The organism is Paucisalibacillus globulus (assembly GCF_900184735.1).
GTDB classification, from domain to species: Bacteria; Bacillota; Bacilli; order Bacillales; family Amphibacillaceae; genus Ornithinibacillus; species Ornithinibacillus globulus_B.
This window is the reverse complement of sequence record NZ_LT855387.1, coordinates 57,672-115,342: the sequence shown is the minus strand read 5'-3', so window position 1 is coordinate 115,342 and position 57,671 is coordinate 57,672. Positions and strand designations below refer to the sequence as shown.

Below are 57,671 nucleotides of genomic sequence, written 5' to 3'. Positions count from 1 at the left end.
GGATTTCTACTAGCAACTTTTTCGATTGCACCTCAAAATATTGTCGCAATCCCAATCTATATTTTGGCAGGTAGTCTTTCTATGATATTTACCCTAGGACTTTTAAATAAACTTTTTATAAGGAAAGCCACATTTTCTCAACCTGTTCTACAACCATTTGTGAAATATGTTTCTTTTTTCGCGGTATTGTTCCTACTATCTATTATTCCTGCGATAATTGAAGCTTATATTTCAAATGAGGCAATGGTATCGTTTATTAAATCGCTTTATAATAATGAGAAGTCTATTTAGAGATTTATTTCGGTTCAAAGTTTAGCTTTATGCTTTGACACTCCTTATTCATGTGCATATAATAAAGATGGGATATGAGGAGGGAGATCGCCATGGAACATCGTATTGATCGTATTAAGAAACAACTTCATGCACAGAGCTATAAGCTAACTCCACAAAGAGAAGCGACTGTACGAGTATTACTCGAACGTGAGGCTGACCATTTAAGTGCAGAGGATATATTTTTATTAGTTAAAGACAAAGCTCCTGAAATAGGCCTCGCAACCGTATATCGTACATTAGAATTATTATCTGAATTGAAAATAGTTGATAAAATAAACTTTGGCGATGGCGTCTCCAGATACGATCTGCGAAAAGAAGGAGCCGAACATTTTCACCACCATCTCGTATGTATTGAATGTGGATCGGTTGAGGAGATTATGGATGACTTGTTAGGTGATGTTGAAAAAATAGTGGAAAGAGATTGGGGATTTCAAGTACAAGATCATCGATTAACTTTTCATGGATTATGTAAGACATGTCAAAAAGCTACAGTTGAATCTAATAGGTGATAGGAATGCCTTTTCAGTCTAGAGAAGGCATTATTTATTTTTCAATGTAATCTTTTTAGTGTAAAATAAGGGTAAGCTCATGATGGAAATTAAATAGGACTAGTTTTATAGTTATTATGTATAAAGTGTATCTTTTTTGGCATATCTTTTAATATTAGTACATGATTAAAGGAGAATGCCATATGAAAAGGATGGTATGGGATACTGTAAAAGTTTTTGTTATTTTTGTTGCGTGTACATGTTTGTTTTACTTTGGACTTCAAGTAATGCATGCAGAGTACGAACAGTTCCATCGTTATGATACACCAGACGGTCCATCTGTAAAAGTTTTCAATAATGAGCAAAGTTTTATCGAGCGTCTAAATATCTTTTTTCGATTAGGGGAGTAGAGAATGTTAAATCATGCTTATAATGATTTTTTTCATTATCTGCAAGTTGAACGGGGATTATCAGATAACACACTGATTTCATACAAAAGAGATTTAAACCGATATACTGAAAAGATGACAAAAGAAAAGCATTCAACATGGAACGAGATTCATAGAGTGGATATAATTAATTTCTTATATCAATTACGGGATGAGGGGAAATCTGCAGCAACAATCGCTCGCACAATTTCTTCTATTCGGCAGTTTCATCACTTTTTATTACGTGAAGAGATTGTTAATCATGATGCTACTTTACATATTGAAACACCAAAGAAAGAGAGAAAGCTTCCTGATACCTTATCTGTTGAGGAAGTGGACAAGCTGTTGAATATTAATGGTACTACTCCGTTAGATATTCGAAATAAGGCGATGCTTGAACTCATGTATGCCACTGGACTTCGTGTGAGTGAGCTAGTTTCTTTAAAGACAGATGATTTACATCTAACAATGGGATTTGTACGTTGTTTTGGTAAAGGTTCAAAGGAGAGAATAGTTCCCCTTGGTGATGTCGCAGAAAAGGCTGTTGAAAATTATCTACAGTATTCAAGGCAGAACTTATTAAAAAAAAATAGAGATGAAAGAGTTTTATTTTTAAATCAGCACGGAAGACCTATGACTAGACAAGGGTTTTGGAAGATTCTAAAGAAACTTACAACTAATGCCCATATTACAAAAGATATAACACCCCATACGTTAAGACACTCTTTTGCAACACATTTATTAGAAAATGGTGCAGATCTACGCGCGGTTCAAGAGATGTTGGGGCATTCTGATATTTCTACGACTCAAATATATACACATGTTACAAAAACAAGATTGAAAGACATGTATAAATCCTTTCATCCTCGAGCATGAAAGATTTTTCTTTTTTTATTCAAGATGTCTGGCTCTAAGCGGGCCTTTATTTTTTTAGAGTTGTCTGACATCCTACAACGTATGTGTTTTAACATATTATAATAAAAATAAGACAACATAAGAAATAGGAGGTAAATAGATGAAAAAATTTAATCGTGTATTCTTAATTGTCATGGATTCAGTTGGTATTGGGGAAGCACCTGATGCTAAGGAATTTGATGATATTGGAGCTGATACGTTAGGCCATATTGCGGAGCATATGAATGGGTTATATATGCCGAATATGGGTGAATTAGGTTTAAGTAATATTAGAGAAATTAAAGGGATCGAAAAAGCGGTGAATCCTAAAGCTCATTATACTAAGATGCAAGAAGCATCCAATGGTAAAGATACCATGACAGGTCATTGGGAAATCATGGGTTTACATATTGAGCAACCATTCCGAACTTTTCCAGAAGGGTTTCCTAAAGTATTAATAGAAGAATTGGAAAGTAGAACTGGAAGAAAGATTATCGGCAATAAACCTGCATCAGGAACAGCCATATTAGATGAACTTGGACAAGAGCATTTAGATACTGGAGCATTAATTGTTTATACTTCAGCGGACTCTGTATTACAAATAGCCGCTCATGAGGACATTATTCCTATTGAAGAGCAGTATCGTATTTGTGAAATAGCCAGAGAGCTTACGTTAGATGAAAAGTATATGGTAGGTAGGGTAATTGCCCGTCCATTTGTTGGAGAACCAGGTGCATTTGAACGTACATCTAATCGTCATGATTATGCATTAAAGCCTTTTGGGAAAACAGTTATGAATACCTTAAAAGATGAAAATTATGATGTAATTGCTATTGGTAAAATATCGGATATCTACGATGGTGAAGGGGTAACCAAAGCCATACGTACGAAGGACAATGATGATGGAATGACTAAAATTGTTGAAACATTAGATATGGACTTTACCGGTATAAGCTTTTTAAACTTAGTTGATTTTGATGCAAAATATGGTCATAGACGTGACCCAAAAGGGTATGGTGAAGCCTTAGAGGCTTATGACGTGAGACTTCCTGAGATTATTAATAAGATGAAGAATGACGATTTATTAATTATTACTGCCGATCATGGTAATGACCCAGTTCATCATGGTACTGATCATACACGTGAATATGTTCCATTACTTGTTTATCATAAAGGAATTGAAACAGGTAAAGAATTACCAGTTAGAGAAACCTTTGCTGATTTAGGTGCAACGATTGCAGAAAACTTTCAAGTACAACTTCCTGAACATGGAAAAAGCTTTTTAAACGAGATTTAATTGGGAGAGATTATTGATGGAAATATCAACTATTAGAGAAGCAAGTCAATTTATTAAGAATAAATTAACAACTAAGCCTGAGTTAGGTTTAGTTCTTGGATCTGGGCTGGGGGTTTTAGCTGAGGAAATAGAAAATCCGGTAGTGATCCCATATAATCAGATTCCATCCTTCCCAGAATCAACAGTATCTGGTCATAAAGGCCAATTAGTTATAGGTCTGTTGGAAGGGAAGCAGGTTCTTGCCATGCAAGGTCGTTTTCATTTTTATGAAGGGTATACTATGCAACAAGTAACATTTCCTATTCGTGTAATGAAGGAACTTGGAATCGAATCTATCATCGTAACTAATGCTGCGGGTGGAATAAATGAAAACTTTAAACCTGGGGACTTGATGCTTATAACAGACCATATTAATAATATGGGAACAAGTCCACTAATCGGGCCAAATGATGAACAGTTAGGCGCACGATTTCCTGATATGTCTTCTGCTTATGATAAAGAGTATCTTCAACTTGCTCGTGAAGCCGCAGAAGCGCTTGGTTTAAGTGTACAATCTGGAGTTTATGTTGGAAACACTGGTCCTGCATACGAAACACCTGCTGAAATTCGTATGTTAAGAACTTGGGGTGGCGATGCAGTTGGGATGTCTACAGTTCCAGAAGTAATGATTGCTAACCATGCTAAGATGAGAGTTCTTGGCATTTCCTGTATTTCCAATATGGCTGCTGGCATATTAGATCAACCATTAACACATGACGAGGTAATAGAGACGACGGATAAAGTAAAACAAGACTTTTTGAGGTTTGTTAAAAAAATAATTCATACCTTACCAGTAAAGTAATAGGAGGTGTAATAACAAATGCGTATGTATGACATCATTGAGAAGAAACGTGATGGAAAAGAGCTCTCAAAAGAAGAAATCGATTTTTTTGTAAATGGTTACACAAATGGTGATATTCCAGATTACCAAGTAAGTGCTCTTATGATGGCTATTTATTTTCAGGATATGACGGAGAAAGAAAGAGCACTACTTACAGAAGCTATGGTCGAATCTGGAGACCAAATAGATCTATCTAGAATTTCTGGTATAAAAGTAGATAAACATTCCACTGGTGGTGTTGGAGACACTACTACTTTAGTATTAGCTCCGCTAGTTGCATCAGTTGGTGCACCGGTTGCTAAAATGAGCGGCCGTGGACTCGGACATACTGGTGGTACAATCGATAAGTTAGAGTCCGTCCCTGGTTTTCATACTGAGATTACAAATGAAGAATTTATGGACCTAGTTAATAAAAATAAGGTTTCCGTGATTGGTCAAACGGGAAACTTAACACCTGCAGATAAAAAATTATATAGTCTGAGAGATGTTACAGCGACTGTTAATTCTATCCCATTGATCGCAAGTTCGATCATGAGTAAAAAAATCGCTTCTGGTGCTGATGCAATTGTATTAGACGTAAAAACTGGTGCTGGTGCATTCATGAAAGACATAGAAGATGCTAAAAAACTAGCTCATGCAATGGTTTCCATCGGAAAACAAGTTGGTAGAAATACCATGGCGGTTATTTCTGATATGAGCCAACCACTAGGGTATGCTATTGGGAATGCTTTAGAGGTAAAAGAAGCAATTGATACATTGCGAGGAAAAGGACCAGAAGATTTAACTGAGTTATGTCTTGTGCTAGGAAGCCAAATGGTGGTATTAGCAGAAAAGGCTACTAGCTTAGAAGAAGCAAGAAGAATGCTAGAAGAAAATCTGTCAAATGGCAAAGCTATTGAACACTTTAAGATTTTCCTTGAATCTCAAGGTGGCGATCCGACTGTGGTTGATAACCCCGATCATCTACCTGAAGCAAAGCTTAAAATTGAAGTTCAAGCAAAGAAGTCAGGAACAATCAAGACCATTATTGCTGATCAGCTTGGAACAGCTGCTATGTTATTAGGCGCAGGAAGGGCAACAAAAGAATCAGTTATTGATTTAGCTGCAGGACTTCTGCTTAACAAAAAGGTAGGAGACAGAGTTTCAAAAGGAGAGCCTCTGCTAACTATACATAGTAATGTAGAGGATGTTAGTTCAGTAATAGAATTAATAGAAAATAGTATTGTGATATCTGATGAGGATATCGAGGCACCTAAACTAATTTATGGCACCATAACAGAATAAATCATAAAAAACTAGGCACTTACTGAGTGCCTAGTTTTTTATTATATTTTACAGGACTGTTATAAGTTTGTTTCATTTTGGAAAACCTAAAAGTATATTGATTGCTGGAGGTTACCAAAATGAAAAAATATATTCTAATGATTACAACACTAGTAATAACTCTTTCTTTATTTTCCATTCAAGTTATGGCAGAAGAGGGTAGTGCAACACAGAACAAATCGTTGGATTTAGCACCTGAAGCAAAATCTGGCATTTTAATCGAGCGTGATACAGGCAACGTGATGTATGAAAAGGAAGCTAACAAAAAGTTGCCACCTGCAAGTATGACGAAGATTATGACCCTACTCTTAATCATGGAAGAATTAGAGAAAGGATCATTAAAAAAAGATGATGTTATACGTATAAGTGAAAATGCTGCTTCGATGGGTGGTTCACAAATATTCTTAGAAGCTGGAGAAGAAATGAAAGTAAATGACCTATTAAAGGGTATTGCTATAGCTTCTGCAAATGATGCCAGTGTCGCATTAGCTGAAAGGATTGCTGGTAGTGAAGAAGAATTTGTTAATCGGATGAATGAAAAAGTGAAAGAATTAGGATTAAAAGATACTCAATTTCAAAATACAACTGGATTACCAGCCGAGAACCACTATAGTACTGCACATGATATGGCAATGATGGCAAAGGAACTATTAAGTCATGAATCTATTACAGAATATACATCAATCTACGAAGACTATTTAAGAAAAGGGTCTGAGGATGAATTTTGGCTTGTCAACACGAATAAATTGGTTCGTTTCTATCCAGGCGTTGACGGTTTAAAAACAGGATTTACGAATGAGGCAAAATATTGTTTAACAGCAACCGCTAAAAAGAATGACATGAGAGTAATAGCTGTTGTAATGGGTGTTGACACTCCTAAAGAACGAAATGCTGCTGTATCTAATATGTTAGATTATGCTTTTAATACGTATGAAACGAAGAAACTATTTGATAAAGGAGAAGCTATTACAACACTGGATTTACTTAAGGCAGAACAGAAAAATGTAAATATTATCGCTTCTGAATCAATTAGCACCCTTCATAAAAAAGGGGAATCTGTTGAAAACTTAACAACATCAGTGAAACTTGATAGTGTAACATTACCTTTAAAAAAAGGAGAACAAGTAGGTAAGCTAGTCGTTAAGAATGGTGATAAATTGATTTCAGAAACACCACTCGTAGTTGAATCAGATATTGACAAAGCGTCATTATACACATTATTCAAACGATCCATACAAAAGTTGTCGAAAAATAACTAAATACCTCTAAATTCATCGGATTACTTCTTCTTTTGTCTGGAAGCAGGAATTTGCACCTTTCATATTGAAATTATACATACAAAGGTATGTAAGGAGGACTATTGAATGGGGCTTGATTTTTCTTTTGAAGTGAAAGAAGAAGTGCTAATTGTTCGCTTATCTGGTGAATTGGATCATCATGAAGCAGAGGGGTTACGAGATGAGTGGAAGGAAATGCTGTACCATAACTCTGTTAAACATGTCATATTAAACCTTGAAAAGGTTAGTTTTATGGATAGTTCTGGTCTAGGAGTAATCTTAGGTAGATATAAAGAAGTTCTACAATTAGGAGGTCAAATGGTTGTATGTTCCATACCTCCATCAATCAAACGTTTGTTTGAAATGTCCGGTATGTTTAAAATAATTCGCCTTGAGGAGAATGAAGAATTTGCTTTAGAGACTTTGGGGGTGGCTTCATGAAGAATGAAATGCATGTAGAGTTTGCTAGTGTAAGTCAGAATGAATCTTTTGCTCGTGTAACAGTTGCAGCTTTTGTTGCGCAATTAGACCCTACAATGGAAGAATTAACCGAGATTAAGACTGTTGTATCAGAAGCAGTAACAAATGCTATTATTCATGGCTACAATAACGAACCAGATCATAAAGTAGCTATTAGTTGTAAGCTAGATGATGAAGGTGAAATTGAGTTAACGATTCGTGATTATGGAATAGGTATCAATGATGTAGAAGAGGCTAGGCAACCGTTGTATACGTCAAAGCCTGAATTAGAACGATCGGGGATGGGTTTTACTATTATCGAGAATTTCATGGATGCTGTAGAAGTTATTTCCAAACAGGGAGAAGGAACAACCGTTTACATGAGAAAACAGCTAACCAATAGTAAAACGGTTTATAATTAGGGATGTATGCCTATGGATGTTAATGTAAAAAACAATAAAAAAAATGAAGCATTAACGGATGACCAGGTAAAAGAATATATCCTAAAAAGTCAACAAGGTGATAAAGATGCCAGAGACTTTTTGGTGGAAAAAAATATTCGGTTAGTTTGGTCAGTTGTTCAGCGATTCATGAATAGAGGATACGATCCAGATGACCTCTTCCAAATTGGGAGTATAGGGTTAATTAAATCTATTGATAAGTTCGACCTCACCTATGATGTGCGTTTTTCAACATATGCTGTCCCGATGATTATTGGTGAAATACAACGGTTTTTACGTGATGATGGAAGTGTCAAGGTTAGCCGATCACTTAAAGAAATTGGAAATAAGATTCGAAAGAAAAAAGATGAACTTACTAAGCAATTTGGTAGATCACCATCTATTAATGAGATTGCTGAAGCGTTGGACATATCACCAGAAGATGTTGTTCATGCACAGGAAGCATCTAAAACACCACATTCTATTCATGAGACGGTATTTGAAAATGATGGCGATCCTATTACACTATTAGATCAAATTGCTGACCAAGATTCTAATTGGTTTGATAAATTATCATTAGAGGAGGCAATTAGAGGGTTAAATGAACGAGAAAGGTTAATCCTGTTTTTGCGATACTATAAAGATAAGACACAATCTGAAGTAGCGGAGAGACTAGGGATATCCCAAGTACAAGTGTCTAGATTAGAGAAGAAGATACTTTTTGAAATGAAAAATAAAATGAATCCTTAAGATAGGTTGTTATGCGGGCTTCCCCATAACAACCTTTTTTTATCTCCATAAGCTTTGTAAATCTAGTCTGAGTTTTCCTCATAATATTTCCATTTAGACTAATAATAACAAGTACTGAAATTGTTTTCTGAGGTGAAGCAAATGGAAGGTATTGTGTATTTGCGTTTGAAGAGAAAATTAGAAATACAAAATCTGATGGAGCTTAAGTTAAAAGATATTGCGCTTATTTCTTCTCATTCTAATGAAATTGTACATGAATTAGAGAATATTAAGCTTTATCGGGTAACCGAGAAAGATAAAGAGTTAATTGTTTTAGACAGCTTCTTAATAATAAAGCACTTAGCACAAAATTATCCTAACATTGAGATTCAATTACTTGGTCCGGAACAAACCATTGTAAAAATAAATAAAAATAAAAAATCACCTAGTATATTGATAATGGCTTTCGTATGGATACTCTTATTTATTGGTACAGCAATGACCATCATAAACTTTCATTACGATGTCAGTATGCAGGAGGTCCAACAAAAGTTGCATTTCCTTTTGACTGGTGAGGAAAATGAATTTCCATTATGGATTCAAATTCCTTATTCTTTTGGGTTAGGGATAGGTATGATTTTATTTTTTAACCATTGGTTTAATAAGCGATTTAATGAAGAGCCAAGTCCTTTAGAAGTTGAAATCTATAACTATCAAAAGTCCCTTGATGATTATGTTAGCTTTCATGAGAATAAATTAAATGATCCTAAACATCCTCATTAGTTTACTGGAAATCATCATTGGCTTTTCAGGGGGACTTGCAGTTGGTAGTGGGTTTGTCGCTTTTCTCACTGTATTAGGAATAATACCAAGACTTATTCAATTAAGTAGGACCTCACATATGTTAAAAGTGTACACGGCGTGTGTCGTACTTGGTTCTATAATAGGTACTTATTTTTCCTTCACAAATGTTACTTGGTCACATCCTGCTATATTATTAGCAATTTGGGGTATTTTTCATGGGGTTTTTAATGGTATGCTCGCAGCTGCTTTGACTGAAGTATTAAATGTATTCCCACTTATATCGAAAAGAATTGGCTTGGAAACGAAAATAATTACACTAATAATGGCTGTTGTTTTTGGAAAAATAGTAGGTTCCTTATTTCAGTGGCTCATCTTAGTAAAATAAGAAAATGGAGGGCTAAGTTTGACTCAACATCCAGTCTCATCAAGAATAAAAGAAAATGTTGCCTACCTAAAGGAACGAATTGGTGTAGATGTCTCTTTTGATGTAGGTTATAGAGAAATTACGTTGTTAAAAACAGATATAAAACTGTATTATGTAACCGGATTAGTAGATAGTTTAATCATTCAAGATATTATTGAAGAACTAGTTAATCTAAATGAAAAAGAAAGAGAAAAGAATAAAGCTGCTGAAATAATTCGAAATAGAATCCTTCACCAACAAGTAACAACATTAAAAACAATGGATGAAGCTGTTGACCAGATGCTGTCTGGACTAATAGTTATTTTCATTGATGGAGAAAAATTTGGATATGCAGTTGATGTTAGAAGTTACCCAGGAAGAAGCCCCCAAGAACCAGATACTGAGAGAGTAATTCGTGGTTCGAGGGATGGTTTCACCGAAAACATCATAGAAAACACAAGCTTAACTAGAAGAAGAATACGTGACGCACGCCTTAGAAATGAGATGCTCAAAGTAGGAGAGAGGTCAAAATCTGATGTTTGTGTCAGCTATATTAAAGATATAGCGGATGAAGGGCTAGTAGAGTTACTCAAAGATAAGATTAGAAAAATTAATATTGACGGGAATACGATGGCAGAAAAACCGATTGAAGAGTTTCTAGTAGAGAGAAAATGGAATCCGTTTCCATTGGTCAGGTTTACGGAGAGACCAGATGTAGCCGCAAACCATCTATTAGAGGGGCATGTGTTGATAATTGTTGATACATCTCCTAGTGTTATGGTTGTTCCTACTACTTTTTTCCATCATACGCAGCATGCAGAAGAATATCGACAGGCACCATTAATTGGTACACTCATTAGATGGATTCGATTTTTGGCTATTTTATTATCCGTATTTTTATTACCTACATGGTTGTTATTTGTAATGGATCCCACTCTTTTACCTAAAGAGCTTTCTTTTATTGGACCTAATGAAGAGGGGAATATACCTATAGCGGTACAGTTATTACTTGGGGTAGTGGGGATGGAGTTCCTGAGAATGGCAGCAATTCATACGCCGACAGCACTTTCAACTGCTATGGGATTAATTGCAGCAGTATTGATTGGTCAAATTGCGATTGATGTAGGTTTACTTAGTCCGGAAGTTATTTTATATACTGCCGTTAGTGCAATTGGAACATATGTAACACCTAGTTATGAACTTAGTGTAGCGAATAAAGTTGCTAGTGTAGTATTACTTCTTTCCACGGCATTCTTTGGTTTGCTTGGTTATCTAATAAGTATTCTGTTAATAATATTATTCCTGGTTAATCTAAAGTCATTTAGAACACCCTATTTCTGGCCGTTTATCCCATTCAATGCAAAAGCAATGTTAAGGACTATTATCCGAATCCCAACTCCATATGTGAATACAAGACCAACAATTGTTCACCCGAGAAACGTGTATAGTCAATCAAAGATTCGGAAGTCTTAATAACAAAAGAATAAAACAAAATGACGAACAATGTAGTTTAATAGTACTGCATTGTTCGTTTGTTATTAACAAGTAAGTGTAAACTATTATTCCTTTTGTTTTTAAGATGTTTATGATAAGTTTTTTATATGTATTTTTAATTTACTGAATGAATAGGTGAGAAAAATGTCATTGGAGCAATATCCATTTCAAATAAATAGTGATGGGCACCTAGAAATAGGTGGAATGGACACAGTAGAACTTTCAAAGAAATATGGTACACCTCTTTATGTATACGATGTTTCCATAATTCGTGAACGTTGTAGAGCATTTGTTAATACTTTTAAGGACTTAGGTGTACGTGCACAAGTTGCTTATGCTAGTAAAGCTTTCTCTTCTATTGCGATACTACAAGTAATAAAACAAGAAGGGTTATCAGTTGATGTTGTCTCAGAGGGTGAATTGTATACGGCCCTGAAAGCGGGAGTTAATCCAGACAAAATTCATCTGCATGGTAACAATAAAAGTATAGAAGAGTTATCAATGGCGATTGAACATAATATCGGTTGTATTGTAGTTGACAACTTCCATGAGATTAAGCTATTAACAGACTTATTAAAACAATATAACAAGAAGATGGATGTTATCATTCGAGTTACTCCAGGTATTAAATCGGATACCCACCAATATATTATGACAGGTAATGAAGACTCGAAGTTCGGATTTGATTTACATAATGGACAAGCAGAGGAAGCATTTAACCAATTACGAGAAAATAATCATATAACTTTTAAAGGATTACATTGTCATATTGGTTCCCAGATATTTGACACGGATCGTTTTGTTACTGCGACAAACATCTTGTTTGCGACATTGGCAGATTGGAAGAATAATTATGGGTATATTCCAGAGGTGTTAAATCTAGGAGGAGGATTTGGGATACGTTATACCAATGATGACCAACCTATACCACTAAATCATTATGTTGAGCGTTTGGTAGAAACAGTGCGAGAGAAAAGTGAGAGTCTGAATATCCCAATGCCTGAAATATGGATTGAACCAGGGCGCTCAATTGTTGGAGATGCTGGAATTACGTTATATACAGTTGGATCACAGAAGCATATCCCTGGTGTTAGAGATTACATTTCAATTGATGGTGGAATGACTGATAATATTCGACCTGCACTTTATCAAGCGAAGTACCACGGGGTACTGGCCAATAGAGTAAATGAACCAAGTGAAACCATTGTATCTGTCGCGGGAAAATGTTGTGAGTCAGGAGACATGCTAATTTGGGATCTCCCAATTCCTCAAGTGAGAAGTGGGGATATACTGGCAATATTATCAACTGGTGCGTATGGATACTCTATGGCAAGTAACTACAATCGTATCCAAAAGGCTGCAGTTGTCTTTGTAGAAGACGGAAAAGACAAATTAGTAATCAAAAGGGAAACTTACCAAGATATACTAAGCCACGATTTATCTTATGAGTGATACGAATCTGATAGCATGATTAATTCTTTATGCGTTCAAGAGGTATAAACTTTTAAAAAAACATTAGAAATGTTATCATAAACGAGATATATACAAGAATTAACAAGAAACTAGGAGATGAACAAATTGACTAAAAAAGGCTATATATTGATGGAAAACGGAAATAAAATTGAATTTGAACTATACCCAAATGAAGCTCCGGGTACGGTTGAAAACTTTGAAAAACTGGCAAATGAAAACTTTTATGATGGTTTAACATTTCATCGTGTAATCCCAGGATTTGTTAGCCAAGGGGGATGTCCAGTAGGTAATGGAACTGGTGGAGCAGGATACACAATTAAATGTGAAACTGCTAATAATCCACATAAACATGTTGAAGGTTCACTATCTATGGCACACGCGGGAAGAGACACTGGAAGTTGTCAATTCTTCATTGTACATGAACCGCAACCACACTTAAATGGAGTTCATACTGTGTTTGGACAAGTAACTTCAGGAATTGAACATGCAAAAGCTATGAGTAATGGTGATGTTATGAAGGAAGTAAGAGTCCTTTCATAATAAGAAAATGTATCTTAGGAAGGATTAGATGAATACTGTTTTATTGATTTATTTAGTATTTATTGTTGCACCGATAAGTAATCTAATTCATGAGTTAGGTCACATGCTTGGTGCAAAGCTAGCAAGAGCAGATGAGATTACCGTATATATTGGTCGGGGTAAAAGAATTTTTAGGTTGTTATTTCATCAAACTGAAATTCGGTTTGGAATTGCATTTTTTACCTCCGGATTAACACAAAGTAATAGAAAAGAAAACTATCATTCTCATGAGATGATTTACATTGCACTCCTTGGTCCGTTACTAAATGCTTTAATAGTATTCATCTTTTACTTTCTCTATATTATACTGCCAAATGCATTCATCCTAATATTCATTTTATACAATGCTTGGTTATGTATAATGAACTGTATCCCATTCAAAATTGGGAAACAAAAATCGGATGGTTATATCATTATTGAACAAATGCTCCGATAAATGTATACAAGTAGGTAAAAATTGTCAATAATAGTAAAGGATGAGAATTTTGAATCAACGAAAGAAAAATATCCTACTATTTATTACTTTATTATTAATAGGAATTATCTGGGGTTTTCTTTATTGGATTATTTTTGTATTTTAAAACATAATTTGACAAATATAGATTAATAGGTCAATAATATATTACAAACTCCAACCTGAAAAGTATACTACTAGATAAAAAGTTATTCTTATAATGAGGGGTATCTATGTTAAATCGCTATAAAAAAAATTCGGAAAAGATTGCAATGGGTTTATTATCTTTTATGCCGGAAGAAAAAGATGTTAAAAAATTGCAGGCTACGATAAAAGAATATGAGTCTAATTCAGATTGGCATCTTTATCTATGGAAAGAAGCTGATGATATTATCGGTGCAATCGGATTACGAGTTGACGGTGATAAAGCTATTATTCAACATATTTCCGTAAATCCTTCACATAGAAATATTGGCGTGGGCAAAAAAATGATTCAAGAAATTAAAAAATTATATGGTTCGAAGTATGAGATCATCGCATTAGAACCAATACAACGTTTTTATGAACATTGTGTTCACGAAAATAATCTTGATGCATAGGGAAGTCTTTAACTAATATGTTAAGATTTCTAGAAAAAAACCAGCCCTACTTATGATAGGGCTGATTTTTGTTACTAGATTTTAAGTTTGTTGGGAGTGAAATTAATCGTAGTTAAATTTTATATTAGAACCAAGCAGCACCAACAATGATTAATAGAATAAACAATACTACGATTAAAGCAAATCCTCCGCCAGAGTTATATCCTGAACCCATGAAAAATTCCTCCTTTAATTTAACTATCGTAAATGTTTAGGTAACATCTACCTTACGTTAATAACTTATGTAGGTACCCTCCCCTGTGTATAGGCGTTTTAAACGGGTTACGGTAATTTTTTAAAATATTGAATTTTAAAAGAAAGGGTCGACATATATGGATCAAGCATATCAGGTGAAAATAGATACGTTTGAAGGACCGCTTGATTTATTATTACATCTAATCAATCATTATGAGATTGATATTTATGACATTCCTGTGGCCCAAATTACGGAACAATATATGCACTATATACATGCAATGCAACATCTGGAACTGAATATCGCTAGTGAGTATCTCGTTATGGCCGCAACACTACTTGCAATCAAAAGTCAAATGCTCTTACCGAAACAAGAGATTGAGGTCGATGACGATGAATATATGGAAGATCCCAGAGAGGAATTAATGCAGCGACTTATTGAATATCGAAAATTTAAAGAAGCTGCTGAAACTTTTAAAGAAAAAGAACTAGAGGCTCATCAAACATATACAAGACCACCTGTAATATTCGAAAACTTAAATATTGAAAAAACCGTTATACAAGGTGATATATCTATTTATGATATGTTAGGTGCCCTAGGTAGAATGATAGAAAGAAAGAAATGGAAAGAACCTCTCGATACAAGAATACAAAGAGCTGAAATACCAATTGAAGAGCGGATGAATGAGGTTCTTAATGTTGTTAAACAAGCAAGTCGAAACGGTGTATCATTTGATGAATTATTTACTAAACGCACTAAATCGTATATTGTGATTACATTTATGGCGCTTTTAGAATTGATGAAAATTCACCAAGTAACATGTAAACAGACCAAGCATTTTGAAACATTATATGTATATTATTCAGGGGATGAAAATTAGGATGAAAAATGTTAAAGCCATATTAGAAGGGCTGTTATTCGCATGTGGTGATGAAGGAATAACCATAAAGGAACTAGCTAAAATCATGGAAATTTCTGAGAAGGCTGTTGAACATCTTATCGAAGAATTGAGATATGATTATGAGCATGCAAGTCGAGGAATTATGATTATGGAATCTCAAAACGTGTTTCATTTAACAACAAAGCCTGAGCATAGTGAATATTATAAAAGACTTGTAGAGGCACCACAGACTTCTAGAATGTCCCAAGCTGCTCTCGAAACACTAGCAATCATTGCATATAGACAACCAATCACTCGTTCAGAGATAGATGAAATCCGTGGTGTCAAAAGTGATCGTCCAGTCCAAACTTTAATTGCTCGATCACTAATTGAAGAAGTAGGACGAAGAGAAGGTGTTGGTCGTCCGGTGTTATTTGGAACTAGTAAAGACTTCTTAACTTATTTTGGTTTAACTTCTATAGAAGAGTTACCACCGCTTCCTGATAATTTTGATGCAAATGATTTAGAAGATGAGGCAGATTTGTTCTTTGATCGTTTTAATCAACTTGAAGAAACAAGTAACTAATGTGTAATGCAATTATATATAATTCTTTATTTTTAAACTCCTATCCTAGTAATACGGTAGGAGTTTTTTGCTGTTTTGATAGAAACTGTGCGGTAACTAATAGTTATCGATAGCGCAACATACCCGCTACGGAAATACACTCCGCTTTCCGCGGGCGGCTGGTGAGCCTCCTCGTGCTATCGCACTGCGGGGTCTCACCGATGCCTATCCTCCCGCAGGAGTCTCCGTGTATTTCCTTCGCTAGCAAGAAGGAAATGAATAAATTTAATGGCATCTAATTATTACAATACGTAATATAACCCCTAACATTAATTAGTAAACTAACCTAGCGCAGGCAGAATACGGAGACTCCTACGGGAATAGCACGTGTCCGAAGACCCCGCAGAGGCGAACTTTCCTCGAGGAGGCTGAGGCCGTGCCCGTGGAAAGCGGAGTATTCTGCCGGAGCGATGTCGTACCGCTATACCCAATAACTAATTGTGTTGTAATTAAACTAGTTACCGCACAGTTTCTATCTACTATTTGTTAGATTAAAACTAACCGGGAATATTACTATCTATTATAATGGTGTTTGATTTCCAGGACTGTATGAAAATAATTCTGTTCGAATGTCCTTTCCTGTCTCATGATCTCTAATAGTATTTTAGTTGTAATTATTTAAAAGGTTGTTCAATTTATTCATATCGGCTTAGCTCCAGCATAAAATGTACAGACATGGGTTTTCATGGGTTAAGGGCAGGTTACCATTTTCCGCAAAACCTTAGACGGTAATAGCTGTTGCTAAAAGCCCAATAGTTCAACTAACAATTTGTAGGGAAGTACAACCTACAGATTGAAGTTTCACTTTATGGGAGGACAAACTATGCGTTTTATTGCAATAACTTTAATCACCTTAATAATCTTTACTTTTTCATTTCCAATTATTGGACATGCTGATCCGAGTGTTTCTGCAAATAACGCTGTTCTGATTGAGCAGTCTACGGGTAGAATTTTATATGAGAAAAACGCACATGAAAAATCAAATATAGCAAGTATTACAAAAATCATGACAGCGATTATTGCCATAGAATCTGGGAAAATGGAAGAATTGGCTACTGCTAGTAAAAAGGCAGTCTATACAGAAGGTTCATCTATTTATTTAAAACAGGGTGAAAAAATGAAACTGGAAGATCTGGTATATGGTCTGATGCTGAGGTCAGGTAATGATGCCGCTGTTACAATTGCAGAGCATGTTGCAGGAAGTGAGGAGGGCTTTGTCTACTTGATGAATGAGAAGGCTGAGTGGTTAGGGATGACTAATACCCACTTTGATAATCCACATGGGCTAGATTCAGAAACCCACTATTCATCCGCGTATGATATGGCATTGCTTATGCGCTATGCTATGCAAAATGAAAAGTTCCAACAGATTACGGGTGCTAAATTTTTTAAATCAGAAAGTAGAGAATATAGTTGGAAAAATAAAAATAAATTATTAACCGCTTATTATAAATATTGTACTGGTGGCAAGACAGGCTTTACAAAACAGACAGGTCGGACTCTTGTATCCACTGCAACAAAAGATGGAATGAATCTGATTGCAGTTACCCTAGACGCTCCTAGTGACTGGAGAGACCATATGCAAATGTATGATTGGGGATTTACGCAATATGACATGGAGCCATTAGGTGGTGAGGGTTTTATTGATATCGAATTAGGTTCGAAAGAAAAGATAAGAGGCTATATTCAGGAAGAAACACTGTATCCATTAAAACCAGAAGAGAAGAAAACGATTCGAAGTGAAACCTCTGCTTTTAAAGAGAATCTTCCTTGGTCTAGTGAACATATAGTCGGTAAAAAAACGTATTACTTAGGTGATGAACCAATTACAGAAATTGCTATTTATCAGGAAGGACAACCAGAAGAACCATCATTCTTTGAAAATTTCATTTCGGTATTTAAGCAAATATTTAGGATGGGGTAGCATGGTTAATTTAATCTGGGCTTTTATGGCAATCATTGGAATAGTATATGCAATGTTTAATGGCACGATGGAAGAAGTAAACAAGGCTGTATTTGAAAGTGCGAATGAAGCGGTTACTTTATCAATTGGACTTATAAGTGTATTAGTATTTTGGCTAGGAATTATGAGAATTGCGGAGGAAGCAGGACTATTAAGAGGGTTAGCAAAGATCTTTCGACCAGTTGTTGTTAGACTTTTCCCTGATATTCCAAAAGATCACCCTGCAATTGGTTATATACTTTCTAACATAACAGCTAATATGTTCGGTTTAGGTAATGCTGCCACACCAATGGGGATTAAAGCAATGGAACAAATGAAAAAACTAAGTGGTTCTGATGAAGCATCAAGGTCAATGATTACGTTTCTTGCAATTAATACTTCTAGTTTGACACTTATCCCGACTACAGTCATTGCTATTCGTATGCAATATGATTCCATGTCTCCAACTGAGATTGTAGGCACGACTATTATCGCAACATTAATTGGGACAATGAGCGCGATTCTTATAGATAGACTTTTCTATTATCAAAGTACACGGAGGAAGTAATATGGTCTTCATTACACAAGTAAGTTTGTGGATTATCCCATTATTCATAATGGTTGTCTTGTTAGTAGGAACCTGGAAAAGGGTTCCTTCTTATGAATTATTTGTAGAGGGAGGCAAAGAGGGGGTTAAAATGGCCTTTTCTTTACTTCCCTTTTTAGTAGGAATGATTGTTGCAATTTCAATATTCCGCAGTTCAGGAGCACTTGATGCCATAATTGGACTCATTTCTCCGGTGTTATTATTTTTCGGAGTACCACCCGAAATAGTCCCTTTAGCTCTTATTAAACCCATTTCGGGATCTGCTGCATTAGGTGTCACAACCGAGCTTATTGCAACACATGGTCCTGATTCCTTTATAGGTAGGCTAGCCTCAACCATGCAAGGGAGTACAGATACAACGCTTTATATTTTAACTGTGTATTTTGGTGCTATTGGAATACGTAAAATGGGTTACGCGCTTAAGGTTGGACTTTTAGCTGATTTAGTTGCTATAATAGCAGCAATCGTAATTGTTACTTTAGTTTTTAGTTAGGTAATTTAGTACACTAACTACTATAATAATGCTTTTATGTAGCGTTACCAAAAGGTTAACGCTATTATTATGTTAAAATAAGGTTGAAAATGGTGATATTATGTCGAATACACATGAACGCTTACAAAAAGTAATTGCTGCCAGTGGTGTAACTTCAAGAAGAAAAGCAGAGAAGCTAATTGAAGAAGGTAAAGTGAAAGTTAATAATAAAGTCGTAACAGAATTAGGAACTAAAGTTGGTCCTGATGATAAGATTGAGGTAGATGGCATCCAACTGGAAAAAGAACCTCCTGTATATTATCTCTTTTATAAACCTAGAGGCGTTATCTCTAGTGTGCAAGATGATAAAGGAAGAAAAGTTGTTACGGATTTTTTCCCTGAAATTGCTGAACGTATTTATCCAATTGGAAGATTAGATTATGATACTTCTGGAATTTTGCTTTTAACTAATGATGGGGAATTTGCAAATATGGTTATGCATCCGAGACATGGCGTGGAAAAGGTTTATGTAACGAAAATAAAAGGTATACCATCCAAAATGGAGTTGTCTAAGCTTAAAAAGGGTGTAAAGGATAAAAATGAAATTCTAAAAGTGGTCAAACATAATGTTCTATCCACTGATAGAAAGAAAAATACAGCTATATTAGAATTAACATTACAAGAAGGTAAAAATAGACATGTGCGACGGATGATGGAACAACTAGGTTATCCAGTCTTAAAGTTAAAACGTGAGAGATACGGAATGCTAACTCTGGATGGTTTACGAGTAGGGGAGTATCGTAAGTTAACGCCAAAAGAAGTAAAACAAATGATAAACCTCGCTTCACAAATTGTTGAAGATTAGACAAAATTTCATTGACCAAATAATGGTATAATTGGTCGGGGAGTGGTGAGTGTGAGTATTGAGCATGCAAAAGAAAAGAAAAAAAATAAAAGAAAAAACAGATTAATTTTTAGATCTGTTATTTTAGCATTGTTGCTACTTGCTGTAGTGTATGCACTTGTAACCAACATTACTGCAGATAAAACAATTTATAGAGCGGGAGATAAGGCACCTGATTTTCAATTAACTCAAGTAAATAAACATAACGAAATAGAGAAAGTAAGATTAAGTGATTACCAAGGAAAAGGTGTTATGCTAAATTTCTGGGGAACTTGGTGTGAACCTTGTAAAGATGAAATGCCCTATATGCAAGCTCTTTACCCAGAATATCAAGAAAAAGGTGTGGAGATTATTGCTGTAAGTCTTGATGCTACGGAATTTGTTGTAGATAAATTTATTGAACAGTATGAATTGACTTTTCCAATACCACACGATACAAAAGATCAGGTTCGTGACTTATATAAAATTGGTCCAATTCCTAGTACATTTTTTATCAGTCCCGAGGGAGAAATTGTTGAAATTGTAGAGGGTGCTCTTTCACTCGAAAGATTAGAGGAGTATTTAAAACAAATTCAGCCAACTGAATCATAAATCAGAGAGGGATATTCATGAAACATATAAAATGTGAATGTGGCCATGTGAATCCAGAGGGAACAGTCCTATGTGAAGCATGTGGGAAACCTATAGAGCAGAATCAACATATTGATGGTAACGATAAAAAGAAATTATTAAATATGCGTTATGAGGGTAGCGCAAGAAGATCAACTACATTTAACAAAACTATTGTCGATAAGGTGTGGAACTTTTTCTCTTCTGTTAAAGTTGCCGTTTGGCTTATTGTCATTGCTTTAATTGCATCAGGAATTGGAACAATCTTACCACTTGAACAATACATACCTGCTGATGCTATTTCGCGTGATCCGGCCATATTTTATCCGGAAACCTATGGTCTCTTTGGGAAGATATTCTATCAATTAGGTTTTCATAACCTATACAGTTCTTGGTGGTACTTAATCTTGATTGCCCTAATCGGAGTATCATTAGTTATCTGTAGTATTGACCGATTCGTACCGTTATACAGAGCATTAAAGCTACAAAAAGCAAAGCGCCATGAATCTTTTATAAATAGACAACGTTTGTATAGTGAAACCCCCAATGTGACCGCCGAAGAAGTTCTAACAGTTAAAGAACGTCTTGCAAAAAAACGTTATCGCCTCAAAGAGGAAGATAATCATATTGTTGCTGAAAAAGGTAGATTCTCTAGATGGGGACCATATGTTAACCATATTGGTCTTATTATCATTCTTGTCGCAGCTTTAATTCGGACGATACCATTCTTTTATATGTCTGATTATGTGTGGGTTCGGGAAGGTGAAATGCGAGTAGTTCCTGGAACAAATGGCGAATATTATATTGAAAATCATGAGTTTATACTTGATACATATGCTGAGGATGATGAGCGATTTAAAGATGCAATTGCTAAACAAGGTATGATTATACCGAGTAATTTCCAGACTAACGCTACCATCTATAAAGCAGGGGATGCAGAGGTTCTAGGAGCTGAGGAAGATCATGAAAAGATAGGTGATTTTCAAATCAGCATGAACAAACCTGCGAAGTTTGGGGGATATACCCTCTATCAACAAGGATATCAATTAAATGAATTCTCTAAAATGACATTCAAGGTTTATGAGATGAATGACCCTGAAGCCGAAGCATTAGGAGAATTTACTATTGATTTGTTTGATTTAAAATCAGAGTATGAACTTGAAAATGGAATTATTGTAGAAGTATCAGAATACTATCCTGATTATAGTTTGGCTGAAAACGGAGTGACCTCAAAAACAAATGAATCTAATAACCCTGCTTTTATCTTTAATTTACAATCACCGGGAAATGAAAATACAGAGACAAGTTTTGTTGGTGATGTGATTGGTTCAGCAGAAAAATTAGGAATCGACACTTCTGTAGTTGAACTTAAGCCAATGGCTAATGTTATTGGCACATTCGCTGCAACTGTACCAGGTTCTGAAGAAAATCAGTTCAAAATATTAATTGATTCTATTCAATTTGACCGTAAGAGTGGTCTAAGTGTGAAAAGAGATTATACCTTACCATTTTTTGTAATCGGGGCAATAATATTTATGATTGGTGTCATACAAGGAATGTATTGGCAACATCGTAGAGTTTGGATTCACCCTAAAAAGAACGGCATTTTATTAGCTGGTCATACAAATAAAAATTGGTTTGGGCTTAAGAAAGATATAGAGAAAGCAATCGAAGGAACTTCCATAAAGATGGTCGAGGATCAGAAGGAAGATGAATAGTCGTTCAAGGAGGACAACTCATGCAGAGTTTAATAGAGACGAGTAGTACGATGCTCTTTACAGCATTCATACTTTACTTAGTCGCAACGTTTTTTTTCGGTTTTACAATTAAAGATAAGACAAGCAAAAACAAAAAATCTGGCATTACTGGTAAATTAGCAATTACACTTACGATAATTGGACTAATTGCTCAAATTGTTTACTTTATTACCAGGTGGATGGCTTCAGGCCATGCACCTGTTAGTAATATGTTCGAGTTTGTAACATTCTTAGGAATGTGTTTAGTATTAGCTTTTATTATTCTCTGGTTTATTTATAAATTAAATATGCTTGGACTCTTCGCATTACCAATTGCAATGATTTTTATTGCATATGCGAGTGTATTCCCAACAGAGATTGCACCACTTGTACCATCTTTGAAAAGCCATTGGTTGTACATTCATGTAACAACTGTTGCTTTAGGGTCTGGTATTTTATTTATTAGTTTCGTTGCTGGTTTAATATACTTAATTCGTGAGGTAGATCAGAAGGAGAAGACCAAACGTACAACATCACTTGAGGGTGTTTTGTATATTATATTCCTAATTATAGGTTTTGTAGTTATTTCATCCGTATTTGGTGCTTTGAATTATAATGCAACCTTTGAATATGATTTAAATGGTAAGACAACACAGACTGAATATCATTTACCAGCAATTGCTGCACCTTTTGAGGGGGCCTTATTAACTGATAATGTGATGGAACCATGGTTTGATACTCCTGAATGGATGCATGGTGCTGACGCTGGAAGGAAGTTTAATAGTGTTATTTGGTCGTTTATAATTGGTACACTTTTATATGCACTAGCTAGATTAGTGCTAAGAAAGCGCATAAGTGCTGCAATGCAACCATTGCTTAAAAACGTTAAACCAGACTTAGTGGACGAGATTAATTATCGTTCAGTTGCAATTGGTTTTCCGGTATTTACTTTAGGTGGTTTAATCTTCGCTTCAATTTGGGCTCAAGAAGCATGGGGACGCTTTTGGGGTTGGGATCCAAAAGAAGTATGGGCGCTAATTACATGGTTCTTCTATGCAGCATACTTACACTTACGACTATCACGAGGCTGGCACGGTGAAAAATCTGCTTGGCTTGCCGTAATAGGTTTTGGTATTATCCTATTCAACCTTATCGTAGTAAACCTGGTATTAGCAGGATTACACTCTTACGCTTAGATTGAAGTAAGTAGGTCATTGTAGGTAAAAAAGTCAATAAAATATCTTTAATTAAAACATGACATTTTTCGCACAAATGTCATGTTTTCTTATACAATTTAATCCGCTTGGTTTATACTGAAATTAACAAGTAGTATAAGGGGGAGCATTCATGGAAACAAGAGTACTTGTTGTTGATGACGAGGAAAGAATCCGCCGACTAATACGTATGTATTTAGAACGGGAAGACTTTATTGTTGAAGAAGCCGAAAATGGTGCAGAAGGACTTAATTTGGCTTTAGAGAATAATTATGATGTTATTCTTTTAGATATTATGATGCCTGAAATGGATGGTATTGAAGTTTGTGAAGAACTTCGCAAAGAAAAGAATACACCCGTAATCATGCTCACAGCAAAAGGCGAAGAAACAAACCGTGTTCAAGGATTTGAGGTTGGAACAGATGATTATATCGTAAAGCCATTCAGTCCTAGAGAAGTGGTATTACGTGTAAAGGCACTGTTACGAAGAACTGGCTCATCTAAAAATCCAGATGTTAATACACAAACAAGAGATTTATTAGTTTTTCCACATTTAACCATTGACCACGATGCACATCGAGTAACAGCTGATGGAGAAGAAGTAGCTCTGACTCCAAAAGAATATGAACTACTTTGTTACTTAGCGAAATCTCCTGATAAAGTATTTAACCGTGAACAGTTACTTAAAGATGTATGGCAATATGAATTTTTTGGTGATTTACGAACGGTAGATACCCATGTTAAACGATTACGTGAAAAATTAAATAGTGTCTCCAAAAAAGCTGCTAAAATGATTGTTACAGTTTGGGGAGTCGGCTATAAATTTGAGGTAGATGATGAATAATGTTTTGGCGTAGTGTAGTTGGGAAACTAGCAGTTACTATTTTATTGCTAGTTTCTTTTGTCTTATTTGTATTAACCATATTTTTATTAGAGTTCTTTGAAAACTTTCACCTACAAGAGGCTGAAGAGGATTTATTACAAACTGCAACGAAGGTATCCGTTATGCTGGAAACTCATGAAGATGAATCTATTATTCATGAAACAACAGAGCGAGTAAAGGATCCTGCTAGCAAAGTGGTTATTAAGTTTTCTAATGGTGAAGTTTGGAGTTCCAATACTGATGATGAAGATTTATTAAACATAAATGAAAAGTGGTTTAATGACCATGCAAAAACTCAAGAATTTCTAGCTTTAAACGACCCATTAAAAAAACAAATCGAAATTCCTAATCAGGAAGTTGGAGTAATGTTAGTCGGAACTTCTGTACCGGATTCGGATGCTGGAGTATTTGTCTTCCAGTCCCTTTCCATTGTTGATAAAACAAAAGCAGAAACTACAAAGATTATTTTGGGAGCCGCAGCAGTATCCATTGTCCTGACAACTATTTTTGCCTTCTTTTTATCAACGAGGATAACTTCTCCACTTATTAAGATGAGAGAAGCTGCTTTTGACTTAACTCGTGGGGAGTTCAATACTAAGGTTCCTATTTTGACGCATGATGAAATCGGAGAATTAGCAATAGCATTTAACCATATGGGAAGACAGCTTAAATTCCATATTAATGCTTTGCGCCAAGAAAAAGAGCAACTTTCAAGTATTGTGAATTCAATGGCAGATGGTGTGTTTACTCTAAGTAGAAGTGGGGAGATTATTGCAACCAATCAGCCAGCTGAGATGTTCATTGAAGATTGGTACTTCGAAAAAAATATCACCCAAATAGATGGCACGCGGAAGCTTCCAAAAGAATTATATGATTTTCTCCAACAGGTAATTGCAGGGGAAAAAGAGGTTATGGAGGAAATAACCTTGCAGGGGAGAACCTGGGTAATGATTATGACTCCACTCTATGATCAATCGTATATACGTGGTGCTGTTGCAGTTATTCGTGATATGACAGAAGAAAGAAGACTGGATAAACTACGCAAAGATTTTATTGCAAATGTATCACATGAATTACGTACGCCGATCGCTATGTTACAGGGATATAGTGAAGCAATAGTTGATGATGTAGCAGAGAGTAAAGAAGAAAAAAACGAGCTAGCACAAATTATTTATGAAGAGTCATTAAGATTAAGTCGCTTGGTAAATGAACTGTTAGATTTAGCAAGTATGGAAGCGGGTCATCTAACACTAAATAAAGAAAATGTAGAAGTTAGCCCATATATAGAGAGGATTTATCGAAAATTCAAAGGGATTGCCGAAGATAATCGCATTGACTTAACGCTGACAAAAACTATCGATGAGCAACATGCATATTTTGACCCGGATCGTATTGAACAAGTATTTACTAACTTAATTGATAATGCAATTCGTCACACTAATGAAAACGGCTTTGTAAGAGTTATTGTTATCAATGATAGAGATGGTTTCACTGTTTCTGTTGAAGATAGTGGAAGTGGTATTCCGGAAGAGGATTTACCATTTGTATTCGAACGTTTTTACAAGGCAGATAAGTCTAGAATAAGAAACAAAAATGTAAAAGGTACTGGTCTTGGATTGTCCATAGCCAAAAACATTATCACAGGACATAAAGGGACTATATCGGTGAAAAGTAAATTAGATATAGGGACTACATTTAACTTTATGTTACCAAGAGAAGAAACTAAATAAACCTTGTTTTTATATAATTGTGTGTTACTATATTTATTAGAATTGAATACAAATTTAATGATATGGGTGTAATTTTACTTAAAAGGGAATCTAGTGAAAATCTAGAACTGTCCTCGCAACTGTAAATGATTACGAAATAAGCGGTACCACTGTAGATCAATCTATGGGAAGGGCTTAAAGTAGGTTTAGTCATAAGTCAGTAGACCTGCCTGTGTCATTTGTATCAATTATCCCGAGGATAGGACGATTGAGGCATTCTACTACATCTAAAAGTATCTTTGCTTTTTTATTGTCTTTAGATTGTCCCAAGAGTTAACCAGTTACGGGGTTAGCTCTTTTTTTGTTCACCTGTTCTCTATTTATTACATAATTGGAGGAGAGAATGATGAAGTCATTATTATTTAAATTTTTAACTGTTTTGACTGTTTTAACTCTATTAGTAGCTTGTGGGAATGAGGATTCATCAAGTAATGCTAAGCAAAATCAAGAAGATAATACTTCTACTAATGAAACAAATGAACAACAAGAGGAAACAAGTATTACTGTAACTCTAACAAAAGATAAAGAAGCCGAAACATTAGAAGAGAAAGAAGTTGTCATTGAAGAAGGGGATATCTTATTAGATGTGATGAAAGAGAACTTTGACATTGAAGAAAAAGAACCTGGTTATATCATGGCTATTGATGGGTTTATTGCTGATGAAGCGGAATCCATGTTTTGGGCTCTTTCTATAAATGGTGAAATGTCTATGGTTGGTGCAAGTGAAGTAGAATTGGAAGATGGGGACATTGTCAATTTTGATCTTCAGTCATGGGAATGATTTAGTTGAATATCTATAAAATTACTTTACTAGCTTTACTTGCAACATTAGCTGTAGTTGGACGAATTGCTATAAGTTTTATACCAAACGTTCAACCCGTAACCTCAGTTATTATTTTATGTGGGCTATTTTTGGGTCCATTTGCTGGTATAATTTTAGCTATACTAGTAACATTTGTATCCAATATGATATTAGGAACTGGAATTTGGACCATTTGGCAGATTATATCCTGGGGTATCATAGCGGTAATAAGTGGAATAATGGGTAAGACGATTAAACATATTCCATTCTATGTCATCGTTATTTTTTCCATTTTTTGTGGGTATTTCTATGGATTTATTGTTTCACTAACGAATTACCAAATAACGGGACAAGGATTTTTGGCTTATTATTTGGTTGGATTACCATTTGATACCAATCATGCTATTGGTAATGCAGTGTTCATGTTACTCTTTTATCCAACCATATCGTTTATCTTTAAAAAGTATATCAAGAACCATTTGAACACCAACGAATGAGTTGGTGTTCAACTATTAATCCTCGTATTTGGTTGGATTACCGTTAAAAGGGTTTACTGCGATTTTGATAGAATCACTCGGACACCCCTCATAGGCGTCAAGTACGTCATCCTCTAAGTTTTCGGGTATTTCCATATTACCGGTATTATCATCTATTGTAACAAAGGCAAGGCCTTCCTCGTTATAATCAAAAACAAATGGACATGCTACCCCACAAGCACCACACGCAATACAAGTTTCCTGATCAACAATGGTATATTTAACTCTCATTAATTTGTTTCCCCTTATTTTTCATACTGTAAAAAATCTGGTGCTATATCTATTTTAAAGTGAAAAAAGATATAATTCAACCTATCTTAAATGATATGATAGAAGTAGGTTAAGATAAGGAGCATTATCTATGTATGTAGAGGGAATAATCCTAGACTGTTTATATAAAATCAAGATTAATAGATCTATCTATGGAATATACCACCTTCTTACAGGGAAGAAGTCTATTCAATCTGTACATGATGCAAGGATATTTCAACTGGAAAAATACTACGGAGTTTATTTAACTCTGACAAGAGAGCATTTTATGCATATTATTGATGATATGGTAAAAGACGGTGCGCTAACTGAGGGTGATGACGAATTATATTTTGTCACCGATGCGGGAAAGAATAGACTTGCTGTTTTTCAAAGTACTACCATTTATAAATACTTGAATGGACTTTCATTTTCTGCTATGGAGAGGCATTTTAGAGACAGACTTTATTTATTAGTCCAAACCTATTCCAACATTTTAGTCAATAATTATTCATTTATACCAGTTATCGATTCTCAAGAAATAACAAAATGGGTGAAAGACTTTTATCGCCGCCACTATCAATCCAATACTCCTGATAGACTTTATCTGGAACTCCATCAATTATTGTCTTCATTACCAAAAAAAGAAGCAGACATTTTTGTTGATAGGTTAAGTGGGTATCAGTATTATGGGTTGAGTATGGATCAACTAGCATTAAAATATAAATTAAGTAAAGATGATATAACTATATATTTAACTGGAATAACTCACGAACTCATTAAACTAGTTGGACAACAAAAAGAAATTTATCCTATCTTGAGCCAATTAATGAAGGGGTTTGAACAGCAGAAGTTTATAACGAACACAGCAAATCAAACATATCAGCTTTTACAGAGACAATTTAGTTTAGAAATGATAGGGCAAATACGAAATTTAAAATTGAATACAATTTACGACCATATTGTTGAAATAGCATTATACGATAGTAACTTTCAAATAGACTATTACGTTACAAAGCAAGAACAAGAAGAAATTATTGATGCAATCCAGAAGAATAATACATTTAAGTTGAAGACAATTAAAGAGAGTTGTGATTCATCAATTAGTTATTTTCAAATTAGACTAGTACTAGCTAGGTTAAAGGAGCTCATGCCGGGGGAAATCTCATGACTAATAAACTTTCGTTAGAAGAAGAATTGGAAACATATTTTGGATATTCTACCTTTAGGCTTGGTCAAAAGGAAATTATCTCCGACGTATTAAATGGGAACGATGTTTTAGGAATTCTTCCAACAGGCACTGGAAAATCCATATGTTATCAATTGCCTGCTCGTATGTTGGAGGGTACAACTATAGTCGTTTCTCCGCTTATCTCCTTGATGATGGATCAAGTGAAGGAATTAAAGGCAATGAACTTTAAAGAAGTAATCGCCCTTAATAGTTTTTTAGATTACGATAAGAGGAAGAGAATTTTTAAAAATTTAAATCAATACAAACTAATTTATGTTTCACCAGAAATGTTGCAACAAAAGGAATTACAATTCTATTTGAAAAACATTTCCATATCTCTGTTTGTAATAGATGAAGCGCATTGTATCTCCCAGTGGGGCCATGAGTTTCGTCCTGATTACCAAAAATTAAAAAGTGTTATTAACGAACTAGGTGATCCACCAGTGCTTGCTTTAAGTGCAACAGCTACAAAGGAAGTTCAAGATGATATTATCCATTCTCTTGACCGGTCCATAATAAGGCATATCTACCCAATGGATCGTAGTAATATCTCATTATCCATTCAAGAAGTTATAAATAATGATGAGAAGTTAGACATAATAACTAGCATCTTATCGGTGCATAAAGTACCTTCACTTATCTATTTTTCTAGTAAGAATGCTGCTGAGAATGTCTCCCATTTGCTTTCAGAAAGACTACCTGAACATCGTATTGCCTTTTACCATGGTGGTATGGAACAAATGGATCGAGTCGCCATTCAGCAACAATTTATGAATAATCAAATTGATATTATTTGTTGTACAAGTGCGTTTGGTATGGGAATAAATAAAAATAACATTCGTTTTGTATTCCATTATCATTTTCCAGGTCAAATAGAATCATATATCCAAGAAATTGGTAGGGCAGGTAGAGATGGTAATCAGAGTATTAGTATACTTTTATACAGTCGACAAGATTCATTCCTACCACAAAAAATGATAGATAGTGAATTGCCATCAGATGATGATTTGATTCGTGTTAAACAATTAATCATAAGATATCAAAACGAAAATAAAATTTTCCCAGTAGAATTAACTGAGATTCAAGCAATGTTTGGATTAAGTGAAGTACAATGGCGTTTTATTTCTTCTCAACTAGAAAAACATGGCATAAAGGTTGAAAATGGTATAAAATATGATGAAAGTAAAGTTGACGAAACATTTCAACAGATAAAGTATCTTCGTGATGAACGCTTATATTTAAAACAATCCAAGTTAAAAGATATGATGAATTGGATACAGTTAAAGACTTGTTTGAGATCAGGTCTCTACACGAATTTTCAAAGTGGATATACTAGTGTAGAAGAATTTTGTTGTAGTAATTGCGGTATTGATTTGCGAGAATTTAAACCAAAGCAAACAACACCCCTCATACAGCCGTCAACATGGGAAAAGAAACTAAGGCGTTTATTAGTAGTAGGAGATTTTGAATGAAACAAAGTGAAATAATAGAACAATTAACGGATCACGAACTTAGAAAGTCAGTAATTTATTCTCAGATTCTGTTTTTAATCATTTCGCTATTAGTTAGTTTTTTACTATTTGATAGCTTGGAAGAGTGGACAAGTTTATTTCACTTAGACATGAAAGAAATTGTTTATTTTGGGTTCTTTTCGGGAATCATCATTGTAGTTGTTGACCTCATAATGATCTCCTTATTACCTAAAAGTTTATATGATGATGGTGGAATAAATAAACGAATCTTCTCTGGTATGTCTCTTCCTAACATTTTTTTCCTGACACTACTAATCGCAGTCTCTGAGGAATTACTATTTCGAGGAGTAATACAAACTACATTTGGTTATATGATTGCAAGTATTAGTTTTGCTTTCGTTCATTTTAGATATTTAAATAAACCAGTTCTATTAATTTCAATCATATTCGTAAGTTTTCTGATTGGATATATGTATGAACATACAGGTAATCTACTTGTCACGATAACATCACATTTTATTGTGGACTTCTTATTAGGGTTAGTTATTCGTTATAAGATATGGGGTGACTAAATGGAAGAGATAAAATCAGAAAGTAATGATCAAGCAAAAGAATTACGAGAACTTCTTCAAGATGTAAACAACAATAGTTTAAAAGTGAATGACCGAAGTAATAATCAGCAAGATTATGTTATGGAAGAGAATTTAGAGAACCAGGTTACAACCGAAGAAAAAATGGTCAATGTATTAAATCTTCCTCCAAGAAAAGAAATACACAGTCAAAAGAAAAATAGAACACACTTAAAAATAAGTAAACCATTTCTTAGGTTATTTTTTGTCTTGTTCTTATTACTAATAGTTTTATGGTTGCTGTTATTCTATGGTGACGTGATATATTAATGAATTATTATCTACAACAATTTTAATGTACTTATAGATAAACATACAAAAGGGCCAGAATACACACATTCAGCGTATTCTGGCCCAGACTACAAATAAGCAACTTAAAGTTAATAAGAATAGGGTTGTATATCGTTCAACAATTTCAAAAATAGCATATACTAATAAAAAGAATGTTAACCGTTTTAGGTCGAAATGGGTCATTTTAGATTTTTTGGTTTTATTTGTTATTTTGAGGAGGATGCTATGTGCGTATCGAAAGGGTGTCCAGTAGTCAATTTACAATATTTTTGACGTTTGACGATCTGGTAGAACGGGGATTTAACAAAGAGGAATTCTTATCGGATGCTTCAAGCATCCAAAATCTCTTCACAGATGTAATGTATGAAGCAAGTTCGGAGCTTGGTTTTGAGCTTGAGGGGAAATTATACGTACAGGTTTATTTAATGCAAGCACAGGGAATGCATGTCATTGTGACTCAAAACTTTGATAATATAGATTGGGATGAGGATTTCATTGAAATGAAAGTGACACTTGATGAAAGCAAAGAATTAATTTTTTCATTTGATGATTTCGAAAACGTTATTCAAGTAACTTCCTATTTAAATACTCTCGCCATAGATGGTGGGCAAATATTTCACATGGGGAATCGATATTATATGTTGCTTAGACGGGATGAATTAAATGGCAATAATAAAGAAAATATAATAGCTTTAATGTCTGAATTTGCTAGCCCAAGTATTGTTACCTCTTATCGATTAAAAGAATATGGTAAAGTTATTATTAAGAAAAATGCAATACAAACCATTATGAAAGCTTTTATCGAATAGGGATTATTTTTGTGAAATACAGTAAAAAAAATCTAAATTTCCAAGATGTTATAAAGCGCTTTCATTTTTTGTAACTTTATAAGGGTTTTGTATTGCATATTTGTATTTAAAGTGTATACTAATCTCTGAGAATAGCTATTATAAATATTTATTAGTTCTTTAGGAGGTAAATTCATGGTGGCCGAAAAAGCAGCAGATACTACCAAAGAGAGAAATAATCAATTGGATGTTCTTAGTTCAACTCAAGCTACGATTAAAAACGCACTGGAGAAATTGGGTTACCCTGATGAAGTTTATGAGTTATTAAAAGAGCCACTTCGTATGATGACGGTTAGAATTCCTGTACGAATGGATGACGGTTCAACAAAGATCTTTACTGGATATCGTGCTCAACATAATGATGCAGTTGGACCAACAAAAGGGGGAATTAGATTCCACCCAGATGTTACCGAAAAAGAAGTAAAGGCTTTGTCCATTTGGATGAGTTTAAAAGCAGGTATTGTTGACCTACCATATGGTGGAGGTAAAGGTGGCATTATCTGTGATCCACGTGAAATGTCATTCCGTGAATTAGAAGCACTGAGCCGTGGATATGTAAGAGCAATTAGTCAAATTGTTGGCCCAACAAAAGATATCCCTGCTCCAGATGTATTCACAAACTCACAAATTATGGCATGGATGATGGATGAATACAGCAGAATGGATGAATTTAATAGCCCAGGTTTCATCACAGGTAAACCTATTGTTCTAGGGGGATCCCATGGTAGAGAATCTGCAACGGCAAAAGGTGTTACAATCTGTATTAATGAAGCAGCTAAAAAGCGTAATTTAAGCGTTAAAGGTGCTAAAGTAATTGTTCAAGGGTTTGGAAATGCTGGTAGTTTCTTATCCAAATTCTTACACGATGAAGGTGCAATTGTAGTAGGTATTTCTGATGCATACGGTGCACTTTACGATCCTGAAGGATTAGATATTGATTATTTACTTGATCGTCGTGATAGTTTTGGTACAGTAACGAAATTATTTAATAATACTCTTACTAATAAAGAATTATTAGAAAGTGAATGTGATATCTTAGTTCCAGCAGCTGTAGAAAACCAAATTACGAAGGAAAATGCACACAATATTAAAGCGTCTATAGTTGTAGAAGCAGCAAATGGACCAACAACAACTGAAGCCACAAAAATCTTAACTGAAAGAGGAATTTTATTAGTACCAGACGTACTTGCCTCTGCTGGTGGTGTAACAGTTTCTTACTTCGAATGGGTTCAAAATAACCAAGGATATTATTGGACTGAGGAAGAAATCGAAGAAAAACTACTTCAAACAATGGTTAAGTCCTTCAATACTATTTATGACACAGCACATAATCGTAAAGTTGACATGCGACTAGCTGCCTATATGGTCGGAGTTAGAAAAATGGCTGAGGCTTCACGATTCCGTGGTTGGGTTTAAGGATAGAAAACTGGATAAAACTACACAAAACTCTTATCATAGATTATGGTAAGAGTTTTTTATTTTTGTCTGTTCAAAAAGGTTATTACAGTAGCAAGTTACTATAAACTAAATTATGACTGTTTTCTAAGGGACTGTTGTTAATTTATAATTTATTAGAAACTGTGCGGTAAAGTACTATTAACACTCATAATTAAAAGGAGATAGTGGAACGATTACCGCTCCGGCAGAATACTCCGCTTTCCGCGGGCGGCTGGTGAGCCTCCTCGTGCTATCGCACTGCGGGGTCTCACCTATGCCTATCCTCCCGCAGGAGTCTCCGTATTCTGCCTACGCTAGTGAATTCATCTATTGAGAGGTGTCTGCTATTAGTTGATCATCTATAATAAATATTCGGAGTATTAAATTGACACACATTCTAGCGAAGGAAAAACACGAAGACTCCTGCGGGAATAGCACGTGTCCGAAGACCCCGCAGAGGTGAACTTTCCTCGAGGAGGCTGAGGCCGGGCCCGCGGAAAGCGTAGTGTTTTTCCGTAGCGGGTATGATGCTCTATCCAAAATGCTTATTTACCGCGCAGTTTCTATCAACTAATGGCAACAACTATTTCGAAAACGGTGTATTTTATAAAGGATGTGCGAGAAAATGCAGAAAGAGAAAGTCATCATAATTGGTGCAGGTCCTTGTGGCCTAGCAAGTGCCATTGCGTTAAAAAAACAAGGAATAAACGCATTACTAATTGAAAAAGGAAATATCGTTAATTCGATATATAATTACCCAACCCATCAAACTTTTTTTAGTTCTAGTGAAAAACTTGAAATTGGAGATATCCCATTTATTACAGAGAAACAAAAACCAGTAAGAAATCAAGCTTTAGCATATTATCGTAATGTTGCTGAGAGGATGGATCTCCGTGTTCAAGCCTTTGAGAAAGTAACTTCGATAAAAAAGATAGACAATGAATTTAGAATAGAGACGGAAAAATTTTCAGGAGAAAAATTAGGATATCTTGCGAATCATGTCATCATTGCAACTGGATACTATGATCAACCAAACTATATGAATATCCCTGGCGAAAATTTACCTAAAGTGATGCATTATTTTAAAGAAGGTCATCCGTATTATAATAAAAACGTTGTAGTTATCGGAGGTAAGAATTCTGCAGTTGATGCAGCATTAGAACTTCATAAAGCAGGGGCTAAGATAACGGTACTATATCGGGGAGATAGTTATTCAAAGAGCATAAAACCTTGGATATTACCTGATTTCGATTCGCTAGTGCGTAAAGATATTATTTTAATGGAATTTAATGCTATAGTAACTCAAATAACCAATGAATATGTTTATTATCAAGTTCATGGAAAAGAAAAAAGACTGGATAATGATTTTGTATTTGCCATGACTGGTTATCGTCCCAACTTTGATCTAATTAAGGAAATAGGTGTGCAATTTAATGAAGAGAATGGTAAGCCAATTTATAATGAAGAAACCTACGAAACAAATATTAGTAATGTGTTTGTAGCAGGGGTTGTCGCAGCAGGTAATAATAACAATGAAATTTTTATTGAAAATGGAAGATTTCATGGTAGCAAAATAGCTAAAACAATCGCAAGTAGAATTGACTAATGGAATAGGGAGAGAAGGATAGCGATGGAATTAGGTATTACGACTTTTGTTGAAACTACCCCTGATGTTCAGACAGGTAAAGTAATCAGTCATGCTGAAAGAATTCGAGAAGTTGTAGAGGAAATTATCTTAGCAGATGAGGTTGGTCTTGATGTATTCGGTGTAGGTGAGCATCACCGTAAAGATTATGCTTCTTCAGCACCCGCCGTTTTATTAGCTGCTGCAGCAGCTCGTACAAAACAAATCAGATTAACCAGTGCTGTAACCGTACTCTCATCAGACGACCCAGTTCGTGTGTATGAGGAATTTGCTACTGTTGATGCAATATCAAATGGTCGTGCGGAGATTATGGCTGGAAGAGGTTCGTTTATAGAGTCCTTTCCATTATTCGGATACGACTTAAAGAACTATCATGAATTATTTGATGAAAAATTAGAACTGCTATTAAAAATACGTGAATCAGAAATTGTTAGCTGGGAGGGTAAACATAGGCCGTCGATACATAATCGAGGAATATACCCTCGCCCCGTACAGGATCCGATTCCGGTATGGATAGCAAGTGGTGGTACACCTGAATCGGTTGTACGTGCAGGGATACTAGGACTTCCGCTGGTTCTAGCAATTATTGGTGGAAGTCCATTGCAATTTGCACCACTAGTGGATCTATATAAAAGAGCTGCAACTGAGGCTGGGCATGATCCTTCAAAACTAGCTGTAGCATCACATTCACATGGTTTTGTTGCAGATAGTGTAGGAGAGGCGGTTGAGAAGTTCTTCCCTCCAACACAGCAAGCAATGAATGTGCTTGCAAGAGAACGTGGTTGGGCTCCCTACACTAAACAAACCTTTGACGAAGCACGTAGTCTAGAAGGTGCTTTATATGTCGGTGATGTAGAAACCGTAGCCGAAAAAATTATTTTTCTAAGAAAGAATGTTGGGATAAATAGATTTATGTTACATGTACCAGTTGGGTCTATGCCACACAAAGAAGTTATGCGTGCTATTGAGTTGTTTGGAAAAGAAGTTGCTCCGATAGTAAGGCAAGAAGTGCTCCAATGGGAAAAGGAGAATGAATTCTAAAAGGTAATTTAAGCCGTCAAAGATTCTGTTTAGCTAGGAAAGGGTACCATTCATAAATAGAGAGTGGGACATGACTTAAAATGGCAATATTTTTTCCATAATAAGTTATGTCCCCGTTAATAACGGTTAAAACTCTTTCTCGAAAATGTCACGTAATACAAAATGATCAGTGGTATTTTCAAGTGCAATTAATAATTTTAACCTTGCCTTCGGTCCTGTTAAGCCATTCGTAAATATAACCCCCATTTCCTTCAGTTGTTTACCACCACCTTCATAGGCGTAAGTAGGACCAACAGTTCCGCGAAAGCTTCTCGAAACCAACACAATTGGTATGTTTTTATTAATTAATTTCCGTATGGCAGGTATTGTTTCTTTTGGTAAATTGCCTTGCCCAAGCCCCTCAATTACTAACCCATCTGGTTTGCCTTCAATAATGATGTCGAATAACTTACTATCCATTCCAGCATAAGCTTTTAATAAAAAAACATGTTTTGAGATGTTATTGACTGGATAAGTTGTTCTTGCCATTAGTTGATGATGAAAGATTATAGACTCCTTTGTAATGATCCCGATAGGACCATATTGAGGACTTTGAAAAGTAGCAATATTACTAGTAGAAGTCTTAGTAACATTAATCGCACTATGGATTTCATCATTCATGACAACAAGTACGCCTTTTGAATAAGAATCAGAAGAAAGAACTACACGTACTGAACTAATTAGATTATATAGAGCATCAGATCCAATCTCATTGCTTGAACGCATAGCACCAGTTAAAATAACTGGTTTTTCAGTGTCTAAAACTAAATCTAAAAAATAAGCTGTTTCTTCTAACGTATCCGTACCATGGGTTACAACTATACCATCATATTCAACAAGAAATTTATCAATAGTTTTTGCAAGGTCAAGCATATGCAGTGGTGTGATATGTGGTGATGGTAGAGAAAATGCAATATGCTCATCTATCAGTACATTTGCGCCAAAATTATATGGAATATTGGATAATGGATGAGTTTCTGTCGTATTTACTTCACCTGTATCTTTATTTTCCAACATGGAAATGGTTCCACCTGTATGAATAATAATTATCCTTTTCAAATAATACACCTTCTTTTATTTTTTCATGTATTTAAGATATTCTCTTTCTTTTGCAGGACTCACTTTTTCTTTTAATTAATGTATTTTCAATCATGAATTAAAATGGTACGATTGATTTAGGTCAAAGGGGAAGGTATTATTATGCTGGGAATTATTTCTGCTGGGGTTGCACCTGCGCTCGCACTAATGTCGTTCTTTTATCTGAAGGATAAAATAACCGAGCCAATCCCATTAATTATTCGAACGTTTATATATGGTTGCCTACTTGTTTTTCCAATTATGTTTATCCAATATGCGTTTACTAGTGACCAAATAGGAAATCTATTTGTACAATCATTTTTTATTGTTGCATTCTTGGAAGAGTTTTTTAAATGGTTTATATTCCTATATGTAATTTATCAACATACGGAGTTTGATGCTCATTATGATGGAATCGTTTATGCCGTATCTATTAGTTTAGGTTTTGCTACAATAGAAAATATTCTCTACTTATTAGTTAATGGAATCGAATATGCTTTTAGTAGAGCTGTTTTTCCTGTTTCCTCACATGCCTTATTTGGTGTTATTATGGGTTACTATTTTGGTAAGGCAAAAATGAATGAAGAACAGAGAATTAAAAATATTGGATTAGCATTAGTTATCCCTATATCTCTACATGGACTTTATAATTATATTTTAGGTTCTGTAGGAGAAAACTGGGCATTATTTGTCATTCCGTTTATGATAATTCTCTGGTTTTTTGGATTACATCGTATGAAAATAGCAAATACAAATTAATATCAATTTCCTAGAAAAAGAGGCTATTATAGTCTCTTTTTTTATGTCTTTTTGAAGATTTATTATCCCGATTCAAGATTAGTATGCATAAATTAGGTGTTTCATCGAAAAATAGATACTACTAGATAACCAAGAAAGTGAGAGGTATCAACATGACAATAAAAAAACACATCTTCATCATTATTATATGTCTAGTAGCTATAGGACTTCAAGAAACTTATAATCCTAATGAAGTAGATGCCTTTACGAATCAAATTATTCAACGTGGTTCCACGGGTGATGATGTTATCGAACTACAAGCTAGATTACAGTATATCGGTTATTACAAGGGCAAGATTGACGGCGTCTTTGGATGGGGCACTTACTGGGCACTCCGTAACTTCCAAAAAGACTTTGGACTTGACATCGATGGGCTAGCAGGTTTGAAAACGAGACAAAAGTTGGTGGATGCAAGTAAATTTGATGGTAAATGGGTCCACACACAAATTGCTCAAGGAAATGATTTTACGTATTATGGCGGAACACCATTATCAGAGCAAACTCGTTCGAAAAAGAGTAGTAGTGGAAAGGGTAGTTCTGGAGGTGGTGGTAAAGCTGCGCCGCCACAACAAGGGGCTCAGAATACTGCAAATAACAATAATGAAGCCAAAACAGAAAGAACGACAACAGCTGTAAATGTGCCACAAGGTTTCTCGCAAAATGATATTGACTTAATGGCTAATGCTGTACATGGAGAAGCAAGAGGTGAACCATACGAAGGGCAAGTTGCAGTAGCGGCAGTAATACTTAATCGTGTGGAAAGCTCTAGCTTTCCTAATACAGTTGCCGGGGTGATATTTGAACCTAGGGCCTTCACTGCTGTTGCGGATGGTCAAATATGGTTAACACCTAATGAGAAAGCTAAGGAAGCGGTCTTGGATGCTATTAATGGATGGGATCCTACAGGAAATGCAATCTATTACTTCAACCCTGATACTGCAACATCTAGCTGGATATGGGGTAGACCGCAAATTAAACGTATTGGGAAGCATATCTTTTGTAAATAGAGGTGAATTATTATGTTGCGTTGGATAGCAATTATTGTGTTAGCAGTAGGGGTAGCTGGAACTGCCGCCTGGGGCTATATGGAACACCAAGAAAAAAATGCAATTCTAATTCAAGCAGAGAATACGTATCAAAGAGCCTTCCATGAATTAACCTATAATATTGATTTAATGCATGATAAAATTGGTACCGCTATTGCAATGAATTCGAGAGAACGATTATCACCACAACTTGCTGAGATTTGGCGATTAACATCAGATTCTTTATCTAATGTTGGACAACTTCCATTGACGTTATTACCATTTAATAAGACGGAGGAGTTTTTGTCTGATATCGGTGAATTTACCTATCGTACGGCTATTCGTGATTTAAAAAAGGACCCTTTATCGGATAAAGAATTAGAAACACTAGAAAATTTATATACGCAAGCTGGTGAAATAAAGGATGAGCTTAGGCAAGTACAACATACGGCAATGGAGAATAATTTGCGTTGGATGGATGTTCAATTAGCATTGGCGACAGAGGACGAAAAAGCAGATAATACAATAATTGATGGTTTTAAAACGGTTGAGAAGAAGATAGAAGGTTTTGCGGAAGGTAATATAGATTCATCAATTTCAGGCACTTCATCTGAAGATCATAAATATGAAAATGTAACTGGAACTAAAATTGATGAAGAAAAAGCACTAGAGTATAGTAGAGATTTATTTAATATTAAACAAAAACAGGACTTAAGGATTACTGGTACTGGAGATGGTGCAGATATTCCACTTTATAGTATATCCTATAATGATGGAGATAAGAGTGCATATCTAGATCTTACCCAACAAGGTGGACACCCAATCACATTACTAGTAGACAGAGCCGTTAAAGAAAAGACTATTAGTTTAAACGATGGGTTTAAGAAGGCTGAAGAATATATTGAAAAGCATAAGTTTGAAGATATGGAACTACTCAATAGTAGCGAATATGGAAATGTAGGTATTTATACATTCATCTACAATCAAAATGGGGTTAGAGTATTTTCGGATGCTATTGAGGTTAAGGTTGCTCTAGATAATGGTGATATTCTAGGCTTGACAGCAAATAATTATTATCTAAACCATCATAAACGAGAAATTCCAGAACCAACTCTAAGTTCTGAAGAGGCACGAGATTTTGTAAATCCTAATGTAGATATACAGGAAGAATATTTAGCGGTGATATCAAATGACTTAGGTGAAGAAGTGCTAACATATGAATTTTTAGGCATATTAGGGGATGACACGTATCGCATTTTTATTAATGCTAAAGATGGAACAGAAGAAAAAGTAGAGAAACTTAACGGAAAAGAAATAAATTATGCAGGTATTTAGATAGGGAAAGGCTTTTGCCCTTTCCCTTTTTTTGTTTTTTTGTGATAATGATACTAGTAACTTTTACTTCAAAGAGATTTATGGGGGATAAATATGAAGATTGGGGATTTTTTAATCATCGAAACTTATGGATTTGATTATGATTCTGTAGAGAAATTTCGTAGTAAAATAATCGATAAAAATAGTAAATATGTGTACGTGGATTATCCTGTCCATGTTAAGACAAAGAAAACAACTGGATCTTTTCGAATAGGAACAAAAGTGATGGCCGAATATCTTGGTGAAGACCAATCTGTTTACCGTTTTAGAACGGAAATAATAGATAAGAGAAATGGAAAAATACCAACTCTTGCCTTACAGTTACCAAATGAGGACCAAATACAAAGAATTCAAAGAAGACAATACGTACGTGTAGAAACTGCTGCAGATGTTGCAATACATAGTATTGAAAATAAATCGATGCCCTTTTCAACTGTAACCCTCGATTTAAGTGGCGGTGGTCTTTCTATTATCGTTCCTAATGGTTCTCGTTTATCGGACGGTGATAAATTAAGCATACATCTAGTGCTTCCTATGCAATCTGGTGAATATCACTACCTTGAGTTACAAGGGGAGGTAGTGCGCTTTATTGAGAAAGAGTCTGCAGCAAACATAGCATCTATTAAATTTATAGAACTTAGTGAACAAGATATACAAATTATTATCCGTTATTGTTTTGAAAAACAAAGAGAAGCGAGACAAAAGGAACTTCAATAGTAAAGGTAAAAATGGTATTATATTAAAGCAAGTTGGATTGACAATGAGAGGAAGATTTACTAAATGACAAATAAGATTGCTATAGCTATTGATGGCCCGGCTGCAGCTGGTAAGAGCACAGTAGCAAAAATTGTAGCGAATAAATTACATTACATCTACATTGATACTGGTGCAATGTACCGTGCTATTACTTTAAAAGCTTTGGAGAAAATGATAGATGTTAACGATGAAGAAGAACTAGTAAATTTACTAGAATCGACAGAGATTACTTTAATTCAAAGTGAAGAAGGACAACGTGTTTTACTCGACAATGAAGATGTAACCTTGAAAATACGTTCTAAAGAAGTGACAAATAATGTCTCTTATGTAGCGCAACATCCAAAAGTAAGAGCTGATATGGTAGGTAGACAACAAAAATTGGCCGATAAACGTGGAGTCGTGATGGACGGACGTGACATTGGTACCAAAGTCATCCCGGATGCAGAAGTGAAGATTTTTCTTGTAGCATCAGTTGAAGAAAGAGCAAAAAGAAGACATGCAGAAAATATAAATAAAGGTTTTCCATCAAATTTAGAAGAATTGAAAAAAGAAATTGAAAAACGAGACCATATTGATTCAGAGAGAGCTGCTTCTCCTCTAGTTAAAGCGGATGATGCTATTGAAATTGATACTACATCTCTTTCCATTGAGGGAGTTGCAAATCGAATACTCGCTGAAGTGAATAAATTTAACTAATCTTAGTAGTATAAGAAATAGATTTTTTCATTTGTTACAGTAATTTTATAGTAATAATTACTTGACAAATATTTGTAAATATTAGAAGTTATAAAAAGAGAGTTTTTTCTGAATTTAGTAGACGGATCAAACATATAAAAAATTTCCGTTTTTACATGTGTTTAACTAAAGGTTTCCGCAAAAAAATAAAAACGATTAGTTTTTATTTTTTGCTATTTTGTTTTTTTGGTTAAGGAGGAATAGAAATGAGTGAAACAAATCAAGAAAATTTAAACTTGCATGTTGGGGATAAGGTATCTGGAACGGTCGTAAAAGTTGAGGATAAACATGTACTTGTTGATTTTGGCTATAAAACAGAAGGTATTATTCCAATTAGTGAATTGTCGAATTTGCATATTGAAACCCCAAATGAAGTAGTTAAAGAAGGTGACAAACTCTCTTTGGCAATCAAGAAAATAGAAGATGATGAGGTAATCCTATCTAAGAAAGTTATTGATTCCGAGCTTGCCTGGGAAGAATTAGAATCAAAATTCCAATCTGGCGAGGTTTTTGATGTTCAGATTAAGGAAGTAGTTAAAGGAGGATTAGTTGCTGATATTGGTGTTCGAGGTTTTATGCCGGCATCATTAGTAGAGGCCCATTATGTGGATGACTTTTCCGAATACCAAGACCGTATTCTTTCTGCTAAAATTGTTGAATTAGACCGGGAACAAAATCGTGTTATACTTTCGCATCGTGCCATTGTAGAAGAAGAGCAAGCAAACAAAAAGTCCCAATTATTACAATCGATTGAAGAAGGACAAGTAATTGAAGGTACTGTTCAACGTATAACTGATTTTGGTGTATTTGTTGATTTGGGTGGAGTTGATGGATTAGTACATATTTCTCAACTATCACATGATCACGTTAGCAATGCTTCAGAAGTAGTTGCTGAAGGAGATAAAGTTAAAGTTGAAGTTCTTTCAGTTGACCGTGACAATGAACGTATTGCATTATCTAGAAAAAAAGTATTGCCTGGGCCATGGGAAAATGTCGAAGAGCAACTAAAACCTGGGCAAGCAGTGGAAGGTACAGTAAAACGATTAGTGAATTTTGGTGCATTCGTAGAAGTACTACCTGGTGTAGAGGGACTAGTACATATCTCACAAATTGCTAATCGCCATATCGGTACCCCTCACGAAGTACTAGAAGTTGGTCAAAAAGTAAAAGTCAAAGTACTAGATATTAATGAGTCCGAAGAAAGAATGTCATTAAGTATCAGAGAATTAGAGGCTGAAGAGGAAGCAAAAGAATATAAACAATACCAAAGAGATGAGGAACAATCTAGTTTCCATCTAGGCGACTTAATTGGTGATAAACTGAATAAATTTAAGCAATAATAATTGGATATTTACTAGGAACCCCCTTTCTGTTTAAGAGAGGGGGTTTTTTAGTTTAAAAAAGCAATATCATAGCAATAATATAAGATGGTAGGTGAGCAACAATGTCTGGAATTTATTTTTATTGGGTCTCTTGGTTACTATGGGCGATGGTTACGTTTATATTACCAAAGGACAAATCAAGAACGGTATTAGCGATATGGATATTATTAACCATTATTGTTTCCAATTTCTATATTTCAATTGCTGATTTTGAATTTTCTATATCTTATTTAGCCGTTGTAATTGGAGGTTTTGTCCTCCTTGCAAGATTAAAGCAGAAGGGGTTACAAATATTTTCTGCAATTACTATTATGATTGGTTTTACGAGTTTGTTAATCTGGGAGACAAACGCCCCTGTATGGGTTTTTATGCCAAGATTAGTTATCATTCCATTGATTTGTATGATATTAACGATATTTGTTAACAAACAATTTATTAATAGAATAACCATTAGCATTATTGGATTATGTAGTGGGGAATTTTTATATAATTTACTGTTAATTAATTATTCCATAACACAAACCATAGGAGATCGTAACTTTTTGGATACACTATTCATAAATATATTTTTATTAATTTCAATAGAAGTATTAAGACAGGTAAAAGATAGAGTAATGCTGTCTTTTAAAATCAATAACGTGTAGGTATTAGAAAATTATAGTAAAACAAAACATATGAGGTGTCTAAATGAATGAATATACAATGCCAATAGTTTTTGGAGTAGTAGTAGGTACTATTGCAAGGATGATTATGCTCCGGACAGATTATAGACAATACCCAACATATCTACATGGTAAGATTATACATGTAGCTTTAGGATTTATTGCCGCTTCCCTGGGTGCTGTTGCGGTTCCTGCAATTATGGAAATGAACTTTACGGCAGTTACATTTTTGACTGTTGCAGCTACACAATTTCGAGAGGTAAGAAATATGGAACGGAATACATTATCAGAAATTGATGACTACGAACTTGTGTCTAGAGGAAAAGCATATATTGAAGGTATAGCGATTTCTTTTGAAAGTAGAAATTATCTAGTCATTCTAACGGCTTTTGTCGGAACATTATTTTATTTAATCTGGAACGTTTACATAGCAATAATTGGAGCATTTATTTGTTTGATAATAAGTAAGGTGCTACAAAGTGGTAGTACGATCCGAGATCTTGTTGAAATTGAATATGCTCCTCCACATTTCGATGGCGCTGGATTATATGTAGACAATATTTATATAATGAATATCGGACTTCCAGAAAGACAAGAGGAGATATTAAAATATGGAATGGGATTTGTATTAACTCCTAAAAATATAAATGTTGTAAATACTATTGCTCACTTAGGGCAGAGGCAAGCAATATTGCATGATGTCTCAGTATCATTAGGTGTTTTCAGAGATTCAGGAACACCAGCATTAGTACCGCTTATTAAACGAGATTTAGATGATGGAAGAATTGGAGTATTTATATTACCTCAAATTAGAGATAAAGATAAAGCAATGAAAATAATTGGTGCTGTTCCAGTTCTTGAAACGGCAATCCGAATGCCTTCTAAATCGAATACTCGTAATAGGGAGGTAAACTAATTATGGTAATAGAAAAGGCAGTCTTAGCAATTATTACGATGAATAAAGCAAAGGTGTCGGGTGGTGCGCCTATTTTTATTTGCGAGAATATGGATGAGTTACATAAAACTGCTGCTAATTTAGAGGCAATTACCGATGGTATTGCACATGCTTTAAGTGATGAACTATTTATCATCGTAAAACATTAATAATTGTTAAGAATGGTATCTTTTGCTAGAATAGATAAAGTTATTAAATTCTCGTTGTGGTCATTAGCCTTCTGAACAGCTACATGACCTGAATGCGCTTACTAATGTTACGGTTTTTAGTTCGCATCATAATTTAATAATACTTATGAAGAATTACACAAATGAATGTAAGAGAGGATGTTCCTTTCGATGAGGAAAGCAGTTGTCGCCATAGTAGGCCGACCAAATGTTGGTAAATCTACCATTTTTAATAGACTTGTTGGAGAAAGAATTTCAATTGTTGAAGATATTCCTGGTGTAACCAGAGATCGGATTTACTCACAGGCGGAGTGGCTTAATACTAAATTTGACCTAATTGATACTGGTGGTATTGAAATTGGAGATGAGCCGCTACTGATTCAAATGCGTCAACAAGCAGAAATAGCAATTGATGAAGCGGATGTTATTGTTTTTATTGTCAATGCAAAAGAAGGTATTACTGCAGCAGATGAGGAAGTAGCCAAGCTATTATTTAAATCTAATAAACCAATTGTACTCGCAGTAAACAAAGTTGATAATCCAGAAATGCGAGATGAGATTTATGAATATTATTCTTTAGGTTTTGGAGAACCTTTTCCAATCTCTGGTGCACATGGACTGGGACTTGGAGATTTATTAGATGAAGTGGTAGGTCATTTTCCTGAACTAATACAAGAAGAAAAAGACGAAGACACTATTTATTTTAGCTTAATTGGTAGGCCAAATGTTGGGAAATCATCTTTGGTTAATGCTTTACTAAATGAAGAACGTGTCATTGTTAGTGACATAGAAGGTACTACACGTGATGCAATAGATACTAAATTACATAAGGATGATCAGGATTATGTAATCATTGATACTGCAGGTATGCGAAAACGTGGGAAAGTATATGAATCAACTGAGAAATATAGTGTGTTACGTGCACTAAGAGCGATAGAACGTTCTGATGTTGTTTTAGTTTTAATTGATGCAGATACGGGAATTAGAGAACAAGATAAAAAAATTGCTGGATACGCACATGATGCAGGACGTGGAATCGTCATCGTTGTAAATAAATGGGATACAGTAGAAACTGATGAAAAGACAATGAAAGAATATGAAGAAAAGATAAGAGCGCATTTTCAATTCCTAGATTACGCTCCAGTCGTATTCTTATCAGCAAAAACCAAAAAACGTTTGCATACATTACTACCGATGGTGAAAATTGCTAGTGAAAATCATTCAAAGAGAATTGCTACCAATGTACTAAATGATGTAATTATGGATGCCATTGCAATGAATCCTACTCCTACTGTAAAAGGACAAAGACTAAAGGTGTTATATGCGACACAAGTGGCGGTTAAGCCGCCAGCATTTGTTATTTTTGTAAATGACCCGGAATTAATGCACTTTTCGTATAAACGTTTCCTTGAAAACAAAATAAGAGATGCGTTTGAATTTGATGGAACACCGATAAAGATAATTGCACGAAAACGAACATAGGGGGGAGTACATTTTGAAAAAAGTAGCTGTATTAGGTGCAGGTAGTTGGGGAACCGCTTTAAGTATTGTATTAGCTGATAATGGGCATGATGTTCGCCTGTGGACACATCGTAAAGAGCAGGCAGATACAATCAATTCAACTCATAAAAATGAACATTATTTAGAAATTATGATTCCTGATAAAATACAGGCATTCCACGAAATGGAAAAAGCCATTCATGGTGTTGATTTTATCCTGCTTGTAGTGCCAACCAAGGCGATTAGAGATGTATGTCGAGACCTTAATGGAATTCTAAAACACAACCCGATTATCATACATGCGACAAAAGGTATCGAGCCTGGTACCTTAAAGAGAGTCTCACATATGATTGATGAAGAATTAGTGAATGTTAATTATGAGGATATTGTCGTCCTTTCTGGCCCAAGTCATGCAGAAGAAGTAGCTCAAAGGCAACCGACTACTGTTACGGTTGCGTCTATTAACGAACAAAATGCTAAAGAGTCTCAGGACCTATTTTTTAATGAGGTTTTTCGTGTTTATACAAGTAGTGATGTTATTGGAATTGAGCTAGGTGGTGCTTTAAAAAATATTATTGCGTTAGGAGCAGGAATTTCTGACGGACTTGGATTTGGCGATAATGCTAAAGCTGCTCTTATTACTAGAGGGTTAGCTGAAATCACAAGGCTTGGAACATTTCTTGGTGCGAATCCTTTAAGTTTCCTTGGTTTACCTGGTGTTGGTGACCTAATCGTGACATGTACAAGCGTACATAGCCGTAACTGGCGAGCGGGTAACCTTTTAGGAAAGGGAAGAGATTTAGAGGAGGTACTTGAGCAAATGGGAATGGTTGTGGAAGGAGTACGGACAGCAGAAGCGGCTTACCAATTTGCAAAAGAACAGAATATAGACATGCCTATTACAACTGGAATTTACGATATTGTTCATCATAATAAGAAGCCAAAAGAAGTTGTGGAGCAGTTGATGAATCGTGATAAACGCGAGGAAATGGATGATTTAGCCTCTTTATTGAAGAACAGATACGCTCGCTAACACAAAGCAAATATTCCTTGCATATACTATGTTGAAGTAATATAGCAGCAAGGAGGCGAGCGTGTGAGCAATAAAAGTAATAATCCATTTGACAAAATCCAGCAAGGTGCAGGAATTAGTCCTAGCGAAATATATAAAGTTGCTGATTCAGTAAAGAATGCCGATTTCTCGGATGAAAAAACCGTTCGAAGGCTGGTTAGGCAATTAGCTAAAATGGCTAATAAACCTCTTTCTAAAGAGAAAGAAGACAGATTAGTTAAGTCCATTACTGGAAATAAAGTTCCAACAGATCTTAACTCGCTGAGTCAGTTATTTAAAAAATAACGTCAGGCTGGGCAGGTGAGGATACAACCTCGTGTCTACTCGCATAAAATAAAACGCACAAGCATTCATAGATAGAGTCTGCTAAGGGTTATTTAGTCAAACCAGGGTGAAGAAGGCCCCTCTTCATCCTGGATTTTTTGAGTTTTCTAACCAATTCACTTTGCCTGAATCACTTTGATTTCACTTCCTGAGTAAGGGACAAACACTCCCTGGATTTTCTAATTAATTACATTTACCTTGTGTATAGAATATATGAAATAAAATTCACCGGGAACACCCCGTGTTTTAAATGCTGATTTGGAGTCAATATGATATAATTACGGTTGCAGAATATATGGACAAGTAGATTTAGAGGTGAAAAAATGTCAGAATCAATGCTTAAAATGTGGATCTCTCTAGCTGGGATGGGATTATTGATAGTAGCAATTGGTCTTATTTTATTAAGCAGACATAAGTTAAAAGGAATAATTTCTGTATTTGTTTCGTTATTAGCATATGTTAGCTTGTTTTTGGGAGGCATTATTATTCTTTATATTGTATTCAGCGGACCAACTATATAAGCTATGGAGGTTTAGTGTATGAGACATACATATATATTAGTTACAGCAATCGTTCTATTAATTCTAATGAGCGGATGTGCATATCCAAGTAACGAACTAAAGAAGAATCAGACCCCAAACCAAGCACAGCTTGATATGGTACAGTCTTCTGTAGAGGAATATCAGGAACGTACGAGTGGTTTATTACCTATTCGTACGAAGCCAAACGAGACTCCTATCTTTGAAAAATATTTAATTGATTTCAATTTATTGAAAGAACAAGGAGTTCTAAGTGAAGTTCCAGGAAATGCTTATGAAAATGGTGGAATCTATCAGTATGCCATTTTATACCCTGAGACAGAACCACAAGTAAAATTGATTGATTTACGAATAACGGATGAGCTTAGAAATGTTTTACTAAGAATAAATACTTATCGTGACAAAAAGCTATACCCACCTTATGGTGAAAAGGTGGGGCCAAATCTATATAGCGTAGACTATGAAAAAATAGGTTTAGATGCTCCGCCAGTCGTAGATAGCCCGTATTCAGAGGCGCTACTTCCAATTATTATGGATACGGAAGGTAATCTTTTTGTAGACTACCGTATCGATTTAAACAGTGCTTTAAAAGAATATGAGCATTATTTTAAAGAAGGTGACGATATCCGTTATCTATTAGCGGAAAATACCCCCTTCTTACCGGCCTATTCATTACCCATAACGATTAAAGATAATGAACCGGTCTTTATGACAGAATAATTTCTCATAATTATTCCCCTGCAGCATATATTTGTTGCAGGGGTTTTTTATTTGACAGAACGGAAAATATATTAAATTCTTTTCCGCCTGTATAAGAGAAACTTCCCATTCGCTAGTAAAAAGTGATTGTGAGTTTTTCTATAGCAAGGGGTGATTAATAAATACCGGACTACGAAAATTGAAATAATCATTTATTTTAATTCTTTTGCATATATTAAGTCATAATTTGATAGGACAACATCATAGAATTGTAGTGTCAATTATTCGTAGTTTGTTCATTTAATATTGTTGTGATCGGGAGGGGATCGTTTGAAAAAGGTAGATATTTTTAAAGATATTTCAAAACGTACGAACGGCGATATATACCTAGGTATTGTAGGAGCTGTTCGGACAGGGAAATCAACATTCATAAAAAAATTTATGGAATTAGTTGTGCTTCCAAACATTGAAGAAGAGAGTGAAAGAGCAAGAGCACAAGATGAATTACCTCAAAGTGCTGCCGGCAAAACCATCATGACTACTGAACCTAAGTTTATACCTAATCAAGCAGTTAATGTAAAAGTTGAAGAAGGTTTGGATGTCAATATAAGACTAGTGGACTGTGTAGGGTACGCAGTAGAGGGTGCAAAAGGATTTGAAGATGAGAACGGCCCAAGAATGATTAACACCCCTTGGTATGAAGAACCAATTCCATTTCATGATGCAGCAGAAATTGGCACTAGAAAAGTAATTCAAGAACATTCTACAATTGGTGTGGTCGTTACAACGGATGGATCTTTCGGTGATATTGCAAGAGGAGATTACATTGAAGCAGAGGCCAAGGTAATAGAGGAACTAAAAGAGGTTGGTAAACCTTTCATCATGGTAGTGAATTCGGTACACCCTACAAGTCAGGAAACTGAACTGCTAAGACAAGAATTATCGGAACAATATGATATTCCAGTATTAGCAATGAGTGTAGAATCCATGACAGAACATGATGTATACAATGTATTACGAGAAGCATTGTATGAGTTCCCGGTACTAGAAGTTAATGTTAATCTTCCTAGCTGGGTTATGGTACTTAACGATAACCATTGGTTGAAAGAAAGCTACCAGGAAGCAATTCAGTCAACAGTCAAGGACATTAAAAGATTGCGTGATGTAGATACTATTGTAGGTAATTTTGCAGACTATGATTATATTGACAAAGCGAATCTCTCTGGAATGGAAATGGGAGAAGGTATAGCTGAAATTGATTTACATGCACCAGATTACCTTTATGATCAGGTATTAAAGGAAATTGTAGGGGTAGAGATAAGAGGAAAGGATCACTTATTAGAATTAATGCAGGATTTTTCATATGCAAAGAGGCAATATGACCAAGTTGCAAGTGCCTTACAAATGGTAAAGCAAACTGGATATGGTATTGCAGCACCTACTTTGGAAGATATGGAGTTAGAAGAACCCGAAATAATCCGACAGGGTTCCCGATTTGGAGTCAGACTGAAAGCTGTAGCCCCTTCGATTCATATGATTAAAGTAGAGGTAGAGTCGGAGTTTGCTCCAATTATTGGAACAGAGAAACAAAGTGAAGAATTGGTGAGATACTTAATGCAAGATTTTGAAGAAGACCCATTATCTATATGGGAATCTGACATATTTGGTAGATCACTGAGTTCTATAGTGAGAGAAGGTATTCAAGCTAAGATTTCTCTGATGCCTGAAAATGCTCGCTATAAGCTTAAGGAAACACTAGAGAGAATTATAAATGAAGGCTCTGGTGGATTAATAGCGATAATTCTATAAGATAGAGGCTGGGACAAAACCCCAGTAAATTAATATAAGCATGGTCCTTACCAACGTTTTAATGGTAAGGACCATGCTTATTATTTTTCGCACGCAATTTTCTGATATTAAAGTAAACAAAAAGGACACCATCTATACCGCCAAAATGGGTAAATCTAGTTTAGGAAATGGAAATGATTTCAAAAAACTGGTTCCAAGCAATTTTCAATCGCTTAGAACCAGTTTTTTATTACTTTCTGGCTAGTTTTGTCCCAGCCTCTATTTTTTATTTAAATTCTATAAAATAAAGAAGGAATTTAGAATAAAGTATCGAATAGCTATATTAAGGGCTTTCTTATTACTAGCTGCAAATTACCATTTACTGGTAGAATATTGGGAACATCTGAAAAAAAACGGATAAAAAATGAAAAAATAGTAACTTTTTGTTGAATTTTAGAGAAATCTCGTTTAATATTAGCCTTGTCACTATTGATTATAGGGGCATTCGAGTATAAAAGTTGGTAAATTGGTTAACAAATGATGAGAGAGAATATTTGTACCAATGTGACCCTATTCTTTATTTTGGGAGGAGGTGAATGTCATGAATAAAACAGATTTAGTAAATGCTGTTGCTGAAAAAAGCGAACTTTCTAAAAAAGATGCTACAAAAGCTGTTGATGCAGTTTTCGAAGCTGTCATGGATTCACTTAAAAATGGTGAAAAAGTACAATTAATCGGTTTCGGTAACTTCGAAGTACGTGAACGTTCTGCACGTAAAGGTCGTAACCCACAAACTGGGGAAGAAATCGAAATCCCTGCAAGTAAAGTTCCTGCTTTCAAACCAGGTAAAGCCCTTAAGGACAGCGTAAAATAATACGTACATAGGGTTAAAGGGTGCGTTCATTCGCACCCTTTTTTCTTTTTCGTAGTTAGGAATGTATATTAAACTTTCTGCACGTAGAGAAAACTAACAAATTCGCTTAGTATGATTGAATATGAGTTTTTCTAATATTACTTTGAAATGCGATAATACTAATAGTAATATACGAGGGAGTGAAAAATATGAATAACAATACCGACTTTTTCGTCATAAAAGCACTAGAAGATGGAGTGAATGTTATCGGTTTGACAAGAGGATCTGATACCAAGTTTCACCATTCCGAAAAACTAGATAAAGGTGAAATAATGATAGCTCAATTTACAGAGCACACGTCAGCAGTAAAGGTAAGGGGTAAAGCAGTAATCCAAACTAGCCATGGCGAAATAAGCAATAACTAACCAGAAAATTATAACAACAACCAAATACATATAATCCAACTTTTAGACTATCGTACATAAATAAATATGTTATAATGGCTTAGGTGACATAAAGGCTTTGAAGGGCTAAGGTGATTATATTGCTTGCTATGGAGAGGGAATTACAACAATTGAAATTGCAGATTGAAGAGACAGTTCATCATTCTTTCCTTTTAAAACATATAGAGAAACCAGAAATTGATGAGTATAAACTCTACTTTCTTCATTACATTTTAGATAAAACGAAAATAGCCCCTAATGTAAGAGATCAACTTATTATCACAACAATGCTTGTTCAAATTGCATTGGATATTCATGAGAATATTCCGGACGATACTGGAACTGATCGTCTATCAATAGAAATGGATAGTCAATTATCTATTCTAGCAGGGGATTATTTTAGTGGATTATATTACTCCATTTTAGCGGATATCAATGAACGAGAATATATAACAGTGCTTGCTACAGCTATTAAGCAGATAAATGAATTGAAAATGAAACTTTATTTTATGGATAGTGATTCAATTGAAGACTATTTTGAAATTCGAAAACAAATTCAGTCGTTGTTGATTAAATATATTGCTGAACATAATCAAGTGAATCAAGAAATCCATGTAATTGAAGAAATATTATTAACAAAAGAACTAATAAATAATGCCAGTACTTATTCAATTGAAGTAGATATACAAGATATTCTTGAAAAGCAAGTAAATAAAACAAAAGGTATGATAGATATGCTACCTGAACGTCAAAAACAAGAATTTTTACAAGTTCTTAACTCCATTATCTATCAACATACCTCTTCGGAGATGGAATAAAATGCAACAAAAATCAAAAGAAGAACGGGTACACCATGTATTCGAAAAAATTTATGACAAATACGATACGATGAATTCCATTATTTCTTTCCAAAGACATAAATCTTGGAGAAAAGATGTTATGAAGCAAATGAATGTAACAAAAGGTGCTTCTACTTTGGATGTTTGCTGTGGAACAGGGGATTGGTCGATTTCACTAGCTGAATCAGTGGGACCTACAGGTAAAGTTATAGGTTTAGACTTTAGTAAAAATATGTTATCTGTTGCTATTGAGAAAAACAAAGATTATAACTACGACCAATTATCATTTGTACACGGAAATGCTATGGAGTTGCCATTTGAAGATAATTCCTTTGATTTTGTTACTATTGGATTTGGACTTAGAAATGTACCAGACTATATGACTGTATTGAAGGAAATGTATCGTGTAGTAAAACCTGGTGGTAAGGTTGTATGTTTAGAAACCTCTCAACCAACTATGTTCGGATTTAAGCAATTATATTTCTTTTATTTCCGTTTTATTATGCCATTATTCGGTAGAATTTTTGCTAAAAGTTACGAAGAATATGCTTGGTTAAATGAATCGACCAGAGATTTTCCAGACAAACTTACATTAAAGAAAATGTTTTTGGATGCTGGATTTTCAAGTGTGAAAGTTAAAAGCTATACTGGCGGAGTTGCTGCCATGCATATGGGGATCAAATAATTCTTATCAGTTTGTACAAAACAAAAGGTGAATCACATGAAACTACCAAAAACTTATAACTACCTCAAGAAAGATCTGGACTTAATTGAATCATCTTTAATGGATGCAATACAAGCCAATCATCCCGTTTTACGAGAAGCATCTACGCAATTGCTAAAGGCAGGAGGAAAACGAATTCGACCTGTCTTTGTTTTGTTGTCTAGTCAATTTGGTAGAGTTGATATGGAACAGGTTATTAACGTTGCTGTTTCATTAGAATTGATACATATGGCTACCCTTGTTCATGATGACGTCATTGATGATGCATCATTAAGAAGAGGAAAGCCAACGATAAAAAAGCAATATGGGAACCGTGTGGCAATGTATACAGGTGACTACATATTAGCTCGCGCACTAGAGACAATCACCCAGATTTCAAATCCCGACATACATAAGACTCTTTCTGATGCACTAGTAGAAGTGAGCTTAGGAGAGATTGAACAAATTAAAGAGAAGTATAACTGGGATCAAAATATAAAAACTTACTTTAGAAGAATTAAACGTAAAACCGCCCTGCTGCTAGCATCGAGTTGTAAACTTGGTGCGATGACTTCTGGTCTATCTCAAAAGGAAATAAACAAATTATACTATTATGGTTACTATATTGGCATGAGTTATCAAATAATCGATGATATTTTAGATTTTACTTCATCTGCTGAGCAACTTGGTAAACCTGCTGGCAATGATTTATATCAAGGGAATATTACACTACCAGTTCTATTTGCAATGCAAAATGAAGAATTTAATCTTCTATTAAGAAATACTTTTAGAAAACCCGAAGATGTAACAAAAGAACAAATGGATATTATAATTCGGGCTCTAAAGGAAACGAACGCCATCGAGATGTCCTACGAAATTAGTGAGCGTTATTTAAGAAAAGCGTTTCATGCTCTTCGCGATTTTCCACATAACAAAGCAAAAATAACGCTTGAACAAATTGCAAAATATATTGGCAAGAGAAAACAATAGAATTTATTGTTATTTTTACAAAAGTTTGATAGAATTTAAAACGGTTACATAATCATATATACATAAAAACTGAGGTGTAGAACATGGAAAAAACATTTTTAATGGTTAAACCTGATGGTGTACAAAGAAACTTAGTAGGTGAGGTAGTAAATCGCTTCGAGAGAAAAGGTTTTAAATTAGTAGGAGCTAAATTAATGCAAATCACTGATGAGTTAGCTAGTGAGCATTATGGCGAACATAAAGAGCGACCATTTTTTGGTGAATTAGTTGACTTTATCACTTCTGGCCCAGTATTTGCAATGGTTTGGGAAGGCGAAAACGTGATAAATACTGCTCGTGAAATGATGGGTAAAACTAATCCTGCTGACGCTGCGCCAGGAACTATCAGAGGAGATTATGGTGTAACTGTTGGAAAGAACGTTATCCACGGTTCTGATTCACCTGAAAGCGCTGAGAGAGAGATTAATTTATTCTTTGACCAAAAAGAACTAGTAAGCTATGAAAAACAAGATAGCGCCTGGATCTATTAATATCAAAAAAATGCCTCCGTTTTTATAATGGAGGCTTTATTAATAAGCTAGTAAGTTAACCATAATAAATTAAAGAGGCTTGAACAATGACAGATGATTACCAATTATTTACCGAGAAAGTCTACAGTAAACTAGGAATAGATCTAAAAAAATATAAAGAAGCCCAGATGAAAAGGCGATTAACCTCTTTGCGAGACAAAAGAGGATACAAAGATTTTATTACTTATTTTAAAGCAATCAATGATGACTTGAATTTATTACATGAATTTATGGACAGAATCACGATTAATGTTTCCGAGTTCTACAGAAATCCAAAACGTTGGGAAGTATTAAAGGATTCAGTAATCCCATTAATAATTAAGAACAAGCAAGAGCTAACAATCTGGAGTGCTGCATGTTCTACAGGGGAAGAGCCATATAGTATTGCTATGTTACTTAGCGAATATTTTCCAAAGTTGAAGACTACCATTATAGCTACAGATATTGATGAAAAAGTACTTGAAAAAGCAAAACAAGGAATGTATTCTGAACAAGCTCTTAAAGAGTTACCAACTAATTTAAAAGTAAAATACTTCAAGGAAATAGGTAACCAATTTGTAGTCGATTCCGCTATTAAACGAAAAGTAACTTTTAAAAAGCATAATTTATTAGAAGATAAGTACCCAAATGATGTGGACTTAATTATATGTAGAAATGTATTGATATATTTCACTGATAATGCAAAGGATACTATTTACCAAAACTTCTCCAATGCACTAACGAATAACGGCATTTTGTTTGTCGGTAGTACCGAACAAATCTTTAGCCCAAATAAATTTAGACTAGCTTTACTCGATACTTTTTTCTATCAGAAAATAAGTCAATAGTAAAAATACTCTTATCGACTCAGATTAAGAGTATTTTTTTCTATTATTGGTCTCACTTAGTTTATACTAAAAGTAGGATGTTTTGATTATAATCATAACTAGTATTTAATAATACATATAGCAATCTTTGGAATTTAGATGTCAAAGGAGAGAAAAATAATGCGCTACTTAACAGCAGGTGAATCACATGGAAAGCAATTAACAACGATAATAGAAGGAATTCCAGCGCAAATGCCTTTATTAAAAGAAAATATTAATGAGTCGTTATTTCGAAGACAAAAAGGGTACGGACGTGGAAAGAGAATGCAAATCGAAAAAGATCTAGTAGAAATTACAAGTGGAGTTCGCCACGGTTACACGCTAGGATCGCCCATTTCTCTCGTAATTCATAATGATGATTATAAACACTGGAAAGATATTATGGGCGAAGACCCTATCGATGAACAAATCTCTTTAAGACGAGTAGTTACTAGACCAAGACCAGGGCATGCCGATTTAAATGGTGCTTTAAAATATGGACATAGAGATATGCGCAATGTTCTGGAGCGGTCTTCTGCTCGTGAAACAGCTGCTAGAGTGGCTGCTGGTGCAGTGGCGAAAACGATGTTACGTCATTTAGGTATCGAGATATGTGGCTATGTAAGTGAAATCGGTGGAGTACAAGCGGATGAATTCTCTTCTAGATCCATGAAGGAAAGACAGGAAATATCAGAAGATTCACCAGTCAGGACCTTGGATAAAATTGCTGAAGAGAAGATGATGGAAAGAATAGATCTGGCTAAAAAGAACGGTGATTCATTGGGGGGGATCACGGAAGTATATGTAGAAGGAATGCCAGCTGGAATTGGGTCTTATGTGCATTATGACCGGAAATTAGATAGTAGAATCGCAGGAGCTGTTGTTAGTATTAATGCATATAAAGGTGTAGAATTTGGTATTGGTTTTGAAGCTGCGAGAAGGAATGGTAGTGAAGTCCATGATGAGATTTGTTTTGAAAAAGATTATGGCTATTTTCGAAATACTAATCGTTTAGGTGGATTCGAAGGTGGGATGACTACCGGTATGCCTATCGTTGTAAGAGGGGTAATGAAGCCAATCCCAACTTTAATGAAGCCCTTAAAAAGTGTGGATATTGAAACAAAAG

Annotated in this window: 65 protein-coding genes and 1 riboswitch (2 of these 66 cut by a window edge); of the genes, 62 read left to right on the top strand and 3 right to left on the bottom strand. The window is 34.9% G+C overall.

All coding sequences use genetic code 11. From position 1 onward, the window contains the following. The 18 genes from spoIIM to BN999_RS06040 form a co-directional block, all read left to right on the top strand. Window positions 1-291: the 3' portion of a stage II sporulation protein M gene (gene spoIIM, locus BN999_RS06125; RefSeq protein WP_096270520.1), read on the top strand. Its footprint begins 366 nt before the window's first position; the window shows 291 of its 657 coding nt (coding positions 367-657); the start codon falls outside the window, past its left edge; it ends in the stop codon at window positions 289-291. A gap of 92 nt (window positions 292-383) precedes the next feature. Further along, window positions 384-842: a ferric iron uptake transcriptional regulator gene (gene fur / locus BN999_RS06120; RefSeq protein WP_096270519.1), complete on the top strand. Its 459-nt coding sequence runs from the start codon at window positions 384-386 to the stop codon at window positions 840-842. Between the two features lie 182 nt (window positions 843-1,024). Beyond that, on the top strand, window positions 1,025-1,231 hold the full coding sequence (locus tag BN999_RS06115; RefSeq protein ID WP_096270518.1) for a DUF4227 family protein: 207 nt from the start codon (window positions 1,025-1,027) through the stop codon (window positions 1,229-1,231). Window positions 1,232-1,234: 3 nt separating this feature from the next. Beyond that, window positions 1,235-2,125 (top strand): site-specific tyrosine recombinase XerD, encoded by an 891-nt coding sequence (gene xerD / locus BN999_RS06110; protein ID WP_096270517.1) that lies wholly within the window; start codon window positions 1,235-1,237, stop codon window positions 2,123-2,125. Window positions 2,126-2,264: 139 nt separating this feature from the next. Then, window positions 2,265-3,440 (top strand): phosphopentomutase, encoded by a 1,176-nt coding sequence (gene deoB / locus BN999_RS06105; protein WP_096270516.1) that lies wholly within the window; start codon window positions 2,265-2,267, stop codon window positions 3,438-3,440. A gap of 16 nt (window positions 3,441-3,456) precedes the next feature. Then, the gene (locus BN999_RS06100; protein ID WP_096270515.1) at window positions 3,457-4,281 is read left to right on the top strand and encodes a purine-nucleoside phosphorylase; all 825 of its coding nucleotides are present in this window, start codon (window positions 3,457-3,459) and stop codon (window positions 4,279-4,281) included. 18 nt (window positions 4,282-4,299) lie between these two features. Beyond that, entirely contained in the window at window positions 4,300-5,604 is a 1,305-nt protein-coding gene (locus tag BN999_RS06095; RefSeq protein ID WP_141249041.1) for a pyrimidine-nucleoside phosphorylase, read from the top strand. 119 nt (window positions 5,605-5,723) lie between these two features. Continuing rightward, on the top strand, window positions 5,724-6,902 hold the full coding sequence (locus BN999_RS06090; RefSeq protein ID WP_096270514.1) for a D-alanyl-D-alanine carboxypeptidase family protein: 1,179 nt from the start codon (window positions 5,724-5,726) through the stop codon (window positions 6,900-6,902). Window positions 6,903-7,007: 105 nt separating this feature from the next. Further along, complete coding sequence (gene spoIIAA / locus BN999_RS06085) at window positions 7,008-7,361, top strand: anti-sigma F factor antagonist (RefSeq protein WP_096270513.1); 354 nt, start codon at window positions 7,008-7,010, stop codon at window positions 7,359-7,361. Beyond that, on the top strand, window positions 7,358-7,801 hold the full coding sequence (spoIIAB, locus tag BN999_RS06080) for an anti-sigma F factor (RefSeq protein ID WP_096270512.1): 444 nt from the start codon (window positions 7,358-7,360) through the stop codon (window positions 7,799-7,801). Before spoIIAA ends, spoIIAB begins: the two co-directional genes overlap by 4 nt. Before the next feature lie 12 nt (window positions 7,802-7,813). Further along, on the top strand, window positions 7,814-8,569 hold the full coding sequence (sigF, locus tag BN999_RS06075; protein ID WP_096270511.1) for an RNA polymerase sporulation sigma factor SigF: 756 nt from the start codon (window positions 7,814-7,816) through the stop codon (window positions 8,567-8,569). Window positions 8,570-8,710: 141 nt separating this feature from the next. After that, entirely contained in the window at window positions 8,711-9,331 is a 621-nt protein-coding gene (locus BN999_RS06070; RefSeq protein ID WP_096270510.1) for a stage V sporulation protein AA, read from the top strand. Further along, window positions 9,309-9,737: a stage V sporulation protein AB gene (locus tag BN999_RS06065; RefSeq protein WP_096270509.1), complete on the top strand. Its 429-nt coding sequence runs from the start codon at window positions 9,309-9,311 to the stop codon at window positions 9,735-9,737. The genes BN999_RS06070 and BN999_RS06065 overlap by 23 nt, the downstream gene beginning before the upstream one ends. Window positions 9,738-9,755: 18 nt before the next feature. Continuing rightward, a complete protein-coding gene (locus tag BN999_RS06060; RefSeq protein ID WP_096270508.1) occupies window positions 9,756-11,228 on the top strand; it encodes a spore germination protein in 1,473 nt (490 codons plus the stop codon). A 165-nt stretch (window positions 11,229-11,393) separates the two neighbouring features. After that, the gene (gene lysA, locus BN999_RS06055) at window positions 11,394-12,701 is read left to right on the top strand and encodes a diaminopimelate decarboxylase (RefSeq protein ID WP_096270507.1); all 1,308 of its coding nucleotides are present in this window, start codon (window positions 11,394-11,396) and stop codon (window positions 12,699-12,701) included. A gap of 126 nt (window positions 12,702-12,827) precedes the next feature. Continuing rightward, window positions 12,828-13,262 (top strand): peptidylprolyl isomerase, encoded by a 435-nt coding sequence (locus BN999_RS06050; protein ID WP_176481892.1) that lies wholly within the window; start codon window positions 12,828-12,830, stop codon window positions 13,260-13,262. Between the two features lie 28 nt (window positions 13,263-13,290). Continuing rightward, window positions 13,291-13,737, top strand: a complete 447-nt coding sequence (locus tag BN999_RS06045) for a site-2 protease family protein (protein WP_096270505.1) — start codon at window positions 13,291-13,293, stop codon at window positions 13,735-13,737. A gap of 251 nt (window positions 13,738-13,988) precedes the next feature. Further along, the gene (locus tag BN999_RS06040; RefSeq protein WP_096270504.1) at window positions 13,989-14,354 is read left to right on the top strand and encodes a GNAT family N-acetyltransferase; all 366 of its coding nucleotides are present in this window, start codon (window positions 13,989-13,991) and stop codon (window positions 14,352-14,354) included. 124 nt (window positions 14,355-14,478) lie between these two features. Here BN999_RS06040 and BN999_RS06035 read toward each other — a convergent pair whose 3' ends face one another. Then, the gene (locus tag BN999_RS06035; RefSeq protein ID WP_096270503.1) at window positions 14,479-14,568 is read right to left on the bottom strand and encodes a YjcZ family sporulation protein; all 90 of its coding nucleotides are present in this window, start codon (window positions 14,566-14,568) and stop codon (window positions 14,479-14,481) included. A 157-nt stretch (window positions 14,569-14,725) separates the two neighbouring features. Here BN999_RS06035 and BN999_RS06030 point away from each other — a divergent pair, with 157 nt between their 5' ends. The 13 genes from BN999_RS06030 (at window position 14,726) to BN999_RS05970 (ending at window position 27,529) form a co-directional block, all read left to right on the top strand. Further along, window positions 14,726-15,469, top strand: coding sequence for a segregation/condensation protein A (locus tag BN999_RS06030; RefSeq protein WP_096270502.1), 744 nt, complete (start codon window positions 14,726-14,728; stop codon window positions 15,467-15,469). 1 nt (window position 15,470) lies between these two features. Beyond that, window positions 15,471-16,055 carry an SMC-Scp complex subunit ScpB gene (gene scpB / locus BN999_RS06025; protein ID WP_096270501.1) on the top strand — a complete coding sequence of 195 codons (585 nt, stop codon included), beginning with the start codon at window positions 15,471-15,473 and terminating at the stop codon, window positions 16,053-16,055. Window positions 16,056-16,917: 862 nt separating this feature from the next. Further along, a complete protein-coding gene (locus BN999_RS06020) occupies window positions 16,918-18,018 on the top strand; it encodes a D-alanyl-D-alanine carboxypeptidase family protein (RefSeq protein WP_176481891.1) in 1,101 nt (366 codons plus the stop codon). Between the two features lies 1 nt (window position 18,019). Next, a complete protein-coding gene (locus BN999_RS06015) occupies window positions 18,020-18,604 on the top strand; it encodes a nucleoside recognition domain-containing protein (protein ID WP_096270499.1) in 585 nt (194 codons plus the stop codon). Between the two features lies 1 nt (window position 18,605). Next, entirely contained in the window at window positions 18,606-19,136 is a 531-nt protein-coding gene (locus BN999_RS06010; RefSeq protein WP_096270498.1) for a spore maturation protein, read from the top strand. Between the two features lie 100 nt (window positions 19,137-19,236). Beyond that, window positions 19,237-19,980 carry a pseudouridine synthase gene (locus BN999_RS06005; protein WP_096270497.1) on the top strand — a complete coding sequence of 248 codons (744 nt, stop codon included), beginning with the start codon at window positions 19,237-19,239 and terminating at the stop codon, window positions 19,978-19,980. A 51-nt stretch (window positions 19,981-20,031) separates the two neighbouring features. Next, the gene (gene resA, locus BN999_RS06000) at window positions 20,032-20,610 is read left to right on the top strand and encodes a thiol-disulfide oxidoreductase ResA (RefSeq protein ID WP_096270496.1); all 579 of its coding nucleotides are present in this window, start codon (window positions 20,032-20,034) and stop codon (window positions 20,608-20,610) included. 17 nt (window positions 20,611-20,627) lie between these two features. Continuing rightward, window positions 20,628-22,346 (top strand): cytochrome c biogenesis protein ResB, encoded by a 1,719-nt coding sequence (resB, locus tag BN999_RS05995; RefSeq protein ID WP_096270495.1) that lies wholly within the window; start codon window positions 20,628-20,630, stop codon window positions 22,344-22,346. Between the two features lie 20 nt (window positions 22,347-22,366). Continuing rightward, complete coding sequence (ccsB, locus tag BN999_RS05990) at window positions 22,367-23,560, top strand: c-type cytochrome biogenesis protein CcsB (RefSeq protein WP_096270494.1); 1,194 nt, start codon at window positions 22,367-22,369, stop codon at window positions 23,558-23,560. Between the two features lie 151 nt (window positions 23,561-23,711). Next, window positions 23,712-24,422 (top strand): response regulator transcription factor, encoded by a 711-nt coding sequence (locus BN999_RS05985; RefSeq protein WP_096270493.1) that lies wholly within the window; start codon window positions 23,712-23,714, stop codon window positions 24,420-24,422. Further along, window positions 24,422-26,191, top strand: coding sequence for an ATP-binding protein (locus tag BN999_RS05980; RefSeq protein WP_176481890.1), 1,770 nt, complete (start codon window positions 24,422-24,424; stop codon window positions 26,189-26,191). The genes BN999_RS05985 and BN999_RS05980 overlap by 1 nt, the downstream gene beginning before the upstream one ends. A 47-nt stretch (window positions 26,192-26,238) precedes the next feature. Next, window positions 26,239-26,418: riboswitch (cobalamin riboswitch) on the top strand. Between the two features lie 158 nt (window positions 26,419-26,576). Then, window positions 26,577-27,011: a DUF4430 domain-containing protein gene (locus BN999_RS05975; protein ID WP_217988464.1), complete on the top strand. Its 435-nt coding sequence runs from the start codon at window positions 26,577-26,579 to the stop codon at window positions 27,009-27,011. Window positions 27,012-27,016: 5 nt separating this feature from the next. Beyond that, entirely contained in the window at window positions 27,017-27,529 is a 513-nt protein-coding gene (locus BN999_RS05970; protein ID WP_096270490.1) for an ECF transporter S component, read from the top strand. A gap of 15 nt (window positions 27,530-27,544) precedes the next feature. Here BN999_RS05970 and BN999_RS05965 read toward each other — a convergent pair whose 3' ends face one another. Further along, window positions 27,545-27,799, bottom strand: a complete 255-nt coding sequence (locus BN999_RS05965) for a ferredoxin (RefSeq protein ID WP_096270489.1) — start codon at window positions 27,797-27,799, stop codon at window positions 27,545-27,547. A gap of 130 nt (window positions 27,800-27,929) precedes the next feature. On the opposite strand from BN999_RS05965, the gene BN999_RS05960 reads away from it, so the two are divergent. The 8 genes from BN999_RS05960 to BN999_RS05925 all read left to right on the top strand — a co-directional run bounded on the left by BN999_RS05960 (window position 27,930) and on the right by BN999_RS05925 (window position 36,411). Continuing rightward, window positions 27,930-28,988, top strand: a complete 1,059-nt coding sequence (locus BN999_RS05960; protein ID WP_096270488.1) for a helix-turn-helix domain-containing protein — start codon at window positions 27,930-27,932, stop codon at window positions 28,986-28,988. Next, window positions 28,985-30,520: a RecQ family ATP-dependent DNA helicase gene (locus tag BN999_RS05955; protein ID WP_096270487.1), complete on the top strand. Its 1,536-nt coding sequence runs from the start codon at window positions 28,985-28,987 to the stop codon at window positions 30,518-30,520. Before BN999_RS05960 ends, BN999_RS05955 begins: the two co-directional genes overlap by 4 nt. Continuing rightward, a complete protein-coding gene (locus BN999_RS05950; RefSeq protein ID WP_096270486.1) occupies window positions 30,517-31,092 on the top strand; it encodes a CPBP family intramembrane glutamic endopeptidase in 576 nt (191 codons plus the stop codon). Before BN999_RS05955 ends, BN999_RS05950 begins: the two co-directional genes overlap by 4 nt. Beyond that, window positions 31,093-31,419 carry a hypothetical protein gene (locus tag BN999_RS05945; protein ID WP_096270485.1) on the top strand — a complete coding sequence of 109 codons (327 nt, stop codon included), beginning with the start codon at window positions 31,093-31,095 and terminating at the stop codon, window positions 31,417-31,419. Window positions 31,420-31,667: 248 nt separating this feature from the next. Next, a complete protein-coding gene (locus tag BN999_RS05940; protein ID WP_096270484.1) occupies window positions 31,668-32,249 on the top strand; it encodes a genetic competence negative regulator in 582 nt (193 codons plus the stop codon). 174 nt (window positions 32,250-32,423) lie between these two features. Then, entirely contained in the window at window positions 32,424-33,704 is a 1,281-nt protein-coding gene (locus BN999_RS05935; protein WP_096270483.1) for a Glu/Leu/Phe/Val family dehydrogenase, read from the top strand. A 646-nt stretch (window positions 33,705-34,350) separates the two neighbouring features. Next, complete coding sequence (locus BN999_RS05930) at window positions 34,351-35,331, top strand: YpdA family putative bacillithiol disulfide reductase (RefSeq protein WP_096270482.1); 981 nt, start codon at window positions 34,351-34,353, stop codon at window positions 35,329-35,331. Between the two features lie 24 nt (window positions 35,332-35,355). Further along, window positions 35,356-36,411, top strand: a complete 1,056-nt coding sequence (locus tag BN999_RS05925) for an LLM class flavin-dependent oxidoreductase (protein WP_096270481.1) — start codon at window positions 35,356-35,358, stop codon at window positions 36,409-36,411. 126 nt (window positions 36,412-36,537) lie between these two features. On the opposite strand, the gene BN999_RS05920 is transcribed toward BN999_RS05925, so the two are convergent. Continuing rightward, window positions 36,538-37,509: an asparaginase gene (locus BN999_RS05920; protein ID WP_096270480.1), complete on the bottom strand. Its 972-nt coding sequence runs from the start codon at window positions 37,507-37,509 to the stop codon at window positions 36,538-36,540. Between the two features lie 141 nt (window positions 37,510-37,650). On the opposite strand from BN999_RS05920, the gene prsW reads away from it, so the two are divergent. From prsW to aroC, 23 genes are all read left to right on the top strand, one after another. Then, window positions 37,651-38,286, top strand: coding sequence for a glutamic-type intramembrane protease PrsW (gene prsW, locus BN999_RS05915; protein ID WP_096270479.1), 636 nt, complete (start codon window positions 37,651-37,653; stop codon window positions 38,284-38,286). Between the two features lie 152 nt (window positions 38,287-38,438). Further along, window positions 38,439-39,332, top strand: coding sequence for a spore cortex-lytic enzyme (gene sleB, locus BN999_RS05910; protein ID WP_096270478.1), 894 nt, complete (start codon window positions 38,439-38,441; stop codon window positions 39,330-39,332). Between the two features lie 12 nt (window positions 39,333-39,344). After that, window positions 39,345-40,685, top strand: a complete 1,341-nt coding sequence (gene ypeB / locus BN999_RS05905) for a germination protein YpeB (protein WP_096270477.1) — start codon at window positions 39,345-39,347, stop codon at window positions 40,683-40,685. 93 nt (window positions 40,686-40,778) lie between these two features. Beyond that, complete coding sequence (locus tag BN999_RS05900; protein ID WP_096270476.1) at window positions 40,779-41,441, top strand: flagellar brake protein; 663 nt, start codon at window positions 40,779-40,781, stop codon at window positions 41,439-41,441. Window positions 41,442-41,504: 63 nt separating this feature from the next. Next, a complete protein-coding gene (gene cmk, locus BN999_RS05895; protein WP_096270475.1) occupies window positions 41,505-42,176 on the top strand; it encodes a (d)CMP kinase in 672 nt (223 codons plus the stop codon). Between the two features lie 245 nt (window positions 42,177-42,421). Continuing rightward, entirely contained in the window at window positions 42,422-43,555 is a 1,134-nt protein-coding gene (gene rpsA / locus BN999_RS05890; RefSeq protein WP_096270474.1) for a 30S ribosomal protein S1, read from the top strand. A 104-nt stretch (window positions 43,556-43,659) separates the two neighbouring features. Further along, entirely contained in the window at window positions 43,660-44,241 is a 582-nt protein-coding gene (locus BN999_RS05885) for a YphA family membrane protein (RefSeq protein WP_096270473.1), read from the top strand. Window positions 44,242-44,284: 43 nt separating this feature from the next. Continuing rightward, complete coding sequence (locus BN999_RS05880) at window positions 44,285-45,175, top strand: YIEGIA family protein (protein WP_096270472.1); 891 nt, start codon at window positions 44,285-44,287, stop codon at window positions 45,173-45,175. 2 nt (window positions 45,176-45,177) lie between these two features. Continuing rightward, window positions 45,178-45,363 (top strand): capping complex subunit for YIEGIA, encoded by a 186-nt coding sequence (locus BN999_RS05875; protein WP_096270471.1) that lies wholly within the window; start codon window positions 45,178-45,180, stop codon window positions 45,361-45,363. A gap of 189 nt (window positions 45,364-45,552) precedes the next feature. Then, on the top strand, window positions 45,553-46,863 hold the full coding sequence (gene der / locus BN999_RS05870; protein WP_096270470.1) for a ribosome biogenesis GTPase Der: 1,311 nt from the start codon (window positions 45,553-45,555) through the stop codon (window positions 46,861-46,863). A gap of 13 nt (window positions 46,864-46,876) precedes the next feature. After that, the gene (locus BN999_RS05865; RefSeq protein ID WP_096270469.1) at window positions 46,877-47,914 is read left to right on the top strand and encodes an NAD(P)H-dependent glycerol-3-phosphate dehydrogenase; all 1,038 of its coding nucleotides are present in this window, start codon (window positions 46,877-46,879) and stop codon (window positions 47,912-47,914) included. A gap of 63 nt (window positions 47,915-47,977) precedes the next feature. After that, on the top strand, window positions 47,978-48,238 hold the full coding sequence (locus tag BN999_RS05860; protein WP_096270468.1) for a stage VI sporulation protein F: 261 nt from the start codon (window positions 47,978-47,980) through the stop codon (window positions 48,236-48,238). Between the two features lie 362 nt (window positions 48,239-48,600). Continuing rightward, window positions 48,601-48,798, top strand: coding sequence for a DUF2768 domain-containing protein (locus BN999_RS05855; RefSeq protein ID WP_096270467.1), 198 nt, complete (start codon window positions 48,601-48,603; stop codon window positions 48,796-48,798). Window positions 48,799-48,816: 18 nt separating this feature from the next. Further along, window positions 48,817-49,536 carry a hypothetical protein gene (locus BN999_RS05850; protein WP_096270466.1) on the top strand — a complete coding sequence of 240 codons (720 nt, stop codon included), beginning with the start codon at window positions 48,817-48,819 and terminating at the stop codon, window positions 49,534-49,536. 309 nt (window positions 49,537-49,845) lie between these two features. After that, a complete protein-coding gene (gene spoIVA, locus BN999_RS05845) occupies window positions 49,846-51,324 on the top strand; it encodes a stage IV sporulation protein A (protein ID WP_096270465.1) in 1,479 nt (492 codons plus the stop codon). A gap of 580 nt (window positions 51,325-51,904) precedes the next feature. Next, window positions 51,905-52,177 carry an HU family DNA-binding protein gene (locus tag BN999_RS05840; RefSeq protein ID WP_036688170.1) on the top strand — a complete coding sequence of 91 codons (273 nt, stop codon included), beginning with the start codon at window positions 51,905-51,907 and terminating at the stop codon, window positions 52,175-52,177. A gap of 188 nt (window positions 52,178-52,365) precedes the next feature. After that, complete coding sequence (gene mtrB / locus BN999_RS05835; RefSeq protein ID WP_096270464.1) at window positions 52,366-52,581, top strand: trp RNA-binding attenuation protein MtrB; 216 nt, start codon at window positions 52,366-52,368, stop codon at window positions 52,579-52,581. A gap of 128 nt (window positions 52,582-52,709) precedes the next feature. Then, the gene (locus tag BN999_RS05830; protein ID WP_141249040.1) at window positions 52,710-53,417 is read left to right on the top strand and encodes a heptaprenyl diphosphate synthase component 1; all 708 of its coding nucleotides are present in this window, start codon (window positions 52,710-52,712) and stop codon (window positions 53,415-53,417) included. A gap of 1 nt (window position 53,418) precedes the next feature. After that, window positions 53,419-54,123: a demethylmenaquinone methyltransferase gene (gene menG, locus BN999_RS05825; RefSeq protein WP_096270462.1), complete on the top strand. Its 705-nt coding sequence runs from the start codon at window positions 53,419-53,421 to the stop codon at window positions 54,121-54,123. A gap of 36 nt (window positions 54,124-54,159) precedes the next feature. Then, window positions 54,160-55,131 (top strand): heptaprenyl diphosphate synthase component II, encoded by a 972-nt coding sequence (gene hepT, locus BN999_RS05820; protein ID WP_096270461.1) that lies wholly within the window; start codon window positions 54,160-54,162, stop codon window positions 55,129-55,131. 83 nt (window positions 55,132-55,214) lie between these two features. Further along, the gene (gene ndk, locus BN999_RS05815; RefSeq protein ID WP_096270460.1) at window positions 55,215-55,661 is read left to right on the top strand and encodes a nucleoside-diphosphate kinase; all 447 of its coding nucleotides are present in this window, start codon (window positions 55,215-55,217) and stop codon (window positions 55,659-55,661) included. Between the two features lie 86 nt (window positions 55,662-55,747). Continuing rightward, complete coding sequence (locus BN999_RS05810) at window positions 55,748-56,527, top strand: CheR family methyltransferase (RefSeq protein WP_096270459.1); 780 nt, start codon at window positions 55,748-55,750, stop codon at window positions 56,525-56,527. Window positions 56,528-56,686: 159 nt separating this feature from the next. Next, window positions 56,687-57,671, top strand: the 5' portion of a protein-coding gene (gene aroC / locus BN999_RS05805) for a chorismate synthase (RefSeq protein WP_096270458.1). Its footprint extends 182 nt past the window's final position; 985 of the gene's 1,167 nt are visible here — the first part of the coding sequence; its start codon is at window positions 56,687-56,689; the stop codon falls past the right edge of the window.

Bases quoted from the DNA above. Each gene is read 5' to 3' on its own strand.
- fur (WP_096270519.1), top strand. From the start codon at position 384: ATGGAACATCGTATTGATCGTATTAAGAAACAACTTCATGCACAGAGC.
- BN999_RS06115 (WP_096270518.1), top strand. From the start codon at position 1,025: ATGAAAAGGATGGTATGGGATACTGTAAAAGTTTTTGTTATTTTTGTT.
- xerD (WP_096270517.1), top strand. From the start codon at position 1,235: ATGTTAAATCATGCTTATAATGATTTTTTTCATTATCTGCAAGTTGAA.
- deoB (WP_096270516.1), top strand. From the start codon at position 2,265: ATGAAAAAATTTAATCGTGTATTCTTAATTGTCATGGATTCAGTTGGT.
- BN999_RS06100 (WP_096270515.1), top strand. From the start codon at position 3,457: ATGGAAATATCAACTATTAGAGAAGCAAGTCAATTTATTAAGAATAAA.
- BN999_RS06095 (WP_141249041.1), top strand. From the start codon at position 4,300: ATGCGTATGTATGACATCATTGAGAAGAAACGTGATGGAAAAGAGCTC.
- BN999_RS06090 (WP_096270514.1), top strand. From the start codon at position 5,724: ATGAAAAAATATATTCTAATGATTACAACACTAGTAATAACTCTTTCT.
- spoIIAA (WP_096270513.1), top strand. From the start codon at position 7,008: ATGGGGCTTGATTTTTCTTTTGAAGTGAAAGAAGAAGTGCTAATTGTT.
- spoIIAB (WP_096270512.1), top strand. From the start codon at position 7,358: ATGAAGAATGAAATGCATGTAGAGTTTGCTAGTGTAAGTCAGAATGAA.
- sigF (WP_096270511.1), top strand. From the start codon at position 7,814: ATGGATGTTAATGTAAAAAACAATAAAAAAAATGAAGCATTAACGGAT.
- BN999_RS06070 (WP_096270510.1), top strand. From the start codon at position 8,711: ATGGAAGGTATTGTGTATTTGCGTTTGAAGAGAAAATTAGAAATACAA.
- BN999_RS06065 (WP_096270509.1), top strand. From the start codon at position 9,309: ATGATCCTAAACATCCTCATTAGTTTACTGGAAATCATCATTGGCTTT.
- lysA (WP_096270507.1), top strand. From the start codon at position 11,394: ATGTCATTGGAGCAATATCCATTTCAAATAAATAGTGATGGGCACCTA.
- BN999_RS06045 (WP_096270505.1), top strand. From the start codon at position 13,291: ATGAATACTGTTTTATTGATTTATTTAGTATTTATTGTTGCACCGATA.
- BN999_RS06040 (WP_096270504.1), top strand. From the start codon at position 13,989: ATGTTAAATCGCTATAAAAAAAATTCGGAAAAGATTGCAATGGGTTTA.
- BN999_RS06035 (WP_096270503.1), bottom strand. From the start codon at position 14,568: ATGGGTTCAGGATATAACTCTGGCGGAGGATTTGCTTTAATCGTAGTA.
- BN999_RS06030 (WP_096270502.1), top strand. From the start codon at position 14,726: ATGGATCAAGCATATCAGGTGAAAATAGATACGTTTGAAGGACCGCTT.
- scpB (WP_096270501.1), top strand. From the start codon at position 15,471: ATGAAAAATGTTAAAGCCATATTAGAAGGGCTGTTATTCGCATGTGGT.
- BN999_RS06020 (WP_176481891.1), top strand. From the start codon at position 16,918: ATGCGTTTTATTGCAATAACTTTAATCACCTTAATAATCTTTACTTTT.
- BN999_RS06015 (WP_096270499.1), top strand. From the start codon at position 18,020: ATGGTTAATTTAATCTGGGCTTTTATGGCAATCATTGGAATAGTATAT.
- BN999_RS06010 (WP_096270498.1), top strand. From the start codon at position 18,606: ATGGTCTTCATTACACAAGTAAGTTTGTGGATTATCCCATTATTCATA.
- BN999_RS06005 (WP_096270497.1), top strand. From the start codon at position 19,237: ATGTCGAATACACATGAACGCTTACAAAAAGTAATTGCTGCCAGTGGT.
- resB (WP_096270495.1), top strand. From the start codon at position 20,628: ATGAAACATATAAAATGTGAATGTGGCCATGTGAATCCAGAGGGAACA.
- ccsB (WP_096270494.1), top strand. From the start codon at position 22,367: ATGCAGAGTTTAATAGAGACGAGTAGTACGATGCTCTTTACAGCATTC.
- BN999_RS05985 (WP_096270493.1), top strand. From the start codon at position 23,712: ATGGAAACAAGAGTACTTGTTGTTGATGACGAGGAAAGAATCCGCCGA.
- BN999_RS05980 (WP_176481890.1), top strand. From the start codon at position 24,422: ATGTTTTGGCGTAGTGTAGTTGGGAAACTAGCAGTTACTATTTTATTG.
- BN999_RS05975 (WP_217988464.1), top strand. From the start codon at position 26,577: ATGAAGTCATTATTATTTAAATTTTTAACTGTTTTGACTGTTTTAACT.
- BN999_RS05965 (WP_096270489.1), bottom strand. From the start codon at position 27,799: ATGAGAGTTAAATATACCATTGTTGATCAGGAAACTTGTATTGCGTGT.
- BN999_RS05960 (WP_096270488.1), top strand. From the start codon at position 27,930: ATGTATGTAGAGGGAATAATCCTAGACTGTTTATATAAAATCAAGATT.
- BN999_RS05955 (WP_096270487.1), top strand. From the start codon at position 28,985: ATGACTAATAAACTTTCGTTAGAAGAAGAATTGGAAACATATTTTGGA.
- BN999_RS05950 (WP_096270486.1), top strand. From the start codon at position 30,517: ATGAAACAAAGTGAAATAATAGAACAATTAACGGATCACGAACTTAGA.
- BN999_RS05945 (WP_096270485.1), top strand. From the start codon at position 31,093: ATGGAAGAGATAAAATCAGAAAGTAATGATCAAGCAAAAGAATTACGA.
- BN999_RS05935 (WP_096270483.1), top strand. From the start codon at position 32,424: ATGGTGGCCGAAAAAGCAGCAGATACTACCAAAGAGAGAAATAATCAA.
- BN999_RS05930 (WP_096270482.1), top strand. From the start codon at position 34,351: ATGCAGAAAGAGAAAGTCATCATAATTGGTGCAGGTCCTTGTGGCCTA.
- BN999_RS05925 (WP_096270481.1), top strand. From the start codon at position 35,356: ATGGAATTAGGTATTACGACTTTTGTTGAAACTACCCCTGATGTTCAG.
- prsW (WP_096270479.1), top strand. From the start codon at position 37,651: ATGCTGGGAATTATTTCTGCTGGGGTTGCACCTGCGCTCGCACTAATG.
- sleB (WP_096270478.1), top strand. From the start codon at position 38,439: ATGACAATAAAAAAACACATCTTCATCATTATTATATGTCTAGTAGCT.
- ypeB (WP_096270477.1), top strand. From the start codon at position 39,345: ATGTTGCGTTGGATAGCAATTATTGTGTTAGCAGTAGGGGTAGCTGGA.
- BN999_RS05900 (WP_096270476.1), top strand. From the start codon at position 40,779: ATGAAGATTGGGGATTTTTTAATCATCGAAACTTATGGATTTGATTAT.
- cmk (WP_096270475.1), top strand. From the start codon at position 41,505: ATGACAAATAAGATTGCTATAGCTATTGATGGCCCGGCTGCAGCTGGT.
- rpsA (WP_096270474.1), top strand. From the start codon at position 42,422: ATGAGTGAAACAAATCAAGAAAATTTAAACTTGCATGTTGGGGATAAG.
- BN999_RS05885 (WP_096270473.1), top strand. From the start codon at position 43,660: ATGTCTGGAATTTATTTTTATTGGGTCTCTTGGTTACTATGGGCGATG.
- BN999_RS05880 (WP_096270472.1), top strand. From the start codon at position 44,285: ATGAATGAATATACAATGCCAATAGTTTTTGGAGTAGTAGTAGGTACT.
- BN999_RS05875 (WP_096270471.1), top strand. From the start codon at position 45,178: ATGGTAATAGAAAAGGCAGTCTTAGCAATTATTACGATGAATAAAGCA.
- der (WP_096270470.1), top strand. From the start codon at position 45,553: ATGAGGAAAGCAGTTGTCGCCATAGTAGGCCGACCAAATGTTGGTAAA.
- BN999_RS05855 (WP_096270467.1), top strand. From the start codon at position 48,601: ATGTCAGAATCAATGCTTAAAATGTGGATCTCTCTAGCTGGGATGGGA.
- BN999_RS05850 (WP_096270466.1), top strand. From the start codon at position 48,817: ATGAGACATACATATATATTAGTTACAGCAATCGTTCTATTAATTCTA.
- BN999_RS05840 (WP_036688170.1), top strand. From the start codon at position 51,905: ATGAATAAAACAGATTTAGTAAATGCTGTTGCTGAAAAAAGCGAACTT.
- mtrB (WP_096270464.1), top strand. From the start codon at position 52,366: ATGAATAACAATACCGACTTTTTCGTCATAAAAGCACTAGAAGATGGA.
- BN999_RS05830 (WP_141249040.1), top strand. From the start codon at position 52,710: ATGGAGAGGGAATTACAACAATTGAAATTGCAGATTGAAGAGACAGTT.
- menG (WP_096270462.1), top strand. From the start codon at position 53,419: ATGCAACAAAAATCAAAAGAAGAACGGGTACACCATGTATTCGAAAAA.
- hepT (WP_096270461.1), top strand. From the start codon at position 54,160: ATGAAACTACCAAAAACTTATAACTACCTCAAGAAAGATCTGGACTTA.
- ndk (WP_096270460.1), top strand. From the start codon at position 55,215: ATGGAAAAAACATTTTTAATGGTTAAACCTGATGGTGTACAAAGAAAC.
- BN999_RS05810 (WP_096270459.1), top strand. From the start codon at position 55,748: ATGACAGATGATTACCAATTATTTACCGAGAAAGTCTACAGTAAACTA.